The sequence below is a fragment of the Hymenobacter elongatus genome, assembly GCF_004745955.1.
Taxonomy (GTDB): Bacteria; Bacteroidota; Bacteroidia; order Cytophagales; family Hymenobacteraceae; genus Hymenobacter; species Hymenobacter elongatus.
On sequence record NZ_SRLD01000044.1, the window covers coordinates 1 to 41,478 of the forward strand.

At 61.6% G+C, this 41,478-nt stretch carries 24 protein-coding genes, 1 other RNA gene and 1 pseudogene; 6 read left to right on the forward strand and 20 right to left on the reverse strand.

Annotation, left to right across the window (positions count from 1 at the left end):
- Positions 1 to 199: 199 nt before the first annotated feature.
- Positions 200 to 918: pseudogene (locus E5J99_RS17900) on the forward strand (IS5 family transposase); the annotation flags it as partial.
- A 92-nt stretch (positions 919 to 1,010) separates the two neighbouring features.
- Here E5J99_RS17900 and icd read toward each other — a convergent pair.
- From icd to E5J99_RS17915, 3 genes are all read right to left on the reverse strand, one after another.
- The gene (gene icd / locus E5J99_RS17905; protein ID WP_135499191.1) at positions 1,011 to 2,276 is read right to left on the reverse strand and encodes an NADP-dependent isocitrate dehydrogenase; all 1,266 of its coding nucleotides are present in this window, start codon (positions 2,274 to 2,276) and stop codon (positions 1,011 to 1,013) included.
- A gap of 204 nt (positions 2,277 to 2,480) precedes the next feature.
- The gene (locus E5J99_RS17910) at positions 2,481 to 5,549 is read right to left on the reverse strand and encodes a M16 family metallopeptidase (protein WP_245319083.1); all 3,069 of its coding nucleotides are present in this window, start codon (positions 5,547 to 5,549) and stop codon (positions 2,481 to 2,483) included.
- 701 nt (positions 5,550 to 6,250) lie between these two features.
- Positions 6,251 to 8,239: a DNA polymerase III subunit gamma/tau gene (locus E5J99_RS17915; protein WP_135499192.1), complete on the reverse strand. Its 1,989-nt coding sequence runs from the start codon at positions 8,237 to 8,239 to the stop codon at positions 6,251 to 6,253.
- A gap of 365 nt (positions 8,240 to 8,604) precedes the next feature.
- Here E5J99_RS17915 and E5J99_RS17920 point away from each other — a divergent pair, with 365 nt between their 5' ends.
- The 3 genes from E5J99_RS17920 (at position 8,605) to E5J99_RS17930 (ending at position 12,032) form a co-directional block, all read left to right on the forward strand.
- Positions 8,605 to 10,782 carry a prolyl oligopeptidase family serine peptidase gene (locus E5J99_RS17920; RefSeq protein ID WP_135499193.1) on the forward strand — a complete coding sequence of 726 codons (2,178 nt, stop codon included), beginning with the start codon at positions 8,605 to 8,607 and terminating at the stop codon, positions 10,780 to 10,782.
- A 181-nt stretch (positions 10,783 to 10,963) separates the two neighbouring features.
- Positions 10,964 to 11,334: a transfer-messenger RNA gene (gene ssrA / locus E5J99_RS17925) on the forward strand.
- A gap of 434 nt (positions 11,335 to 11,768) precedes the next feature.
- Entirely contained in the window at positions 11,769 to 12,032 is a 264-nt protein-coding gene (locus tag E5J99_RS17930; protein ID WP_135499194.1) for a hypothetical protein, read from the forward strand.
- A gap of 179 nt (positions 12,033 to 12,211) precedes the next feature.
- Here the strand turns inward: E5J99_RS17930 and E5J99_RS17935 are convergent, their stop codons facing one another.
- The gene (locus E5J99_RS17935; RefSeq protein ID WP_135499195.1) at positions 12,212 to 14,452 is read right to left on the reverse strand and encodes a glycosyl hydrolase family 18 protein; all 2,241 of its coding nucleotides are present in this window, start codon (positions 14,450 to 14,452) and stop codon (positions 12,212 to 12,214) included.
- Between the two features lie 379 nt (positions 14,453 to 14,831).
- On the opposite strand from E5J99_RS17935, the gene E5J99_RS17940 reads away from it, so the two are divergent.
- Entirely contained in the window at positions 14,832 to 16,187 is a 1,356-nt protein-coding gene (locus E5J99_RS17940; protein WP_135499196.1) for an ATP-binding protein, read from the forward strand.
- A 13-nt stretch (positions 16,188 to 16,200) separates the two neighbouring features.
- On the opposite strand, the gene E5J99_RS17945 is transcribed toward E5J99_RS17940, so the two are convergent.
- The 16 genes from E5J99_RS17945 to E5J99_RS18015 all read right to left on the reverse strand — a co-directional run bounded on the left by E5J99_RS17945 (position 16,201) and on the right by E5J99_RS18015 (position 39,146).
- Positions 16,201 to 17,058 (reverse strand): hypothetical protein, encoded by an 858-nt coding sequence (locus E5J99_RS17945; protein ID WP_135499197.1) that lies wholly within the window; start codon positions 17,056 to 17,058, stop codon positions 16,201 to 16,203.
- An 89-nt stretch (positions 17,059 to 17,147) separates the two neighbouring features.
- Positions 17,148 to 18,533: an eCIS core domain-containing protein gene (locus E5J99_RS17950; RefSeq protein WP_210114481.1), complete on the reverse strand. Its 1,386-nt coding sequence runs from the start codon at positions 18,531 to 18,533 to the stop codon at positions 17,148 to 17,150.
- A 19-nt stretch (positions 18,534 to 18,552) separates the two neighbouring features.
- Entirely contained in the window at positions 18,553 to 23,649 is a 5,097-nt protein-coding gene (locus E5J99_RS17955; protein ID WP_135499198.1) for a contractile injection system tape measure protein, read from the reverse strand.
- 9 nt (positions 23,650 to 23,658) lie between these two features.
- The gene (locus E5J99_RS17960) at positions 23,659 to 26,238 is read right to left on the reverse strand and encodes a hypothetical protein (protein WP_135499199.1); all 2,580 of its coding nucleotides are present in this window, start codon (positions 26,236 to 26,238) and stop codon (positions 23,659 to 23,661) included.
- Positions 26,239 to 26,330: 92 nt separating this feature from the next.
- Positions 26,331 to 27,215, reverse strand: coding sequence for a hypothetical protein (locus E5J99_RS17965; RefSeq protein WP_135499200.1), 885 nt, complete (start codon positions 27,213 to 27,215; stop codon positions 26,331 to 26,333).
- A 5-nt stretch (positions 27,216 to 27,220) separates the two neighbouring features.
- Entirely contained in the window at positions 27,221 to 31,117 is a 3,897-nt protein-coding gene (locus E5J99_RS17970; RefSeq protein ID WP_135499201.1) for a baseplate J/gp47 family protein, read from the reverse strand.
- 3 nt (positions 31,118 to 31,120) lie between these two features.
- Positions 31,121 to 31,561: a GPW/gp25 family protein gene (locus E5J99_RS17975; protein WP_167852203.1), complete on the reverse strand. Its 441-nt coding sequence runs from the start codon at positions 31,559 to 31,561 to the stop codon at positions 31,121 to 31,123.
- A gap of 14 nt (positions 31,562 to 31,575) precedes the next feature.
- Positions 31,576 to 31,875, reverse strand: a complete 300-nt coding sequence (locus tag E5J99_RS17980; RefSeq protein ID WP_135499203.1) for a PAAR domain-containing protein — start codon at positions 31,873 to 31,875, stop codon at positions 31,576 to 31,578.
- A gap of 33 nt (positions 31,876 to 31,908) precedes the next feature.
- Positions 31,909 to 33,690 (reverse strand): type VI secretion system tip protein VgrG, encoded by a 1,782-nt coding sequence (gene vgrG, locus E5J99_RS17985; protein WP_135499204.1) that lies wholly within the window; start codon positions 33,688 to 33,690, stop codon positions 31,909 to 31,911.
- A gap of 96 nt (positions 33,691 to 33,786) precedes the next feature.
- Positions 33,787 to 34,443: a CIS tube protein gene (locus tag E5J99_RS17990; RefSeq protein WP_135499205.1), complete on the reverse strand. Its 657-nt coding sequence runs from the start codon at positions 34,441 to 34,443 to the stop codon at positions 33,787 to 33,789.
- A 46-nt stretch (positions 34,444 to 34,489) separates the two neighbouring features.
- Complete coding sequence (locus E5J99_RS21395; protein ID WP_167852204.1) at positions 34,490 to 34,666, reverse strand: DUF5908 family protein; 177 nt, start codon at positions 34,664 to 34,666, stop codon at positions 34,490 to 34,492.
- A 36-nt stretch (positions 34,667 to 34,702) separates the two neighbouring features.
- Positions 34,703 to 35,167 carry a phage tail protein gene (locus tag E5J99_RS17995; protein ID WP_135499206.1) on the reverse strand — a complete coding sequence of 155 codons (465 nt, stop codon included), beginning with the start codon at positions 35,165 to 35,167 and terminating at the stop codon, positions 34,703 to 34,705.
- A gap of 8 nt (positions 35,168 to 35,175) precedes the next feature.
- Entirely contained in the window at positions 35,176 to 35,631 is a 456-nt protein-coding gene (locus tag E5J99_RS18000) for a phage tail protein (RefSeq protein WP_135499207.1), read from the reverse strand.
- 48 nt (positions 35,632 to 35,679) lie between these two features.
- The gene (locus E5J99_RS18005; RefSeq protein WP_135499208.1) at positions 35,680 to 37,470 is read right to left on the reverse strand and encodes a phage tail sheath family protein; all 1,791 of its coding nucleotides are present in this window, start codon (positions 37,468 to 37,470) and stop codon (positions 35,680 to 35,682) included.
- A gap of 36 nt (positions 37,471 to 37,506) precedes the next feature.
- Positions 37,507 to 38,559, reverse strand: coding sequence for a hypothetical protein (locus tag E5J99_RS18010; RefSeq protein WP_135499209.1), 1,053 nt, complete (start codon positions 38,557 to 38,559; stop codon positions 37,507 to 37,509).
- A gap of 2 nt (positions 38,560 to 38,561) precedes the next feature.
- A complete protein-coding gene (locus tag E5J99_RS18015; protein WP_167852205.1) occupies positions 38,562 to 39,146 on the reverse strand; it encodes a DUF4255 domain-containing protein in 585 nt (194 codons plus the stop codon).
- Between the two features lie 762 nt (positions 39,147 to 39,908).
- On the opposite strand from E5J99_RS18015, the gene E5J99_RS18020 reads away from it, so the two are divergent.
- Positions 39,909 to 41,225 carry a DASH family cryptochrome gene (locus tag E5J99_RS18020; protein WP_135499211.1) on the forward strand — a complete coding sequence of 439 codons (1,317 nt, stop codon included), beginning with the start codon at positions 39,909 to 39,911 and terminating at the stop codon, positions 41,223 to 41,225.
- The last annotated feature ends 253 nt before the right edge of the window (positions 41,226 to 41,478 follow it).

Below are 41,478 nucleotides of genomic sequence, written 5' to 3' on the forward strand. Positions count from 1 at the left end.
GGTTTCCGACCCCACAGCTCGCTGCAGAATTTAACGCCCGATCAGGTCATGGCAGCCGCCAGTACTGTCGAGCTTCAAACCGCCTGATTCTCTACTTCAGGCCGGTCCAGCAATTGGGAGGAGGTCAGTTGTCTTCCTAGAGTGTGTGGACAGTAAGAAGTAGCTTTGGCCAATGCGCCGGCACGAATTAAGTGAACACGAATGGAGAGTAGTCGAACCCTATACGCTGGGCCGGCTGAGTCGAGGCCGCGACAACCGATTGTTTGTCAATGCTGTGCTCTACCGCGTGCGAACCGGCGTGTCGTGGCGCGACCTGCCTGAGCGGTTTGGTCCCTGGAATACAGTGGCCCGGCGTTTCCGCCGCTGGGCCCAAGCCGGGGTATGGGAAGCGCTGTTTCAGGCCGTGCAGGAGCCTGACTACGCCTGGGTGCTGGTAGATTCAACCACGGTCAAGGCGCACAAAGCGGCCGCCGGGCAAAAAAAAGTACGCCCATCGCCGAATGCTTAGGCCGCAGCCGGGGCGGTTTCTCCACCAAGCTGCACGTGGTGCTCGATGCGCTGGGCAACTGCCGGCACCTGGTGCTGACGCCGGGCCACTGGGCCGATTGCACGCAACTGCCGGCCCTGTTAGCAGCGTTACGCCACGCACCGGGTGCCGTGGTTGCCGATAAAGCCTACGATACCAACGCCGTGCTGGCCGCCATTGCCGGCCGCAACGCCGAGCCGGTCATTCCGTCGAAAACCAGCCGCAATGTGCCCCGCACGTACGACCAGAACCTGTATGCTGACCGCAACAAGGCCGAACGCTTTTTTGGCCGACTCAAAGAAGCCAGAGGATTCGCCACACGTTACGACAAGACGGCTGTTTCTTTTTTGGCTACCGCCCACCTGCTCGCTACCCTCGATTGGCTACGCTAACTGTCCACACACTCTAAGAAATAAAACAGAAACCCCCGCGCCGGCCTTGCAGCCAACGCGGGGGTTTGAATTATCAGGATACTGCCAGGCTCCTACATCCGGGCGATAACCTCGTCGCCGAATTCCGAGCACTTCAGCAGCGTGGCGCCTTCCATCTGGCGCTCGAAGTCGTAGGTGACGCGCTTGGCGGCAATGGCCGCTTCGATGCCGCTGTAGATCAGGTCGGCGGCTTCCTGCCAGCCCAGGTGCTCCAGCATCATGGCACCGGAGAGAATCACCGAGCCGGGGTTCACCTTGTCGAGGCCGGCGTACTTAGGCGCGGTGCCGTGCGTGGCTTCGAAAATGGCGTGGCCGGTGAGGTAGTTGATGTTGGCACCGGGTGCAATGCCGATACCGCCCACGATGGCCGCCAGCGCGTCGGAAATATAGTCGCCGTTCAGGTTCAGGGTCGCTACGACCGAGTACTCGGAAGGACGGAGCAGAATCTGCTGCAGGAAAGCATCGGCGATGCTGTCCTTGATCAGGATTTTGCCGCTGTCGAGAGCCGCTTTCTGCAGCGCGTCGGCCACTTCCTGGCCCTGCTTGGCCGCTACCCGGTCATACTGGCTCCAGGTGAATACCTTGTCGCCAAACTCGCGCTCGGCCAGCTCGTAGCCCCAGGTTTTGAAGGCGCCTTCGGTGAACTTCATAATGTTGCCTTTGTGCACGATGGTCACCGACGGCTTCTTATGAAGAACAGCGTACTCAATAGCTGCGCGCACTAGGCGCTCGGTGCCTTCCTTCGACACGGGCTTGATGCCGAACGACGACGTTTCGGGGAAGCGGATTTTCTTCACGCCCATCTCGTCCTGCAGGAATTCCAGCATTTTCTGCGCCTGGGGCGTGCCGTTCATGTACTCGATGCCGGCGTAGATATCCTCGGTGTTCTCGCGGAAAATCACCATGTCGGTCAGGTCGGGGCGCTTCACGGGCGACGGCACGCCTTCGAACCACCGCACGGGGCGCAGGCAGGCGTAGAGGTCCAGCTCCTGGCGCAGGGCCACGTTCAGGCTCCGGATGCCGCCACCGACGGGCGTAGTCAGCGGGCCTTTGATGCCCACGAGGTATTCGCGGAAAGCATCCAGGGTTTCGTTGGGCAGCCAGTTGCCCGATTGCTTAAAGGATTTCTCACCGGCCATCACCTCTTTCCACATCAGCTTGCGGCTGCCGCCGTAGGCCTTTGCCACGGCCGCGTCGAATACGCGCACGGAAGCGGCCCAAATGTCCGGACCCGTACCATCGCCCTCAATGAAAGGAATTATCGGTTGGTCGGGTACATTCAGCTTGCCGCCTTTGACGGTGATTTTTTGTTCTGCCATTGTTAAAAGTTGCCAGTTGTGAGTTGACAGTTATTGAGGTTGTTTGAGTTGTTTGTAGAGGTACTAAATCCGCCTCTTTAGCTTCGTTGACCGTCCTGCTGAGCTTGCCGAAGCATCTCTACCACCGCAGTAAATGAGTTTACCGTGGCGGTAGAGATGCTTCGGCAAGCTCAGCAGGACAGACGAAAAGCCATAACGGATGCTTTAATAGCCGAAAATCTCTTTCAGCGTGAGTTGCTGGACCTGACCGTACTTGGCCAGCTCCTTGAAGTTGAGACGGTCTTTGGAGCCAATAACCAGAATGGTCTGGCTTTGGCCTTTCACTTTGGCGAGCTGAAACTTCTTCAGGTCGTCGAAGCTCATATTCTGGGTTTGCTCATACACGTCGCGGCGCAGGTCGTAGTCGAGGCCGAGGCGCTTGGCGCGCTCGTAGCTAAACAGGATGTCGGACTTGGTGATACGCTCGGTTGCAATGCTGTTGCGGATGCTTTGCTTGGCGATTTGCAGGTTGGCTTCGGCCACGGGCAGGTCGTTGAGCAGGGTTTCCATGCCGGCCATGGCCTCGCCCAGCTTGTCGCTCTGGGTGCCGATGTAGCTTAGGTTGTAGCTGGAGCGGCCCAGCTTGTCGGCGCTGGCGTAGCGCGAGGAAGCGGAGTAGGCCAGCGCCTTGGATTCGCGCAGCTCCTGAAACACGATGCTGCCCATGCCACCGCCGAAATACTCGTTGTACAAGCTCACGGTGGGCACCAGGGCTTTGTCGTATACGTCGCCCTTGGTCAGAAACAGGATTTCGGCCTGCACCATGTTGTAGTCGACCCAGTACACCTTGCGGTCTTTGAGCGGCTGCTCAGCAAAATCCTTGTTGGCCGGTACGGGCGTGAGCTTGGAGGGCGAGAGGTGGTACAGGTTTAGTACTGTAGATAAGCCTTTTTTTGAGCCACTAGGCATAATAGGCTGTTTGACTACGTTAGTATCTTTACCTGTTATTGGATTTTTTTCCTTTACAGGAAGTTCATCCGCTTCAATAATTCCTCGTGGCCCATAATACAGCACGCGGTGCTGGTAGCTGGTCAGCTTTTTGGTTAGGGCCGTTAGATCCGCAGGTTTCAAAGCCTTAAGCTCTTTCTCGCTCAGCTGGCTGGTAAAGGGGTTTTTGGAGCCATACTTAGCGAAGTTCAGCATGGCCTGGGTCAGGATAACCTGCTTGTTCAGCTTGGCATCCTTACGGGCTTTGAGCACGCCATCCACCATGTCCTTCAGCGCTTTGACGTCAGGCTTGGGGTTGGCCAACAGGCTTTCGAACAACTTAATAGCGGGCTCAAAGTTGCTGTCGAGGCCGCTGAGGCTGACGTAGACGCGGTCCTGGCCGCTGCTGACGCCGAAGGAACAGCCCAGCTTGTAGAACTCCTGCTGGAGCTGGGCTGCGGTGAGCTTATCGGTGCCCAGGTACTGGAGGTAGTCGGCGGCCAGGCCCAGCTTGGGGTCGTTGTTGGTGCCCAGGTCCAGGATGTAGTACAGGTTGAATAGCTCGTTTTCGGTGTTCCTAGTGTAGTACACCGGAATGCCTGAAGCCAGCTTTAACTCCTGAATATCCTTTTTGTAGTCCACAAAAACCGGCTGCAACTCCGGCGTGGGCTTACTCACTACTTCCTTGTAGAAGTCGGAAGCTACTTCGCGGTTCACGGGTACCGGCGTAATGGCGGGCTTCACCACTTTGGGGGTGCTGGCGTCCTTGCCGGTCTTCTTGTAAATCAGCGCGTAGTTCTGGCCGTAGTACTGGTTGGCCACGCGCAGCACTTCTTCCTTGTTGATGTTGCCGAAGTCCTCGTACTGCCGCAGCACGTCTTTCCAGCTCTGGCGCGACACAAACGCGGCCACGAAGGCCCCGGCGCGGGCCTCATTGCTTTCGTAGCTCTTGGTGCGCTGCAGCTTCTCGTTGTTGATGATGGCCGGAATCAGCCAGTCGGGAAAGTCACCCTTCTTTACTTTGTCGATCTGGCCCAGCAGCAGGTCGCGCACCTGGGGCAGCGTCTGGCCCTGGCGCGGGGTGGCGTAAAGGATGTGCGACGAGTAGTCGTTGTTGATGTCCGTGAACGAGGCGGCCTGCAACACACGCTGCTGCTGGTTGAGGTTCAGGTCAATCAGGCCGGCCTGGCCGTTGGTCAGGATCTTGTCGATCATGCGCAGCACCAGCGCCTCGTGGGTGGCGGCACCGGGCAGACGGAAGCCGAGCATCACGTTCTCGGCGTCGGGACCCATTATTTCCTTCACCACGGGCGTGGTAATGGCCTCTTCCAGCGCGGCCGTAAACGCGGGCACCGGCTTGCGCTGCAGCTTGCCGAAGTACTGATCGATAACGCGGATGGTCTGGTCGTAGTCCAGGTCGCCGCTCAGGCACAGGGCCACGTTATTGGGCACGTAGTACTGGCCGAAATACTTCTTGATTTCGGTAATCGAGGGGTTTTGCAGGTGCGGAATGGTCCCAATGGTCGTCTGGGTGCCATACTGGTGCTTGCGGTAGAGGCTGGCATTCAGGGCCTCGTATTCCTTGCTGAAGTCGTTGTCGAGGCCCCGGTTTTTCTCCTCGTACACCGCTTCCAGCTCCGTGTGAAACAGGCGCGGCACCATCTCGCCCAGCCGCTCACTCTGAATGGCGGCCCACTTTTCCAGCTGATTCGACGGGATATCCTCTTGGTACACCGTCTGCTCCACCGAGGTGTAGGCATTGGAGCCCTTGGCGCCGATGGCGCCCATCGTTTTGTCGTACTCGTTGGCTACGGCATACGTGGCGGCCACGCCCGAAATTGAGTCGATCTGGTGGTAGAGCTTCTTGCGCTCGGCCGGGTCGGTTTTGGAGCGATATACTTCGTACAGGGCCTCAATCTTGTCCAGCTCCACTTTTTCGGCGGCCCAGTTCTGGGTTCCCAGTCGCGAAGTGCCCTTAAACACCATGTGCTCCAGGTAGTGCGCCAGGCCGGTAGCGGTACTTGGGTCGTTCTTGGAGCCCGCCCGCACGGCCAGATACGTCTGAATACGCGGGGCATCGTCGTAGTCGGAGAGGTAAATGGTCAGGCCGTTGTCGAGGGTGTAGATGCGCGCCTTGAGCGGGTCGCCTTCCACGGTTTCGTACTTGTATTCTTTTTGCGGCGTGGCGGCGGCCGGGGTCGTGGTAATGGCCGCGGCAGCAGTAGCGGCGGGTTTGCTCGTCTGGCACTGCGTAGTTAAGCCAAGCGCCGCAATGGCTGGAAATAGAAGCAGAAGGGGTTTTTTCACGAAATTCCCAGAGCAGAAAGCGGAGCGTAAGAACAAGATTTCAAAGATAGGCGGCTGGTATTGGAATTAAAAACGGAATGCGCCTTGGCCCTGATTATGAGCGGGTTTTAAGTTGCGCGAAAAGTCCCGGATAATTAGTATGGAAGGCCCAGGTATCAGGTGTCGTTGGCTTGGGAGCCCGACGCAAGCAGCGCAAGCCTGGCAGGTCGTGGGCCAGCACCCTCAAAATCGTTCTGTCCCGTGACTTGCCAGGCTCTTGCTACTGGTAAGGGCGGGTTTGAGATTGAATAGAAAAGCCAATAACGGTTCTGCTGCGTTTGTCGAAGTATCTCTGCCTCTGTAGTAACTGATTGTACCAGTGCGGTAGAGATACTTCGACAAGCAGACGCCAGATCAGGCAGGACGCTCCAAATAGGCCAAAATAGCTGATTTCGGTCACTGTCCACACGCCATAGCCCGCAGCTGGGGTTAGTTGCTTATTGCACGCGAGATGCTTCGACTAGCTCAGCAGGACGTTCTGGAAAGGCCGAACGTGCTTATAGCGGTTTCGGGAACGGTGCAACCCGGCTGCTGTAGAGACGCGTATTCGCGTCTCGTTGCCCGCGCCGCCTGCCCGGTTTCGTGAACCGTAGAGACGCGAATACGCGTCTCTACGGTTCACGAAACCGCTATAAGCCATAGTACGGCTTGCCTGTCAGCGGTTAGTCGACGTCGAGGCCCAGGAGCTGCTTCATTGTGAGCAAGGCCGGAAATTTCTCGGAGAGGTACTCGAATTTGTCGGCGGCGGTGTAGAGCTTCCGGCCGGTGGGGGCCTGCTCGGCTACTACCGCCTGGATGTTCAGGCGCGGGTAGCCGGTACGGCGGCGCAGCTCGGTCAGCAGCTCGCTGCGCACATCGTTGAACTGGTCAATCTGGATGGGATTATCGACCGTGAGCTGAATCACGTGCTGGGCATCGGCCGTTACGGAGCGGTTCAGGAGGATATACTCCATCATGCGCTCCTGCACGCGCTTTTCCTCCCGCATCTCACCCCACACCCGCTGCAGCAGCTCGTCGTTTATCGGCGGCAGGCCGGTTGTGGGGCCGCTGACTTCCTCCACTGCCACCACCGGTCCGGCCTGGGATGCCGATACCTGCTGGGCCACTTGCGCCTTGAGGTCCTTCATGCTCGGAATGAGCTTGGAAGTGCCGTTCAATGGCTTGAGCGTGGGCGCAATCCGGCGCGGGGCAGCGGGCTCAATACCTTCGAAGCTGGGCACGCCCGTCTCGACGTGGGGGCTCGTGTCGCGGAACTGGCGGGTCGGCTCCACCACGTCGGCTTCGACGTTCTCGATGCTGGGAGTAGTGTGTAGCTCCTCAATTCCGCTTTCCACCGGCACTATTTCCTCCGGGTCAGCTGGGGCCGACACGACTGGCGCGGACGGCGCTACGGTGGCAGAAACCGGCGGCGGGGGCGTTGGCTGAGCAAGAACTGCTGGCGGAGGGGGAGCCGAATTGCCAGTGGCCGCCGGGGAGCCCACCGCCGCGGGCGTTACACTAGTTTTTTTTTTAGCCTCGCCGTTGGACGAAGGACTCATTTCGCGGGCAAACTGTACCGCCCCGTTCAGGTAGGCCAGCTTCATGAGCATCAGCTCGACGTGGAGCCGCTGGTTTTTGGCCTGCTTGAATTCCCGGTCACATTGGCTCACCAGATTCAGGGCCGAGAGCAGAAACGCCAGCGGTGCCGACCGGGCCTGCTGCACGTAGCGCCCCCGAATGCCTTCCGACACTTCCAGCAACTGCACCGTCACGGCATCTTTGCATACCAACAGCCCCCGCAGGTGCTCGGCGGCGCCTACCACGAAGTTGTGCAGGTCGAAGCCGTTTTGCATCACCTCATCCAGCAGCAGCAACGAGCCCGAGAGATTTTCGGTCAGCAGGCAGTCGACGAGGCGGAAATAGTACTCGTAGTCGAGGATGTGCAGGTTTTGCACTACATCCTTGTAGCTGAGCTGATTGCCCGAAAAGGTCACCATCTGGTCGAAGATCGACAGGGCATCGCGCAGGGCACCATCGGCTTTCTGGGCCACAAGATGCAGGGCGTCGGGCTCGGCCGTGATTTTCTCCTGCTGGGCAATGTAGCCCAGGTGCCCTACGATGTCGTCGACCTTAATGCGGTTGAAGTCAAAGATCTGGCAGCGCGACAGAATAGTGGGAATAATCTTGTGCCGCTCGGTGGTGGCCAGGATAAAAATGGCGTAGGAGGGCGGCTCTTCCAGGGTCTTCAAAAAGGCGTTGAAGGCCGCGTTGGAGAGCATGTGCACCTCGTCAATAATGTAGATTTTGAAGCGGCCGGTCTGGGGGGCATAGCGCACCTGCTCCACCAGGGAGCGAATATCCTCCACCGAGTTGTTGGAGGCCGCATCCAGCTCGTGCACGTTGAACGAAGCGTTCTGATTGAACGAGCGGCAGGAGTCGCACTGGTCGCAGGCCTCCGTTTCGGGGCTGAGGTTGGTGCAGTTAATGGTTTTGGCCAGAATTCGGGCGCAGGTGGTTTTGCCCACGCCCCGGGGGCCGCAAAACAGGAAAGCCTGCGCCAGATGATGGCTGGTAATGGCATTCTGCAGCGTGGTAGTCACGTGCTGCTGCCCCACCACGCTCCGAAACGTGGCAGGACGGTATTTACGGGCCGAAACGACGAAATTCTCCATAAGCGCTAGCCACAAAGATACCCCGAAAAGACGGTCTTTGGAAGGTTTGACGGGAGCATTTCGGTCGTCGGTGTCAAGCAAGCGGGCCGAGCCTATGCTGCCACACTACAGCGCTTCGGCGTTGGCAGAAGGGGGAAATTGTATATATTATATAATTATATGTACAATAAATATAATTAATTATGTATATTAGTTCCCTTTCTTTTTGTGCCTAGGCGAAGCCAAGAGCCGGTCCTGCCGTAGCCAGCCGTGAGCGGCGCACCAAAAAGCATACGACCACCCTGTTGCCCGAATCCTTGGGCTAGCCGGCGCTTAGCTGGCTCGAAACGCTCTGCTCCTGCTTCCACCTACTTTTCCTGAAGCTAATGAAACACGTCTACCTGGTGTTTGGGGCCGCCATCCTGTTGGCCGCCTCAGTGCATGCGCAGCAGAGCCAGCTAGTGGCCCCGTCACTATCGGCCACTGATACTTATTTCGGGGTGCAGGTAAAAGACCCGTACCGCAACCTGGAAGACCTGCGCGACCCGGCCGTGCAAACCTGGATGAAAGCCCAGGCCGCCTATGCCCGCCAGACGCTGGACGTAATTCCGGGGCGGCAAGAGCTGCTGGCGCAGATGCAAGAGCTGGAGACTCGGAAAGTGGTGACAATTACCAGCCTCATTATCACCGATAACAACCGCTATTTTTATCTCAAGAAGCGGCCCCAGGATCAGCAGCCCAAGCTGTATTGCCGCGATGGCTACAACAGCCCGGAAGTGCTGCTTCTCGACCCAGAAAGTATAGAAAAGGGTAAAGCCTATACTATCGGCGGGGTTTCGCCTTCCTACGATGGCAGTAAAGTCGGGTTGGTGCTGAGTGAAAATGGTGCCGGGGTAGGGGTGATGCGGGTGCTGAACGTGCAAACCAAGCGGCTGTACCCCGACAAGCTGGCCCTGGCCTGGGAGGCTGGCAAATGGCTGCCCGACAACAGCCGTTTTTTATATACGCCGCTCAGTGGCGCCGACTCCCCCAAGCCCGCTACCGGTCTCAACACCCGCGCCCTGCTACACCAGGTAGGTACTTTGCAAAGTCAGGACCGGGCAGTGTTTTCCGCCGCGCTATGTCCTCAACTGGCCATTAGGCCCACCGACTATGCCCGCGCCAAAATGGACCGCGACACGGAGCTTCTGTACGGCCTGCTGCACAATGCCGACGGCTACCTACGGGCTTATTGGGCGCCGTCGGCAGCGCTTTTAGCACCAGCAATCAACTGGAAGCCGCTGTTTACGCTTGCGCATAAAATCACGGGCTTTGTTACCGACGAGCAGTATATCTACTTCGTTACGTCCCAATATACGCCCCGCGCACAGCTCATGCGCATGTCCGCAACCAGCCCCGATATAGCGGCGGCGGAGCTGCTGGTGCCCGGCAGTCCTGAGGAAGCTATTGTGGACTCCCAGCTCAAAACCACCAAGGATGGTCTGTACTTTGTGCGGACCCACAACGGAGTAGAGGCTCGGTTATATTTTGTGGCCAAAGGCAGCAAGACGGTGCAGCAAATCAAGCTGCCCCAGCCCGCTGGCAGCCTGCAGCTGGAAACCAAGAGTGCGCGCTGCAGTGACCTGTGGGTACGGCTGGCGGGCCGCACCACCGACTGGCGGCGCTACCGCTACTCCGCCGGCGGTCGGCAGTTCATGGCCGAGCCGCTGTCGACTCAGGTCCAGTATCCGGAGTTTGCCGACCTCGTGGTGGAAGAGCTGCTGGCCCCGTCGTCTGATGGCGTGCTGGTGCCCTTGTCGCTGGTGTATACAAAAAATACCCCCCGCAACGGCACGGCGCCCGTGTTGCTGCTGGGGTACGATGCGTATTCCGCTGGCCTGAATCCGCTTTTTTATCCGCCTCATCTCCTCTGGACGCAGCACGGCGGAGTGCTGGCGGTAGCGCAGGTGCGGGGCGGCAAGTTGGTTGACGGTCGGTATCCTGGCAGCCAACAAACAACCATGCCCACCGCCTGGAAAGACCTGATTGCCTGCGCCGAATACCTCACGAAAAACCAGTATACCAGCCCCGGCCGCGTTGCCATCAGTGGTGGTAGCGCCGGAGGTATTCTCATCGGTCGGGCGCTGACGGAGCGGCCGGATTTGTTTGCGGCAGCTATTACGGAAGGAGGCTTTTTGAATGCTACTCGGTGGGAGAGTTGGCTGGGCGAGTCTATACATGGGCTTGAATCCGGAGCGGTGCACACAGAAGCTGCGGGTAGAGCGCTACTCGAACTGGATGCGTATCACCACTTGGTACCTGGCACTAAGTATCCGGCTACGCTCGTCACGGCCCATCTGAACGACCCGCGCGAGCTGGCCTGGCAGTCGGCTAAGTTTGCGGCCCGGCTGCAGAGTAGCACCATTTCGGGTAAGCCAGTGCTGTTTTTTACCGATTACGAGGCTGGTTACGGCAACGTCCATTCCGGCCCAAAGCGGCTCGACGCTATAGCCGACCTGCTGGCTTTTGGCCTGTGGCAAACGGGCGTGCCAGCCTTTCAGCCCCAGAGCACGGCAGCCAAATAGCCAGCCGCAACGCGTACTGGTGTGAGCCGCCGAATAATGCGCCGGCCGGGCTTTAAGAGGATTTCCCGGGAGTCACAGGCCGCCGCGGGATGGAACATTTTTGGCGGTCGGCAACGTTTCCTGACTGAAGTGCGTACATTCGCACCCCGCCACTCGTGGCGGGAATCGTTCTTTACCATTTGGGGCTGACCGGAATTGACAGCTTGCGCAAGTCGCGAGTAAGCGTGCCGAGTGTTGGGCGAACCACTCGTTAACAATTCGTCCGAACAATAACTGGCGAGTATAGCTACGCCATGGCTGCCTAGTCTAGGTACTAAGCACTGTCATCGTCCCGCACCCGTTTTCTTTTACACGGGTGAGTTCGGGGCGTCGTAAGTAGAAGATAGTCAGGAAGGAGGTGTGACTTCCTGGCGAAAACCAACTGCATCTAAGGGGACTCTACGGGCCTGATGCGCGCCCGGAGTACCACGAAAATCCAAGCGTAGATACGCACGTAGAAGGCTCGTCGGTTTCCTTGTCTGGACCAGGGTTCGAATCCCTGCAGCTCCACTTTATCTTAAAACCCTGCTTCTAGCTTAGAAGCAGGGTTTTTGTTTTTATGGCGGCCGGCCAAGCTGCTGGGAAGTGCTTTTTTGCCTGGTTTTCGCGCCTAGGCCTCCTACTCAATTTACTCCATCGGAGGCCTGCCACGGCAGATATTAGAGTTGTTCCTGAATTAGGAGCCGATGCCAAAATTTGGCTGTCATGCTGAGCTTGTCGAAGCATCTCTACCGCAGTAGTAATCCAATCTACCGGTTTACTACTGCGGTAGAGATGCTTCGACAAGCTCAGCATGACGGGCAATCTACTTCCTGAACAGCTTCAAAGTCAGGCACCGGCAACTGGCTCAAGTAAAGCAGCCATTCGGACTCATTGCCGAAGAATATCCCCTATTTGTTGTTGTTCTTACAGGCGCGGGCTTATACTGCCGCTATCTTGCAACTGCTATGAAAGAAATATTCGCTAAAGCCATACCTATTGTTTTGCGGGAGCTGATGTGGCTGTTCGGAGCACTTATTGTCGCTGCTTTTCTGGCTGTCATAGTGCGTCTGGTGCTGCAGCTGAACGAGGATACTTACCAGCAGGTGCTGCTGGAGCTGCCGGCCGACGCGGTGTTCCACCTGAAAATCGTGCTTTTCAGCCTCTGTCTGGTGGGTATTTATATCAGCCGGCTGGCCGTAGCGGCTGTTGATTCGCTCCTCAGCGCCTAGCGCGTGAGGACAATCAAGGACTTGTGACGCGAAGCTCTGCTTCGCGACCGTCAGGACGTCGCGTAACAACACTTGCCGGGCAAGTAGCGCGAACGGCCGCGAAGCACAGCTTCGCGTTACAATCTTTTGACGCCTCTGCCCGCTAATTGTCCTCAGCGCCTAGCCTGCCGGAAGCGGCGCTACGGCAAAATCTGCCGCCGCCAGTAGCGCCGATACAGCAACAGCAGCAGCAGCAGCACCGCCGTGCCAGTGCCCACCAGCAGCCAGCCCGATACTACCAGCTGCCCAAACCAGACCAGATAGCCGGCTACGCACAGGGTGCAAAGCCCAATAAGTAACGCTACAACACTCAACAGCGGCGGGTTAGGTATCAGCGAATCGGCGCGCCGGAACAGCGCCACGAGTAGCCCCACAAGCAGAAACCCGATGACGACGACGCCGCTCAGCAGCAGCACGTGGCGGAGCCCGTACAAGCGCGCCAGTGGCCCCTGTGCCGCTGGTATAGTGGCGCTTATAGGGATTACGGGCTCGGTGAAGCTGGCCCGCAGCAGGTTCCAGACCTGGGGCGAGCCGTCGTCGTAGCCCAGGGCCCAGATACCGACGCCCGCCAGGCGCTGCTTCATAAGCCAGGCATATTTGGGGGCCAGGCTGGCCGAGTCTTCCCACCAGGCCTGCGGGGCCGGCAGCCCGAACTGATCGGGGGCCAGGCCGCTGGAGGTGCGACTCAGGCTCGCTAGGTCCAGCTTTATTTCTTCCTGCGGGAGCCGGGGCCGCAGCTGCCAGTTGGTCCAGTAGGTAGGCGGGTATTTGTCGCCCACTACCTGGTTGCCCAGGCTATCCACCTTCCATACTTTGGCCAAGTGGGGAAAGCCCACCACCAGCTGCCGGCGCGGCACGGTGCCCTGTTTCAGATAATAGTCAACAGAGGTAGCAATGCTATGCTGCCCCCAAACATCGCTCGGATGCAGCGGGGCCAGTGCGCCGGGCACAATCTGGTTGTAAGGCGTGTAGTCGAATGCCTTGACAATGAACAGACGCACCAGATGTTGTACCGCCTGCAGGTTGCGGTACGTGCCCGTACTGTCGACGGCCGGCACGTTGAGCGTAATGAGGTACGACGAGTCGCGGGCCCACAGCCGCACGGCCAGCCGGGCAATAAAGTCCTGTAGTGGCTGGGAATGGTCGGTGAGGGGCCGCATGCTGGGCGGCACTACGTACTGGTAGGAGCGGGCCCGTTGCCGCAGATCCTGCTTGGCCTGCTGCTTTCGCGCGTTTTGGCTTTGGTTGGCGGTCTGCAACTCCTGGAGTTGCGTAAGCTGCGCTTTGTTTTCGGCCAAGCCAGGCTGCTGTGTCTCTTGGCGGGCGATGTACTCGCGGGTGAGCCTGGCGTTGAGCTGCTGCTGCTTGCGGATATCGGTATTCTGCGCTTTCAAGGCCGTTTTTTGGTCCGTTAGCTGTTTCTCTGCGCGCTCATAAATCTCTTTAGCGGTCTTAAAATCAGCCTTGGCTTTCTCATCCAGGTCGAACCACTGCACAACGGTGCCCCAGATGAGGCCCGGCGGCTTGGGCGGTTGGGGAGCCAGCTTGCGGTGCGCTTCTATTTCCAGCGCCAGATTATTTTGTTCCTGACCCAGAGCGTAAGCCACATCGGCGAGCGAGTCCTTTGCGGCAGCCAGAACCAGTAAAGAAGGTGCCGCAGGGGCCAGGAGCGCCTGTTGTTTCTGGAGCCGGGTGCTGCTGGCGCTAAGCTTGCCTTGCCGCGCCAGTAGCGTATCGGTTTGCTGCTGTAGCTGCCGCTGCAGCAGGCTAAAGAGCTGCGGCTTCTGGTCGGGTGGGCCAAAGTCCAGGTTCACGCCGTCGGCCTTCGCGGCTTCAACGTGTTGCACGATGGCCGCCAGCAGCCGATTCTGGGCCGCCATCTGGTTGGCATCCAGCAGGGAGCGGGCCCCTTCGGCGGCGGGGTAGGAAATGGTCAGCAGTACTTTGCAGGCTGGGTTTTGGCGGCGTACTTCCCGAATCAGATTTTCCGGGCCTTGGTCGGGCGGGGCGGCCAGGCTCAGCTCGCCCAGGTTGTTGGCCTGGTAGCCGTAGTAGGCGACGTGCGTCAGCAGCGAGAAATCGTAGTTTACGTACGCATTGCTCATCCAGTACGGATGCCAGCCAAACACCACCGCACCCGGTTTCAGCCGGCGGGGCTTGGCAGGCTTTGCCTGCGGCAGGTGCTGATACTGATAAGCGCCCACCGTGGTGCTGAAATCCTGTTGGTCGCTGGGGCTGTAGCGCCGGTAGTTCTGCACGCTGGGCGGGTCCAGGGGCAGCCTTGGGTCAACGAGCGGGGCATTGCGGCTAGGCTTTTTTCGGCTGCTCGCAGCGCGCGACTTCGGCCCGGTCTGGCCGTAGCTACCGAGGCTAGTGGCCATCAGCCCAACAAGGAACAGGCGAAATAAAATACTTTGAACAAGACGCGGCAGGGGGCGGGAGTAGCGGTTCACGCAGCAGATAAGGAATAGTGTATACCAGAATAAGCGGGTCAAGTCTGGCGACGGCCGTAGCAGCAGTATTCAGCGGCAGTAATATATCCATTATCTTGTCGGCACGCACACTGGGCGCGGCCAAAGCGGCAGCGTTTTTCTGCTCGGCAGCACTGCTGGCATGGGAGCCAACACCTGCTCGGCGGGGTAAGCGGCTTCTCATCCGGCGTGTCAGTAGATATCCATTAGTCATACAGCCAGCCCAGCATAGCGCGACCTGGCGCTTATTATCGCAGCCGCAACATCAGCTGGCTTTGCTTTTCCCCGCATGATTTCAACTGCTACTCTGCCCGCGCCCGAAGCCACGCTCACCCGAGAGGTCGACTGGCTCGTGGCCGTACTCGAAACGCGCATTAAGCTGTATTTTGGTCTTGAGTGCGCCGTTGCTGCCGTCGAAGATTTGCCCGCGCCCGTGCTACCGGCCTCGGCCGCCGATGCCTACGCGCAGGTGGTAGAGCAGGAGCAGCTGGGCTGGGCCGAGCGGCTGGTGTTGGCCTTGGCGCTGGCTCCGCACCTGCGCCCGCAGGCGCTGGATGGCTTTTTTGCCCGCAACAGCACCTATGATCGGGGCTTTACTGAATTTGGGGGGCTGAAAGGGAAGGGCCATACGGGCTTTTTGCCCACCGGCGAAACGGCCCTGTTTCTGCTGGCCGGCGACGACCTGAGCCGGCGTTTGCGCTACCAGTCATACCTCTGGGCCGATTCGGCGCTGGCTACCGCCCGCCTCGTGCAGCTGGGGGCCACCGAGGCCGGCGAGCCCGCGCTGAGCGGAGCCCTGACCGTGCCCCCGGAGGCGCTGGCCCTGCTGACGACCGGCCAGCGCCTGCGCCCCCACTACAGCCCCGATTTTCCGGCCCAGCCCATCACCACAGCTCTGACCTGGGCCGACCTCGTGCTCGACTACCACGTGCTGGAGCAGCTACAGGAAATGAAAACCTGGCTCGACCACCAGGAGCTTATTCTGCAGGATGAGCACCTGCGCCGCCACCTCAAGCCCGGCTACCGCGCCCTGTTCTACGGCCCCTCGGGCACCGGCAAAACCCTTACCGCCTGCCTGCTGGGCCAAGCCACCGGCCATGAGGTGTACCGCGTCGATTTGTCGATGATTGTATCCAAATACATTGGCGAGACGGAAAAGAACCTGGCCCGCGTGTTCGACACGGCCGAGCGCCGCCGCTGGATTCTGTTCTTCGACGAAGCCGATGCCCTGTTTGGCAAGCGTACGGCTACCAGCTCTTCCAACGACCGGCACGCCAACCAGGAAATAGCCTACCTGCTCCAGCGCATCGAAGATTTTCCCGGCGTCATCGTGCTGGCCTCTAACCTGAAAGGTAACCTCGACGAGGCTTTTGCCCGCCGCTTTCAGGCCATGATTCACTTCCCGCTACCTGGGCCCGAGGAGCGGGAGCGGCTATGGCGGCAGGCCTTCGCCGGCACCGTCAAGGTAGCCCCGGACGTCGATTTTCCGACCTTGGGCGCCCAGTATAAGCTGGCCGGTGGGGCCATCATCAACGTGCTGCGCTACTGTGTGCTCGCCAGCATGCAGCGCGGCCAAGCCGTGAGTGCCGCCGACGTGACGCGCGGGGTGCAGCGGGAATTAGCCAAAGATGGCAAAACGGGGTAAGCGGCTCTGCTTGCTATTTGAAGATTTTGCTGAACAGGTCCTGGAACTCCGGTGTGCGTGTGTCATGATAGCCGGGGTAGCTATGCTGGCTTTGGGACGGTGTCACGTATCGGGGTGCTTTGCCGCCCGATTTGTTCGACTTGTCGCGCTGCTCCAGGCCATGGTACCGCTTCTTCTGCTGGTTCCACTGCTTGTTTTCGGCGGGGCTTTGCGTGTGTCCTTTGCGGTTGAAATGCTCACTGGCTCCCTCGTCGTGGCCAAATACCACGTTGCCGTGTCCTTGGGTCAGGTCAGGGTCCTGGGTGCGGCTGTTGGGCGAATGCGTGATGAAATTGCGAGTGGGCGAGTGCAGCCAATCGGCTTCGCTGGCCCAGCGGTTCTCATCGTAAGGCGTATGGGCACCTTCGGCCAGTAGCTCAAGCCCGATGTGGGAAGTATGACTCGGATTGATATAGCCCAGAGCGGCCCGGCGGTTTGGGGCGGGAGTGGGCGCATCGGGCAGCACGGCGCTGGTCGCAATGCGGTGCTGAATTTCGGCCAGCGCGGTTGTTTTGGTGTAGCCGGTGGCCTCACGGTGCAGGGCCTCGGCCCAGGTCCGGTGCTCGTCATCGGGTAGCTGCTTGTACCAATCCGACTGCTTCAGCCCCAACTCTTTGCTACTGGTCGTTTCTCCCCGGTGAATTACGCGCTGTACCACTGCCGATGTATCGGTGGCTATGCCGGCAAAACTGCCCGGCTGGGCTCCCGGCCGGGCATTGAGGGCCGCCTGAAGCTGGCGTTGCGCGGTAGCAGCGGGGCGGCGGTCAGGTAGCGTGTGGGCGTGGCCGGCGCGGGTTTCCGGCGCTACGGTACGGAGGGCAGAAGCTTTCATAGCGGGCGAAGTTGTAGATAGTGTTTTTGCAATATAGACACGGACAAGAAATACAGAAGCTGTTTTGAGCGAATTCCTACCCGGCTTCTTTACGTGTCTATCTGATTAGCAAACTGCACGAATAGCTGGTTGGGAATAGTGACGGTGACCTTGCTGATTCCTTTTTTCAACATCAAGTAATACGGGTCTTCTAAGAACGCATCCGGAGTGCTGGCAAGGCCGGTCATCCGCTCGGGCGTCATATCAGCACTGATTTTAGGCTCGAATGTAATCTGGTCGGCATACGGACCCGCCAGAATAGCATTATTGTGTAGCATGTGCTCTTCCAGAAAGCGTGCATCAAACATGTCAGGATCCTGCGGCTTCGCCTGTTTCTCGGTTTTATCTTTAGTCACCCGCCTTTGCTTCGCCAGCTCCGCTTGCTTATGCGTTTCCAGGTCACCAAATACTTTGCTCAGCTTAGACGCCATCAGCTTCACCACGGCCCCGCCGCCCATCGGCAGTATCACCGATCCATCACCTGAGCAGTGATGCTGGGCTATTGCCTTAATAGCAATGCCAACCAGCACATTTCCCATACCGCCCGATTCATCGGAGTGGGTGTGCAGGATGGTGTTGTCGCCATGCGTTTCAATATCGACCACGGCTATCTGCTTTTTATCGGCCCATGCTTCAACGTGATGATGCGCTCCTTTGGTGTAGTACAGGGAGAGCCCACGCTTGGGAGAAGCAATTTCTTCCAGCACCGTAGTCTCTGCTTCCTTCGACCTGCCGCCCCCGCGTTGTATAACGCCATATTTCTGCAGCACACGGCTGCCCGGGCGGGTTGATTTGTGCTGTTGCGGCTGAGGCTGAGTGGCTGCTTTCTTTTGAAGTTTTGGCGCTACTAAAGATGCGATAGGCGCAAGTTCTTCCTCCTCCGGCGCTACACGTATTGGCGATACTTGCGCGGCTCGCTGTCCCATTATGTCGGCCTCTGTTTCCAGGCCGGCATCATCATTAATAGCCGCGCCTTTCAGCTGCATTGTGGCCTGCACTCGCCCCTGCTTTTGCTGCGCTATGTGCCAGGCCTCGTGGGGTAGATGCTGCTCCTGGCCTGGCCCCAGGTGAATGTCCGTGCCTTGCGCATAGGCCAAGGCTTGGAGTTGGGCGGGCTGTGCGGAATTATAATGCACCTGCACGTCGTCGAGGGAGTGGCCCGAGAGGTGCTCTACGCCAGCTTTCAGCTTGTCGGGTAGGCCGGTGGTGTTGCGGCGCGGCGCCGCAAGCCGGGCCGGAAACGGCTGGTTTTGCTGCCGCAGGCTGCCAGCAATAGCCTCCTGCTGCTGTTGCTGGTCAATGGCAATACCGCGCTGGTCGGCTTGGGCTGCCGCGCGAGCACCGGCGGTTTCGGTGGGGCGCTTGGGACGGGGAGCAAGTGTTTTCATACAAGAAAGGATAAGCATAATGGGAGTTGCAGCGCAGGAAGCGGGCAACGACTTGTGGGGCCCGCTGTCAGCGCCAGTTTACGTAGAGCGGGGCATCCATCCAGGGCAGCTTAATGATGGAAATGGCCCAGGGCCGCTGGTCGAGCAGAATGTCGAGCGTTTTGGGCTCCACCGTCAGCACGATGCGCTCCTCCAGCCATTCCAACTTGCCGGGCCGCCGCAGAAACGTTTCGCGCAGGCCCGCTACGCTGGTATTTTTCAGAATTTCCCAGCGGGCAATAACGGCCTTGAGCAGGCTTTCGGTCAGCTCCCGCTCGGCGTCGGTGAGGTGCAGCTCACTGGGTAGGGGCCGGGGCTGGCGGATGCCGCAGAGCAGCTTATTGAGCGGCAGCGCATACTCGGGCGCCTCCGTGGTGCCGGCTACCAGAAATTGCAGCAGCAAGGCGGCCTGGTGCTGGGCGGTTTCGTCGCGGAACTGCTGGTTTTCGAGGTAGCCCATTCGGTCGAAAAGCATCGTCAGGAAGGGCCAAAGCAGCACCAGGCCGGCATTGGCGACATACACGGTTTCCAGCGGCCGCGCTTCCTCGCTCACGAAGGGAATAGGGTCGGAGGCGGGCGAGGTGTTGGCCGCGGCCATCAGGGCTTCGTGCCGCAGAGTGAGCAAGGCACTCAAGGGGCTGCGCAGCACCAGGCCCCGGCGGGCGGCCTCCTGCTGAATGCGCCCCGCCCGCGACTGGTTGCGGGCCAGCGTAGCGGTAGGCCAGTACGGCTCCTCTGCCTGCAACAGGGCTTTTACCAGCGTGTCGGGCCGCCAGGAAGCCACGGGAGTGGCCTGTATCAGCGTCAGCAATACCTCGAACAGAGCTGGGGCGCTGAGCCGAACTACCCCCTGGCGGGCCAGCAGCTGCCAGTCGGCCACCACGGGGGCTGCCAGCCGGTAGTGCGCCGGGTACAGGTGACGCAGCAGCCGCCAGAATTCTTTTTCGGCCAGGCTAGCCAGCAGCCGCCCGCGCACGGTGGCCAGCGCCAGCAGTGGCCGCATGTTTTGCAGCAACGGCCGGTTTGCGGGCTGAAGCAGTAGTTTCCACATGCTCCCTACCCGCTGCTCAGCGGTGGCCCCACGGGCGTTGGGCAGCACAAGCGCCGTGGCCGTGCTTACCGGCAGCCTACTACCTGCGAGGCCGTTGGCGCTGGTGTCGGTGGGCAACTGGCCGGTGTGGAGATACTGTTCGAGGAGTTGAAATACGTGAGCCGCGTCGGGGGCGAAGCCCGCCGCCAAATGGGCGGGGATGCGCGGCGCGGAAGCCGGTAGTGGCCTATGGCGGCCGCGGGCCGACTCCTGCCCAACGTGTGCCACCAGTAGGGCTGCGAAAAAAGGCAGGCCCGCCAAAGCCGGCACCGCCCGCTGTAGCCCGGCCACGCGCTGCAGCACCGCTCGCCACGAAATACCGGCCGCTGCCGCTCGCCGCCGTACTTCGGGCACTATCTTATCAACCGTTGACAGATCTGGGCGGGCCGCCAAAGCAAAAAAAGCCTCCTTCAAAAACAGCAGCACCGGCGCGGCCGACCATGATGGCGCGGTAGCTACCAGGCGGTCGAGCTGGGCCATGGTAGCCTGCGAATTGCTGCCTGGGCGGCTACTCGTGGTGGGCCCCGTAAGCCGGGCCAGCAGGGTGAAATCAGCCAGAGTTACCAGGGTTTGCCGGAATCGGGGCTTCTGGCCGTGGGCCCGCGCCAGGGCCTGCAGCTCGCCCCGATAATAGTGGGCCACCTGCGCCAGCAGCTGCTGGCTCTGCGCCGTGGTGAGACTGGCCGGAGCCCACCAGGGCGGGCGCTGATGCAGCAGCAGATGAAAAATTAAATCCCGGGCGGCGGCCCCGGTCGGCAGCTGCTCCAGCCGCTCGGCGGGCGCGCCACTAGTATCAGTCACGCCCTGACTTGACGGGCTGAAACCGGTGGCAGCGCCAAAATCTGAACGGGCAGCAGGAGGCATGGCGGCGATAAACGCCATGGCTGGGGGCAACGGCCGTCGTGGCGGTGCCAGCGCCGGAAGGGGTTTCGACTTGGCCAACGGCAGCGCGCTGCTTTTACTTCCAGCCTGCGCCGGGCGGGAAGGTGGAGGTAGGCTGGCGAAAAAAGCATCGGTCCGCAGTACCGGCTGTTTGGCCAGCAACCGACGAATTTTATCCAGCAAAGCCTGCCAGGGCAAGCCGTGTGCCGCTGCCAGGCGTTGGATTTCGCGTAGCGGAGCCGTGGCAGGTTGGTGGCGGGTCTGCAGGTGAAAGGCGAGGTAGGCAGCCCGCAGAAACAGCAGCCAGCGCGAAGCCGGCGCGGCGCGGCTGCCCGCTTCGCTCCGGTCCAGGGCTGCCAGGGCTGCCGTGGCGCGGTAAGTACGGCCCGGCCGATGAGCCAGCAGGCGGGGGAGTAGGGTGAAGTCAGCTAAGGCCGCCAGCCGGTCGCGCACGGGGGCAGTGGAGGCGTGCTGCTGTACAAAAGCACGTACGGCCGCTGGATTTTGTCGCTCCACGCGCCTGAGCACCCGGCCAAGCCAAGCCGAGGACACAGGCGTCGGGGGCTGCCACCACGCGGGCTCGGAGCCGTGGCGCAGGTAGTAGAAAAGCAGCTCCTGCATACCGGCCGCGGGCTGCAGCGCCAGCAGCTGCGCCGGGGGCCGGGGAAGCCGCCTTAACCCGCGCAACCACGTTTTGCCCTCGCGGCTGGCCCATGCCGCGCCTTGGTATGTTGCGGGGTCGGCAGTGGCACTTGTGTAATGTTCGGGAGAAACGGCTGCCGCACCAGTGCTTTTCCGCTCTGTTATGGTAGCGACGCTTGCGCTACCTGTAGCAGTTGTATTTATGGTAGCAACACCGGTAGTAGCGACACCAGCCAAAGAATGGGAAAACTGAGGCGACGAGCCGGCTCCCGCAGATAGTGCCACCAGTACTGGTTTGGGGAATCGACCGTCGAAAGGCAATGAAAAATCCGGCTGCGCTTCAGAAACAGGAAAAGCTGTGGCCCGGTGCGCAGCCAGGAGCGCGGCGAATAGCGGCTCCGCGAGTAGCGCGGGCTGAGTCTGGGCCAGAATAGCTGCTTTCTGCAGTATGGCCCGCCACGGAAGCCGACAGGCCGTAGCCAACCGACGCACGGCCATCAGTGGCTCGGTGCCGCTACGAGCCTGTAAGTGAAACATCAGATAAGCAGCCCGTATGAACTCAGCCAGCTGGCCGGCGCTACGTGCTTGGCCTCCCGGAGCCAAAATTCCTTCCAGAGCAGCCAAAAGCTGTCGGCGGTGGGCGGCTCCGGCTGAAGAGCCGCTTTTCAGCAAGGTGGCCAGCAGCGGTAAGTCAGTGAGCCGAGCCAAGCGCAAGAGCACGGGGACATCGGCGGCACGCTCCCGCAACAGCTGCCGTAGCGGTTGGGCATTGGTGTGTATTACTTGCGCTAGCAGCGCCAGTAGCTGCTCGCGCGTGGCCCGGCCGCGTACCCACCAGCGTGGTCCCGCACCCTGCACTAAATAGTGCCGTATGGCCGCGACTTGCCACTCCCGGCCCAAAGAACCTGGCACCAGTAGCTCCTGCGGGCTGGCCGTCCCCAGTTTCATTTCTCGTGCTGCATTGGCCGGTAGCTGCTGCGTGAGCCAACGGCGGAAAGCCGGGCTGCTAAGCGGTCGGAATCTATCTTCTATAAAGTAGCACAGGGCGTGTTCCCAAAGGACGGAGCGAGTGGGCCGCGCCGCGCCCGCCGCCCGATACGCTTCCTCCACAGACTCCATTACGGCCAGCAGGGGCCGCACTTGGCCGGGGGCAGCTAGTCGAAGCAGTTGCTGGAGCAGCGCTTCGGGGAAGTGCCGGGCCAAAGTCCGGGCAGCGCCGGCCGGCTGTACCAGCGGGCGAACTACGGCCCAGCCCCGGCTGAGCACGGCCGCTAAGCCAGCTTCAAGCTGCGCGAGCGAAACCAGCGGATGTGCTGCCGGTAGGGAGCCGTGCCGCAGAAAATAAGCCAACACGTCGCTCGGTGCCGCCCCATCTTGAGCAGTAGCAGTAGCAGTAGCAGTAGCAGTAGCCGATTGCAGGTTGCTCATGTCGTGGTACCGCTCCAAAGCGGGGTTGCCCGTCACGGCGTTTGCCCCGGCCCTGTAAGCGGCAGCAAGGAGCGGCGACGGAGCGACGGAAGAAAAACCCGGAACCGACGACTGGCCCGCTACCGCCAGGGAGGGTAGAGCCAGCGGCCCGCGTGTTTCGGCAGGGCTGCCAGGGCTGAAGCGGCCGAATTCGGCGGCAACTGTCGGGCTGGCCGCTTCAGCCGTGGCTTGGTAGAGGGAGCGAATCAGCGTCGGCAGCGCCGCCTGGGTGGCGAAGGCAACGGGCGCGTTGAAGTCGGCCAGCTGGCGCAGTAGCTCCACAAAGGACAGATTGTAGCGCGCCGCCAGCTGCTGAATCTGCCGCTCGACAAAGGCCCGGCGGTTGAAAGCGGAGCTGGCTCGGGTGAGCAAATCGGTCAGAATCAATTCGTAGAGGATGCTTCGCAGCGCTGACTCCGTGACCGGAGCCAGCCACCGTCGTTGGTGGGCCGCCAGCGTCGTGAGCAGGTAGTCGCGCAGGAAAGGGGCGTGGGCCGGTTCGAGTATGGCAATGAGACGCTCCAGCTGCTCGGTGCTGAGCTGCCAGATCAGCCGCTGCCGCACCTGCGGAGTCCGGCCCAGCCGCACCACCAGCGCCCGAAACGCCGCCGCGTGGTGCGTCAGCAGGTTATCGACCATGGTGCGCAGTGAAAAGATCGTCTCGTTTACGTGCCAGGGCAAGCGGCCGTGCAGCAGAAAATATTCCAGAATATCCAGCTCCGATAGCCCTGAATGCTTCTGTGAAGGGCCGGCAGCGGGCAGTGGAGCGGTGAGCTGCGCCAGGGCTGTGCGGATGGCTTGCCGCAGTAAGTCGGGGAGGTCGGCTTCCAGGCGACGGTCGGCGACGGGCGGCAGCTGCAGCACCAGTTGCGGGAGTTGCAGGTGCACGTCGGCGGGGCAATAGGCCGAAAACTCCTCGGCCAGGAGCGCGGGCAGCAGCTTCTGGCATAGCGCGCTGAGGCGCTCTGGCAGCTGGGGGGCCTGGGAAGCAGCATCGGCCTGCACCTCCAACTGCAACATCTGAACCGCGTGGGTGGCTTTCATGCGGCGCGGCTAAGAAGACAGGTGCGGAAGTAAAAAGCGCGTCAGCTGCTGCTGCCACTGCGGCAGATCGGGCTGGTCGTGGCCGTCGTGGTTGGCCAGTAGGCCGCTGGCTTTCACGAAGCCGATATACAGGACCTCCAGCTCCTTCATCTGCGGGTAGTCAAGCCAGATGATGTGCACCAGCAAGTGCGCCGGAGCGTGGGTATGAATCAGATTCTGCACGTATTCCCGGTACACGTAAGTGGCGCCGCCATACTGGGAGTTGGCCGTTTGGCGAAATTGCCGGGTGAAATCGGGCAGGCAAATGCTGACCTGAAACTCGTAAAACGTCCGGTCGGGCGCGTCGGGCAGGGGGGCGGCAGCGGGGTCGTAGCCAGCGGGCTTCAGGGTGCGGTGGTCCAGCAGAATAAAGCGGTTCAGCCGCTCGTCGAGCTGGTGCAGATACGCCAGGATCTGGTGCTGCGCGCTGGCTTCGGCATCGGCGGGTGCTGCGGCCGCGCCAGGGTGCAGCTCCAGCTCCAGGCGTGGCACGCCGGGGTAAGCAGGCACCGCCGCCCGTGGCGGCTCCGTCGTCAGCAGCTCCAGCGTAGGAGTGGCTAGCTGGCGGTGCAGCAGACCCAGAAAATCCGGAAAGCTAAGTGGCGCGCCGTGCACGCGCAACCGGTGGGCCGTAGAGCCCGCTGCCCCGTCGAGCTGCACCTCGGCTTCCAGGGCGGAGAGCTGCTCGCCCAGCGTGAGCACCAATTGAAAGTACTTGATGCCCGTCAATAGATATACAAACAGCTCCAACCCCGACACATCGGGCGTGTCGTCGTCGGGAGCCACGCGGGCTGCCCCGCGGTGGTAGGTGGCCGTGTTCAGATTCTGCAGTAGCCGCTCGCGCACCCGGATGCGGTGCTGGCGGATGTCGGCCGGGTCGGTGAGGGTCGGCTGGTAGACCGAGACGCTGTAGCCGAAGCGGGCGAGCAGGTGCCCCAGCAGCGTATCGCGCCGCTGCAGAAACTCACTGGGGTCTTCGGCGAGCTTGCCGAGCTTGCGCAGGTAATGCCGCGACAAGGGCAGGCCGCTGTCGTCCGTTTCCCCCGGTGAGCCAGTGGTTGCCTGCGGCGAGGCGTTGGCGTTGGCCTCAAAGTCGGCGTCTTCCAGCGCGGCTTCCGTTTGCTCGTACTCGAGGTCGTGTAGCACCTGGTGCAGGCCGGGAACGTCGCTTAGCGGCTGTGCGAAAAAGCCCTGCTGCTGATGACGGGCCGAAAGCAGGGTTTCCACGTTGTCGAGCTGGGCGCAAAAATTGGCCATGATCTGCTCAAAAAACAGCAGATAGCCTTTCAGCTGCAGGCTTTGGGCGCGTTGGGCCGGTGAGGCCCCGGCGGGTAGCCCGCCTTCGCCCAGGCCGTAAATGGCCGGAAACGAGTGCTGAATAGAGTCGTACTGACCCAGCTCCAGGTGGCGGGCCGGCGCTTCCGCAAAGCGCAGCTTACTCTTGGGAATGGGGCTGCGCAGGCTGCGGGTACGGTCGGCGTGCAACTGCTCAAACTTGTGCAGCGTCTGGGTCCGGTTGAATTTGAGCGCCACGCCCCGGTGGCTGGCCGTGAAGCGGTTCAGGCTGGCGGCCACGTCGAATACCAGCTCCCGCTCGGGCGGCACCCGAATCAGGGCCGAGGGCACCAGGCAGTTGGGCTCGTAGAGGTGCAGCTCGCCCACACTCTTGATACTGTCCAGCGTGGCAAGCAGCGAGTTCACGCGGGCCGGGGCAATCAGCGTCAGCTGGGGTTCAAACTCACTTTCCTGCAGCAGCTGGTTTTCCAGGAGCGGGCCGGCAAATATTTCTTCGGACGGCACATGCGTAGCCTGCAGGTAGCCCAGGCCCCGCGTCGTAATAGTGGGCTCAAAAAAACGGTCGATGTGCCAGAGTACGTCGGCCAGCACAGTTTCATGGAGCTGATTTTCCTTGATTTCGAAGTGGCCGCCCACGCTGATGATATAAGGCTCCAGGAAAATCACCTCCACGAATTGTTCGCCCAGGCCCCGGTGCTTGTTGAGGGTGTGCAGAATATCGTGGGCCAGCTGGTGGTGGTCGGCCGGCAGGTAGCTGGGCTCGTCGCGGCCTTGCTGCTGGGCGGCCCGCCGCAGCTCGGGCAGCTGGTGGTTGCTGCGCAGCCCAATCCGGACCGTGTATTCGCCCGCCAGGGCTGCCGGTCCCCGGCGCGGCTCCACCCACACGCTTTGGACCCGGTTGCTGAGGTGTTCCTGGTCCAGCACGATTTTCTTGTAGTCGTGCAGCGTAACGGGATGGTTGGAGAAGGCCTGGTGCGCGGGCACCAGCGTGGAACCCGGCGGCGGGGCTGTGCCCGGCGGCGGGGCCAGCAGGCTGGCAATAGGCTGGCTGGCGCGGTTGGTGAGGTCGGTCAGGGCGTAGCACAGGGCTTCCAGAATGGTCACGCCGGGGTCGTGCTCATTATAATCGGTCCAGACGCTGCCGCTCAGATTCTGCAGCATACTGATGCCCTCCGCCCGTAGTCGGGCGTAGTCGAGCCCGATGGGCAGCACCAGGTCTTTGCGAATCGTAGGCGAAGCGTCTTGCTCTTTCATAAAAATACAGTAGTGGGGTGGTGGTGCAAGCGTACCTTTTTGCCTGCGCAGAGCGCCAAATAAGGCGTCAAACGTACTTCAACACCACTACTTTACCAGGACCGGGGCTGGCAGTTGTCGAACAGGCAGGTGATGTGGTAGACGATGGTGGCCCCGGGGCCAAAGTGCTTGCGGGTACGCACACGCAGGCCATACACCGGCACGGGCTCCTCCACGGTGGGCGTCCGCTCGATATGCCAGCAAAACTGCAGCTGCTGACGCCAGCCCCGGTAAGCCGCCCGGTGCGGCACAATGCGCTGCTGCTGGCCGTGCACGCCCAGCGCGATGGTGTGCGCCATGGCATACGTGCCGCTCAGGCGCGGCCCATACGCCGCCGCTACTATCTCGAACCCCCACAGACCCTGCAGGCCGCTGATGATATCGTGCCACTCGCCATCGGCGGGTACTTCCTGGGCTGCCGCGTGCTGCCGGCTAGCGGCCGGGGTGGGGGTATTCTGGAAGGTGCCGATGCGGCCAGCGCTACCCACGAAGCCAGCTACGCTCAGCTGCTCGTCGGGGCTGGTGGTGCCAATGCCCACGTTGCCGCCCGGGGCCAGATAGAGCCGCACGGGCGGCGGCGTGTCGTCGGTGGCGGCGGTGTCGCGCTGGCCCTGGGGCTCCGAAAAGCCCAATCCCAGGGCGCTGCCGGCGTCGTGGTCGGGGGCCAGCAAACTCACAACCCACGTCGCGCACTGGTTTTGCAGCTGCTGCAGGTTGCGGTAGAGGGAAAGCAAGCGTCGCCCGACGCGCGGATTGGGCCGGCCCTCGGCGGCCCCGAGCTGCAGGCCGTACTGCGGGTGCTTGTAGAAGCCGTCGTCGAGGCGGTTGACGGCCGAGTCGATCAGGTGGGCGAAGCTTTCCTCCGTGGGCATAGTGCCCTGCTTGAAGTATTGCTTGAGCGTACTGCGTCGTTTGGGTTCTTCCGGGTAGTTTTCCATGCGCTTCAGTCAGTAAGGTAGCGGGCGGGCTGGTCGTGGGAGGGGGCCTCGAAGCTGCGGTGAATCACAAAGTCGCTGCCGACGGCGAGGCGGCCAATGCCCGTGGCCTGCGCCGCCGGAACCGGCTCGGTGGCCGACAGCGCCTCTACTTCCTCCAGCTGGTGATGCCCGGCCGATACGTACACACTCCAGGGCCGGTTGGTCGCGTCTTCCAAAGGCTGAATCTGGTCGTCGGCCGCCGCGGGCTGCGTGTCGGTGGCCAGGGCCTCCGTATCATAAAACAGGTAGTGGTTGTCCTCCAACGCCATTTTTACCACCGAAAAAGCCGTAACGAACTCCACGTAAGGCAGCTGATTCAAAAAGGACAGCACCATGCTGCTCGTCAGGCTGTAGTGCAAGCCCTGGCGGGCCGTGTTCTGGTCGTTCCAGGGCGACAGAAATTCGCTTAGCTCGTGCTGAAGCTGCTCCATAAGCGCCCCCGGCTTCGGGTGGCTGCGGCGGGCCGTAGCGGTGAAGCACACGCCACCCCGCACCTGAATGACTTCGTACAGCGGATTGCACACTTCCAGCTGCACGTGGGCGGAAGCCGCCTGCCGCAGCATCGCCCGGATGCGGGCCAGCCGGCCGGGGCTGAACGTAGGAAGCCGGTAGCCGGTCGGTACCGCAGCCGGCTGGTACGGCATCACCACCACTACCACCAGACCCGGCTTGCGCAGAGCCGGCGGAAGCTGGCTGGCGCGCAGGCATTTTACCCGGCACACTTCCGGAAACTGGTCCAGCACCAGATGCTCGTAGTCCCAGGGCGTGACGGCCCGCCCCCGGTGCCGCAGCCGCTCACTTACCCGCGTGTTGTACGCGTCCTGACTCTCGGCGGCCCGCCCGTCAAACGAAGCCAGCGGCTGGGCCACGCGGGCCAGCTCGGGCCGCGACTTCACCAGTCGGCCCAGGCTGTGGGCTGGTAGGTTGGCCCCAAACGTCATCGGTTGCTCGGGGGCGGGCCCCACCCGCACGGCGCGCACTACGTGGGTATGCACCGCCAGCACCCGGCCGATAAGGTCGGCGCCGTGCTCTACCGTTGCCCGCAGCCAATACAGGCCCTCGGGCATGCTGGTGTGCTGCGTGCTCAAGGTGGTAGGCAAGCTCAGGCGCACCGGCCGCAGTTCCGTCAGGTCGTGGCTCTGGTCGTGCACCACATCGTCGCGCAGGGTGGTGCCGGGCGCAAAGGGCCGCCATTCATCCTGGGTCAGGTAAGACCAGCGCATGGCCGGCGGCTGGCTCTGATGGCCACTCCGCGTCATCTCCGCCTGGCGGGGCAGGCGGTTGGCCGGAGCCAGCTCAAAGAGCAGGTCGATAGCCTGGGGCAGAGCGAGCTGCGTCAGGCCGATGTAAAGCGTGCCTTCCGCCGAAAATTCCGGTAGCAAGCGCAGCCGATACCCCGGTTGTGGTTTCGGGGCTACCGCCTTGTCGGGAGCAGCGCTGCTGGTGGGCGGTGGTGGGGCGGGGCGGGCTACCAAGCGGGCCGGCTGGTAGTCGGCCAGCGGATGGATGTGGTAGAAATGGGGCCGGTCGGCGGTGGCGGGACCAAACAAAGCCGATACCTCGATTTCCTCCGCCGCCACGTAGCTGAGCCACAAGCTCTTGACCATAGGCACAAACGGCGGCCGGGGCAGTGGCCGGGGGCGGGCAGGGTTGCGGGCATTGTACTGCAGCGTTTCTACCAGCAGCGTCGGGTATTGGTCAGTGCCAAAGCCGTTGGTCGGGGCCACCAGCTCCAGCCGGATGGCCCCGGTAGCCGCCTCCGTGTGCATGGTTGCCACCGGGGCCACCGGCTGCTGCCGAAAGTCAGCCGTGCCCGTCGTGGGCAGGGCCAGATGGCTGGTCGGCAGCAGGGCCGTGCCGGAGCGGCGGGTCGGGTCGGGAATAGTTTGGAACAGCCCGACCGATGCTACCGGCGTGGCCGTCGGCACCCAGCGCCAGTCGCGCCGGTAGCTGGCCGTTACCCGGAACGAGTCGTTCTCCACCGGCGGGTCGTAGCCCTGGTAGTGGTCGGCAAAGCCACCGGGGTCGGTGGGCAGCGAGGCCCAGTCCAGGGTAAGGATGAGCTCGGTAAGTCGCTTGCGAAACAGCTCCGGCAGGCCCACCAACAGATAGTCGCCGGGCCGGGCCTGGTTGCCAAACGGTGCGAACGGCAGTCCCGGCGCCAGCGGCCCCAGCTGGTTGGCCAGCTGCACGCCCTGCACATCCTGGGCCCGCACGCGCACCCCGATTATCTGGGGCTGTAGCACGCTGAAACTGGAATAAGCGTATTCCGGGGCCCGCTCATTCAGCCGCAGCCGCAGCACCGGCCACGCCGACTGAAACCGCCCCGCGTGCAGCGCCGGCTGGTGTGGTACCACGGCTGGCTGGTCGCGGTCGAGGGTGAGATGCCAGGTGAGCGTGGCGCTGGCCGGCTCGAGGCATACCTCCCGCACGCGCAACGGCAGCCAGCCTTCGGCCCCGGTCACCTCCACCCGAAACGCCGCCAGCCCCATGGTATCGAAAACCCGCTGCAGGGGCTGCCCGGCCTGGGTGAGGATGGCGGCGAAGCGCTGGAAGCTGGCCGGCTCGCAGCGCAGGCTGAGCTCAATGGTGCGGCGGCCCTCCTGCAGCTCCAGTACTGCCGCCGATACGGCAAACCCTACGGCGGCATCGGTCATGGTGCGGTAGGTGGGACTTATCAGGTCCTGGTCTTCCCCGAATGGGGCCCAGCCCTGCGCGGGCGGCAGCGGGCGGCCCAAGCCATCGGCCGAATTAGCCTGCGGAGCCACATAAATGCCTTTTACAGCCTTGGAGCCGTGGCCGCTGACGAAAACGGAGCTCAGCTGCTGCACCCGCCAGGGAGTAAGCAGCTGATCCTGGGTGGTGCTGAAAACGAAGCGGTTGCCCGTGGCATCTTTGCCGCCTTCCACCTCGGTGCCGGCGGGTAGCACGTAGGTGGTCACGCCTTTTGCCAGCGCAAAGCTGAGGAAAGCGTGGTCGGGCTGGGCCGGCCGAAAGCCGACGCGCAGTACCTGCTGATAATAGTAGTTGAGGTGGCGGCGCGGAATGGTGTTGAGCGCGCTTTGCGCGTGCTGGTAAAGCTCCATAAACGTGATGAGCAGGGCCATTTCCGGCAGCACATCGTGTTCCTGCGCATCGGCACCGCGCAGGCCGTGCACCAGCACGCGGTGGGCCAGGGCCGCCAGCGAGGCTTGCGCTTTATGGAATTCCCAGAGCAGATCGACCAGCTGGGTTTCGAGGGGAGCAAGGTCCTCGGGCAGCACCGGTCGCATGCCGGGGGCTAGTGGCTGCCAGAGGTGCAGCAGCTGCTCGGGACGACGCTCCCGGGCCGGACGGGGCGGCAGGCCGTGGTACTGCATCAGGGCCTGCTCTACTTGGGCGGCGTGCTGCAACGGCTTGGTCAGGCTCTCGGCCGCCGCCGTCAGCTCGGCCTGAAACGTGCGACGCAGGTGGCTGCGCTGGTGCGCCACGCACCAGTTGTCGAACTGCTCGGCCATCTTATAGATACGGCCCAGTATTTTCTGCTGCGCCTGCTGGTGCTGCTGGGCCGTGGCCATCGGGTCGTGCAGCTGCCGGGCCAGGTGGGCATAATGTTCGTACTGGGCCGTGAGGCGCTGCGTGGCAATGAGGGCAATGATGAGCAGACTGCGCTTTTCGGCCAGATTCCAGGTTTTGAGGCTTTCTACCCGGCCCTCTACCACTTCGTAGTAGCGCACCAGCTTCGAGAAGTGCGCCACGTACGCCAGCAGTTCTTCCGTCGAGTAGTCGGCCAGCTGCACGGGGCTGTCGAGCAGGTCGGGCTGCCGCCGGCCCTGCTGCGAGGTTCCGCTATCCTGAAACGAAGGCGTCGAAGGCTGAGTCATAGCTTAAGCCGGGCTGCCCGTCAGGAGGGTGGCCTCGCGCATGAAGGGAAACACCACGTTGTGGCGGCTGTTGAGCGTGCGCACCATGTAGCTCACTTCCAGCAGCAGTATTCCATCGTTGCTATTCTCGGTGTGCACCTCCACGCCCAGCACCTTAATGCGGGATTCGAAGCGCAGAATCGCCTGGTCGACGGTGGCCTTGATGCGGGTGAGCATCGAGCTGTCGATTTGCTCGAACAGAAACTGCCGCAGCGGGCAGCCATACTCCGGGTTCATGATTCGCTCGCCGGGCTCAGTATTAAATAAAATGTGCAGGCTCTGCCGGATGTCTTCCTCTTCCGCCACCAGCGTAAGCTGCATCGTAGAAGGCTCAAAGGCCGTCGGAAAGCTCCAACCCCGCCCCAGAAACGAGTTTTCGGGCTCCTCGTCCAGTAAATTCCGCATTACATCACTCATGCCTATCCTCCAATCAGTACCGTGAAACAGCCCAGCACGATGCTGCCGCCGTGGGCCGTGGCGTCGCCCATGCGGGCGGCCGGCATGCCCCCGATCAGCACCGTGGCCGAGCCCTGCACGATGCTGTCGGGCGGGCCTACGCACATGGCCGAGTCGCCGAGGCGGGCCGCGGGCAGCTTCCCGATCAGCACCGTGGGGCAGCCCGGCCCCAGAATGGGGCCGCCCACGTGCGGAATGGGCGGCACGGCGGGCGTTTGCATGGGGCAGGTGTGCATATCAGTGAGGCGGGCGGCGAAAGGCATAAGCGGGAAAGCGAAAAAAGGCAGTAGCCAGCGTTAGTTAATCATCACCATTGCGCCCTGTACTTTCACCTGGCCCGCCGCACTCAGCTCGGCGGCGGCGGTGCCGGCCAGCTTGAGCTGCATCTGGGCCGTGGCATTCACGTTCAGGCCCGCCAGCTTCAGGTCGCCGGTGGCCTTCAGGGTGATGCCGTTGGTGGCCGTCAGCTCGATGTTCTGCTTGGCTTTGAGCTGCAGATTGGAGGCGCTGTCGAGCAGAATACCGCTTCCCGAAAGCTCCACTTTGTTACTCTTGGCGTCGGTGATGGTGATGGTTTTGGCGTTGTCGTCGAACACGAGCTTGTTGTCGCCGGGCGTCTTGATGGTGATGATCTTTTTGTCGTCGTCGAACTCGATGGTCAGCTTATTGGGCGTTACCCAGCCTTTGAAGGCGTTTTTTTCATCGGGGGTGTAGGCCGGAGCCCGGCCGCTGCTGTAGAGCGCGCCCAGCACCACGGGCTGCTGCGGGTCGTTATTAAAAAAGCCCAGAATCACCTCGTCGTTTACTTCGGGGTAAAAGTAGGCCCCGCTGCCCGAAGAGGCGTAGGGGTGACCCAGGCGGGCCCACAGCGTTTTATTCTGCAGAGCCGGCACCGTCACCTCCACCCTAAACTCCTTGGCCGGGTCCTCGTGCATCTGCTTCACCACCGCGTTATACAAGCCCTGAATGCCGGGCAGCGGCCCCAGCGTGGAGGGCGCAGCTACTTCCGGGTGCTGCTCGGCAAACCACCGCTCGTCGAGGCCCAGTGTGATTTCCGTAACCCAGTCGCCCTCGGCCAGCGTGTGCGTCACCCCCGATACGTAGGCGTTGCCGTTGAAGCGCTTGCCCAGGCCATCGAGCGCCACCAGGCAGCCGGGCACAGCCAGCGCACTGCCCTGAAAGCGCACCGTGCCCTTCACCTTGGCCAGCGTCGACTTGAGCCACAGCGCGTTGGCGCGGGCCTGCAGGCTTTCCTGGGTCACGGCCGAGGCCAGCTGCAGGTCGTAGGAGGTTTCGGCCATCACCTGTGCCAGCGTGGCCGACGTCACGTTGCCCGGCGTCTCCACACTGGGCTTCTGCGCCTCCGCTTCCATTATTTGTTGGCCTTTATAGTCCCAGGCCTGGCTTTTCACGGCCTGGTACTGCGAGCGGGCATCCATTTCTACCGAGAAGCCGAACAGATTATTGCCGTACGTGAGGGCCAGCACGGGCGCCACCGATGTGTCGGGGGCCGTCACGGTCAGCTTGCTCTGCTCGCTGAGCACTACCAGGCCGTTGGCCTCGGCCCGGGCCACCACGAAGTCCCAGTCGGTGCAGTAGTACTGCACCAATTCGGCGTGCGTCACGGTGGTCGGGTCTACCGCGCTGGTCAGGCCATGGGTGCCGATTACTTTGGTAATGGCGTCGCCGTCGGTGCTGTCGGCAAACACGGCGCTTTTGCGGCCCACGGTCATTTTGGCGGCTTCGTCGCGGCATTCCAGGATGAGCAGCGCGCCTTCGGCATTCACTTCCAGGCCGTGCTTCACGATCAGGCCCTTAAAAATGATGTTGTCTTCGGTGTGGTAGCCCGCCCGGATGGTCAGCTCAGTGCCCGGCAGAAAATCGGCCGAGTCGCTGATGGGAAAATCCTCCGTTGCCGCGCTGCCATCATACAGCTCAATGCGGGCGTTGCCGATGCGGTTGACGCCCTTGCTGACTTCTACGGACCGCACCTGGTAGGCGGAATTAATTTCGGTGCCCGCCGCCAGAATACGAAACGTGACCAGATCGGTAGTGGCGGAAACAGGATTTTGGGGCATGAGGCGGGGGCAGGCAGATGAAAAATAGCAGGGTGTCGGGCCGCGTCCCGGCTGGGGCGTGGCGTTTCTCGCGTGGGGTTCTTATCGGAAAGTAGCTCAGACCAAAGGCGGAAAAACCAGCTTTGAGCCCGGCTTGAGGTGTCGAAAGTTAATCAGGTCGTTGCGGCGGGCCACCTGAATGTAGTAGTCGGGCTTGCCATAAATGCGGTGGCAGAGCAGCGGCAGCGTGTCGCCGGCCTTCACGTAGTGGTGGTGCGTGAGGTCCGACGACTGGTTATCGGCCTTTTTGGCCAGCGTAGCCGCGTCGGTAAAGCCCACGAACGTCATGCTGACTTTAGCCCGCAGCGGCGAGCCGTCGGGCTTGAACAGGGTGTAGCTGATGTCGAACTTGGTGAGGTGGCAGTTGAAGAGCAGCTTACCCCAACTCAGCTGCACATAGAAGGGCGAGTGCAGCTTGCCCTGATAATCGAGCACTACGTTGCGCAGCGTCTTGATTTCCTTGTCCACGTCAATCACCTGGCCTTCAATGGCTCCGGTGCCGTCGAGCTGCAGATCGAAGCTGACCTGCTCATCGCCAATGGACTTGAATTTGGCCGTCTGACCATTCTGGCCCTGCACTTCGGTGGTGGCGTAGGAAACGGAATAGGTATGCGAAAACGATTCGGGATTCAGAAAGACGGTGTAGCTGGCGCTGCCCTTGGCAGTGAACTTCTCGTTTTCGTAGCTCTGAATAACCATTTTAACCAGGCTCATGCGGGGCTGGGCTGAGGATGAAAAAAGAAAAAAACTGCGGGCCGGCTTAGCGTTCCTCGCGGCGGCGTAGCCGGGCCAGCACCTGCCGCACGCAGCCCTCGGTTAGCTCCCGGCGCAGCTGCTCGCGGGCTTCGGCACTAACAGCCGCCTCCGGGCGAACCGGGAGGCGGCTGTCGTCGTGCACGGTCACTTTGATGATAAGCTCACGAATTTCAATCGGCATGAGAAAAGGAAAAGTGAACGGTAGAAACCGTCAACGTTATTTGGACACGCGCTGCTGCTGAAAGCGGGTGTAGGTCAGCTCCAGCGTTTCGATGACGATGGCGCTGTCGTCGGCCTTGAAGTCCGACACGCTCCACTTTACGGGCCACGCCTGCTCAAACGACCAGAAAGCCAGCGGCCCGCCCTGTTCGTTGAGCAAGCTCAGAAACACCTGCTTGGGCACGATAGGCTCGGACAAGTCCGAGCCTATCGTGGTCCGTACCCAGGCCGCCAGCGCCGAGCCTTCTATCAGCAGCCCGCGCTTCAGCACCAGGTTGCTGTATTTGGCCACGGCGGGCACCTGGTACTTGTAGAGGTTCTGGCCGCCTTCCCCGATGGTCTCGGTTTCCCGCTCCACCGACAGGCCCGATACTTCCTGAAAAGCCGCGTCGGCTGTCGTCCGGATAGCCTCGAAGGACAGGGAGAAATAGAAGCCTACGGGCGGATAGCCTTTGTCGAGCATAGCGGGACTTAAGCGTTGGCCACTACCAGGGTTTCGTAGGCCACCTCAATGGTTTCCACGGCCACCTCATTGCCATCCGCTTTCAGGTCGGTGCCCTGAATTTTGCAGGGCCAGGCGTTATTCAGCGTCCAGGTCATGGTGGGGTTGCCGCCCTCGTCGCAGAGCTTGATAACCACCGTAGAACGCTTGATGAGGTTCATCTTGATCTGGGAATACCAGGCCCAGAACTTGTTGTCCTTCACGAAAATGCCCTTTTTCAGCGTCACGTTGCTGACTTTGGCCAAGCCCGGCATCTTGATGGTGGAGAACACCGGGTTGTTGCCGGCGCGGTACTCAATCACTTGCGTTTCGGTTTCGAGGCCGCTCACTTCCTGGAAGGGCACATCACTGTCGCCATTGCCCAGATCCACTTTGAAATAAAACTTTGGTAGAGGCCAAACGGCATCTTGTGCTTCACCAGCCATGAGCTTGAGCTATTAAAAATGAGGAGTTGAGAATAAAAAATATCCGGACTAGGACTTCTGCATTTGCTGCTGGAAGCTGAGCACGATGAATTCGGCGGGCCGCGAGATGGCCACTTTCACGAACACATTCATGTAGCCATTGAGAATGTCGTCGGCCGTCATGGTAGTGCCCAGACCCACGGCCACGCTGTAGGCGTCGTCGGGCTTAGAGCCGGCCAGCGCGCCCTGCTTCCAGAGGTTGAACAGGAAGTTGTTGATCATGCTCTGCACCGTTACCCAGGTGTTGGCGTCGTTGGGCTCAAACACGTAGGCGCGGGCGGCAAGCTTGATAGACTGCTCCAGCATAATCATGGTGCGGCGCACATTCACATACTTCCAGTCCTGGCTGTTGCCGTCGAGGGTGCGGGCACCCCACACCAGCACGCCCTGCCCCGGAAACGGCCGGATAGCATTCAGCGACTTGCCGGTAGCCGCGTCCACGTTCAGGCGGGCCTGGTCGTTGTCGCTCAGGTTCACGGTGGGGGCAACCACGCCATTCAGGCCCACATTGGCGGGGGCTTTCCACACGCCACGGTTCGTATCAACGGCCGTGTACACGCCGGCCATAGCGGCCGCTACGGGCAGCGTATTCTGGTAGCGGGTGATGTTGTCGATCAGGCGGGAGTAGTCGCGGTTGGAGGCCATCAGGGCATTATGCTCCCGAATTACGTCCAGCACGAAGGCCGTGTCGCGGCTTTCGGGAGCCGTTTTCGCCAGCGCCCCTACGCGCTCTACTACGCCGGCATAGTCCTTTATAAAACGTTGCCGGGCCACGGCTACGGCTTTTTCGGCCGGCTTATCCGCCGCCGCCTCTACCGCTTTGGCGACGGCCTCTACGGCGGCAGCGGCGGCATCACTGAATTTCTTCAGCAACGCCGGAGTCAGGTTCAGGAACGACGTCTCGATGTTGCCGACCACCGTGGTTTGCACCCACGGGAAATAGCCTACGCCATACTTCAGGTAGTTGGTCGAAACCCCATTACGGAAGTCGGTAACCGGGTTCTCGGCTTGGTTCAGCGTCAGCGGGCTCGTCACGGCCCCATTGTACACATCCAGCAGGGCCACGCGGCTCTGGGTGGCGTTGCAGTGGCCCAGCATCGCCTTGGCCACGTCGTAATACTCATCCTTGGCCAGGCGTAGCGCGTCGGGACACACCAGCATCGTCGGCTCCTGCTCGTAAATCAGGGAGTTGATGGCATCCATGAACTTGTCCTTCTCCGACTTGGGAGGCGTGGCTTTCTGGTCGCCGGTATCAGTACCCGTGTCTTTCTTCGTTTTGCCATCAGTGGTATCGGCCGCGTTGGCAGTGCCGCCAACGGTATCAGTTTCCTGGTTTTGAGTGCCATTAGGCACCGCCTCGGTGTAGGCCCCAATGGAAATAATGTAGCAGGTGGCTCCACCGTTCTGATAGAATAGCCGGACGCTGTTGTAGAGATAGTAGATGTCCGAGGCCGGGGTCAGGGCGTACTTGGCCAGCGTGGTGGTGTCGGGGTTGTAGTTTTCCAGCTTGTTGATTTGCATCACCACCGGCCGCACGGCCAGCTCGGCGCCCAGCGTGGCTACGTCGGTGCCGGCCGGCACCTCGTTCAGGTCGAAAACGGTGGTAGCGCCGTAGCCGAAGTACGTCACGAACTCCTTCAGGGACGTCACGCGCTGGGGCTTGTTGGCGAGGTCTTCGCCGTTGTAGCTGGCCTGCGCCGTGTAGCCGATGAAGACGGGCACGGCCGTAGCCACCTCTACCACCGAGTTGGGAAAGGCGTTTATTTCGTTGATGTAAACGCCGGGGGTCTGCTGTTCCATAGAACGTTTTGGGGGTTAAAGTTGGAAGTGAGAAGGCTAGAGGTGAACAAGAATTTCGGAGTAGGCTGGCCCGGCGGCGGCAAGGATGGGGTTGGGCGGGGCGGGCCGCACCACTGCTGCGTCCGCGCCCGGCAGCAGCAGTACTACCCGCGGGGCTGGTAGGCCCCACCGCAGCGTGCAGGTGTAGCCGGGGCGTTCCGCCAGCGCAATAGCGTCTTTCGACACGAAGGCAGCATCTATGCCCCGTGGTGGTGCTACCGCCTCAAAAACCACGGCCGGCAGCTGCATGCCGCTCTGGGCCGTGGCCGTCACCGACAGAGTCTGGGGGGCTTGCCGGTATTTTTCCGCTGCGGCATGGTGGTAGCGAAACAGGTATTTCCAGTAGGTGCGCCGGGCCGCAAACGTAAGCCGGACGGTCAGCGGAGCCTGGCGCAGTGCCGCCGCACCAATTTCGAGCACGCCCCAGGCCTGGGCGGCATAGAGCTGCTCGTCGGCATAGAAATCGAGCAGCACGGTGCGGCCTACCCGCAGCTGGTAGCGCCCGCCGCCCCAGGGCCGCACATCCACGGCTACCTGGCCGGCCTCGTCTACCGGCAGGGCCTTGTGCAGCGTTTGCCGGCGCGCTACGTCCACCAGCTGCACGCCCGCCCGGGAGGCCGGGCGCTGGTCGGTACGCACGGTGAGGGTGAGGGGCGTCAGGGGAAGCCGGGGGGTACTCTGCGCCTTAAGCAGCGTAGCCCCCCCCTTGGGTTTGTCCGCGCGGAAGTAAAAAACAGGGCGGGCTCCGTACGCCACCGGATCGGCGGGCAGCTCGGGCAGCTCGGTGAAGTTCGCGAAATACGGGCTGAGCGGCTCCACCCGAAACCGGAGCGGAAACACAAATTCCGGTATCGGCAGGGCGGCGGCCGGCCCGCTGCCGTCGCGCAGTACCACTGTGCCCGCCGCGGTGGTTTTCAGCCAGAGGCCCGCTCGCTGCATGCGGCGGGCCGTGTCGGGCGTGGGCACCAAACTTACGCTGGCCGCTTGCGGGTTCTGAAAGTAGCTGTGGTGCTGCTCGAGGAGGCACAAAACCTGGTAGGCGTTCTGCATCTTCAGCTCGTTTGCTGGCCAATGGCTCCGATACCCGGCAGTGCCTGCCCGCCGGGGCTTTCCTGCAGCGTCAGCATCCTGACTTTATACACCACGCCAGGTAAGTATTTGCTGCCCAGCATTCCCCACAGGTAGCTCCATTCCTGGGAGCCCACCGTTTCGAGCTCCAGCAGGATCTTATCGAGCCGTCGGTCCAGGGTTGGCGTGTTTTGTGCCGTCAGCACGTTTTTGCGCTGAAAAAAGGCGATGGCTGCCGATAAGAATTTCAGGGCCTCGGCATAGTCGCTGAAGTTGGCGGCCAGCAGCACCCGCAGATTCAAGCGGATGGCCGGATTGGCGCGGGTGTGCTCCACGCCTCCGGTGTCGCCAGCCGTTGCGCGCCCCGGAGCGCCGTTGCGCAGCGTGGTTTCCTGCTCCAGGTTCACGAGCGTGAGGCACAGCTTGTTGAGCGTGTCGGGCAGGGGGCTGCCATCAGGGCCAGTGTAGGCCGTGAGCAATGCTTTGCTCTGGCCATCGGTAAGATCAAATGCCTGCTTCAGATAAGCGTTTAGCTCGTCGGTCAGCGCCTGCAATGCGTACTGAATCATGCGGATGGGGAAACCAAATAGCGCAGTGGCAGCCCATGCCGCCCCGCAAAACACCAGCGGTGGCATACCACCCACCCCGTGCTTTTTTATAGCAAATGAACAGTGTGTATGTCCGCTCAGTAGCGGCTAGGTACATGGGCCCGCTGCCGCCGCCGCTCCGGGGAATGTACATGACTCAGATGGCGGCCTGGACAGAGAGAATAGAGAAGGATCATAATGGAAGTACTGCGGACGCTAGCTTGCTGAAGGAAAGGTCACAGGTGGATGAAAAACGCGCTTCGCCTGTCGGTTTTCAAAAACCGACACTGGAAATTGTAGCCGCAGGCTACACGTGTTGCAGTAGGAGGAGTGGAGGACTAATTCAGGATAGATGACACGCCGGCCGGAGCCAACGCGCTGTCAATTATAGAGTATTTACCGCATAATTAAGTGACTAATTAATTATACTGTAACAATTTTATTATATGCTGAAAAATGCATATACGTGGCAGTGCCTCGGGAGTAAATTGCGCACTGGAGGTCGTCCGAAGCAGACCAGACCGGGGAGGGAAATCCAGGCTCTGGTCCCGCTATTTTCCATCGTTGACTATTCGGCTATCTGCATTCCTGGTTCGAGGGCGTTTATTTCCGGGTAGGGGTAGTTACCGTTGTATTTGCCCGAATCGCCTGTAGAGCTACAGCGCATCCGAAGCTCAAATACTGCCAACCCAGGGAAGTAGTGCAGCGAAGATTGTTAGCTCGGCAGAAACTCGATTCCGCTCTATGACCGTCCTTTACTGGCTGCGCAACGACTTGCGCCTGCACGACAACGAAGTGCTGGCCACGCTACCCCCCGGCACCACGGCCCTGCTGCCCGTCTACTGCTTCGACCCCGGGGCCCTGGGGCCCGATGCGTACCTGGGCCTGCCCAAAACCGGCCCCCACCGCCTGCCGTTTCTGCTCGAAACCCTGGCCGACCTGCAGCAGCGCTACGCGGCGCTGGGGTCGGGTATTCACTTTGTGGTGGGCCCTCCGGCCGAAGTGCTGCCCCGCCTGGTGCGGCAGCTGGCCCTGGCTGAGGTATGGGCCAGTGCCGAGCATACCACCGAAGAAGCCGCCACTGAAACCGCGCTGGCGGCGGCCCTGGGCCCGGCTGTGCCGTTGCGCCGCTTCGAAACCCTGACGCTGCTGCACCCCGCCGACCTGCCCATTGCCCTGCGCGACCTGCCGTTTTCATTCAGTAAGTTTCGGTTTAACGTAGCCGACCGGGCCAAGGTGCGGCCCCCATTGCCTGCACCTGGCCAAGTGCCGCCACTGCCGGCGGGGTTTGTGCCCGATGCGCTGCCTACCGCTGCGGGCTTAGCCGCCGCGCTGAGCCAACCCTTAGTGGCCCCGCGGCCCCGTGACCAACGCTCGGCGCTGCCCGTGCTGGGCGGGGGCGAAACGGCGGCCCTGGCCCGGCTGCACGACTACGCCGTGGAGCGCCACCTGATCGGCCGCTACGACGACACCCGCAACCAGATGCTGGGGGAGGCATTCAGTACTAAGTTTTCGCCCTGGCTGGCCAATGGCAGCTTGTCGGCCCGCCAGATCTGGGAGGCTATTGATGCGTATGACGCCGCGTATGGGGCGCGTAGCAAAGGTGCTTTGCAACTGCGACTGGAGCTGCTGTGGCGCGACTATTTTCGGCTGCTGGCCCAGCGCAGCGGCCCGGCCTTCTTCCGGCTGCGAGGCCTGCGCGACCAGCCCGTGAAGCCTCCTACTCCTGCCCGGGCCGTGTTTGAGGCCTGGACGGCGGGGCGCACCGGCAACGCTTTCGTGGATGCCAACATGCGCGAGCTGGCCGCTACCGGCTTCATGAGCAACCGAGGCCGCCAGAATGCCGCCAGCTACCTCATTCACGATCTGCACCAGGACTGGCGCTGGGGAGCGGCCTGGTTTGAGCACCAACTCCTCGACCACGACCCCGCTTCCAACTGGGGCAACTGGAAATACATTGCCGGCACCGGCACCGATGTGCGCGACACGGCTTTCGACGTGGCCCAGCAGGCCCGGCGCTACGATCCGCAGGGCCGCTACGTCCGCGCTTGGCGGCAATGAAGCCACTACATAAGATGCCCACGGGGATTCGTAAAGCAATGGGTTGAGGCAGCCAAGCCGCATTGGCGGTGTGTGGTCTGGGGCTCTGCTGTCTGGGCTTGCTGCTGACACAAGCTAGAGTGTGTGGTGTCTCGTCCGGCTAGGGCTATACATCACTCAGTTGATGTATGACCGAAACCGAGCGGCCCCCACGCCGGGCCAAAAATGAGAATTATGCTATTGCCTTCCGCCAGGAGGCCGTGCGGTTAGTCGA

What these genes read in the sequence shown, in the direction of transcription:
- E5J99_RS17980 (WP_135499203.1), bottom strand. Translation starts at nt 31,875, where the DNA reads ATGCCTTTCGCCGCCCGCCTCACTGATATGCACACCTGCCCCATGCAA.
- E5J99_RS17945 (WP_135499197.1), bottom strand. Translation starts at nt 17,058, where the DNA reads ATGAAAGCTTCTGCCCTCCGTACCGTAGCGCCGGAAACCCGCGCCGGC.
- E5J99_RS17915 (WP_135499192.1), bottom strand. Translation starts at nt 8,239, where the DNA reads ATGGAGAATTTCGTCGTTTCGGCCCGTAAATACCGTCCTGCCACGTTT.
- E5J99_RS18015 (WP_167852205.1), bottom strand. Translation starts at nt 39,146, where the DNA reads ATGATTCAGTACGCATTGCAGGCGCTGACCGACGAGCTAAACGCTTAT.
- E5J99_RS17990 (WP_135499205.1), bottom strand. Translation starts at nt 34,443, where the DNA reads ATGAGCCTGGTTAAAATGGTTATTCAGAGCTACGAAAACGAGAAGTTC.
- E5J99_RS18020 (WP_135499211.1), top strand. Translation starts at nt 39,909, where the DNA reads ATGACCGTCCTTTACTGGCTGCGCAACGACTTGCGCCTGCACGACAAC.
- E5J99_RS17955 (WP_135499198.1), bottom strand. Translation starts at nt 23,649, where the DNA reads ATGAAAGCCACCCACGCGGTTCAGATGTTGCAGTTGGAGGTGCAGGCC.
- E5J99_RS17940 (WP_135499196.1), top strand. Translation starts at nt 14,832, where the DNA reads ATGATTTCAACTGCTACTCTGCCCGCGCCCGAAGCCACGCTCACCCGA.
- E5J99_RS18005 (WP_135499208.1), bottom strand. Translation starts at nt 37,470, where the DNA reads ATGGAACAGCAGACCCCCGGCGTTTACATCAACGAAATAAACGCCTTT.
- E5J99_RS18000 (WP_135499207.1), bottom strand. Translation starts at nt 35,631, where the DNA reads ATGGCTGGTGAAGCACAAGATGCCGTTTGGCCTCTACCAAAGTTTTAT.
- E5J99_RS17975 (WP_167852203.1), bottom strand. Translation starts at nt 31,561, where the DNA reads ATGCGGAATTTACTGGACGAGGAGCCCGAAAACTCGTTTCTGGGGCGG.
- icd (WP_135499191.1), bottom strand. Translation starts at nt 2,276, where the DNA reads ATGGCAGAACAAAAAATCACCGTCAAAGGCGGCAAGCTGAATGTACCC.
- E5J99_RS17965 (WP_135499200.1), bottom strand. Translation starts at nt 27,215, where the DNA reads ATGGAAAACTACCCGGAAGAACCCAAACGACGCAGTACGCTCAAGCAA.
- E5J99_RS17935 (WP_135499195.1), bottom strand. Translation starts at nt 14,452, where the DNA reads ATGGCCACTAGCCTCGGTAGCTACGGCCAGACCGGGCCGAAGTCGCGC.
- E5J99_RS17995 (WP_135499206.1), bottom strand. Translation starts at nt 35,167, where the DNA reads ATGCTCGACAAAGGCTATCCGCCCGTAGGCTTCTATTTCTCCCTGTCC.
- E5J99_RS21395 (WP_167852204.1), bottom strand. Translation starts at nt 34,666, where the DNA reads ATGCCGATTGAAATTCGTGAGCTTATCATCAAAGTGACCGTGCACGAC.
- E5J99_RS18010 (WP_135499209.1), bottom strand. Translation starts at nt 38,559, where the DNA reads ATGCAGAACGCCTACCAGGTTTTGTGCCTCCTCGAGCAGCACCACAGC.
- E5J99_RS17920 (WP_135499193.1), top strand. Translation starts at nt 8,605, where the DNA reads ATGAAACACGTCTACCTGGTGTTTGGGGCCGCCATCCTGTTGGCCGCC.
- E5J99_RS17970 (WP_135499201.1), bottom strand. Translation starts at nt 31,117, where the DNA reads ATGACTCAGCCTTCGACGCCTTCGTTTCAGGATAGCGGAACCTCGCAG.
- E5J99_RS17960 (WP_135499199.1), bottom strand. Translation starts at nt 26,238, where the DNA reads ATGAAAGAGCAAGACGCTTCGCCTACGATTCGCAAAGACCTGGTGCTG.
- vgrG (WP_135499204.1), bottom strand. Translation starts at nt 33,690, where the DNA reads ATGCCCCAAAATCCTGTTTCCGCCACTACCGATCTGGTCACGTTTCGT.
- E5J99_RS17930 (WP_135499194.1), top strand. Translation starts at nt 11,769, where the DNA reads ATGAAAGAAATATTCGCTAAAGCCATACCTATTGTTTTGCGGGAGCTG.